A 54,641-nucleotide genomic window follows, 5' to 3' on the forward strand; every position below is an offset into this window, starting at 1 on the left:
ATCGATCCCCCTCTGCGAAAGGCCCCTGACGTCCCCATGCGTGACAAGCTCAACCACCGCGCCCGTGCCGCCGTAGCCGTGTCCGCCGCCGCGCTGGTCTCCGCGGCCGCACTCGTCGGCGCGCTGGCGCCCGAGGCCTCGGCGGCTCCCGCGCTGCCGCTGCCGCTCCCGGCCGCCGGGGCAGGCGGCGAGCCCCTTCTCAACGTCGACGGACACATCTTCGCCCAACCGCTGGTCAACAACCTCGACCTGTCCAAGCTGAAGTAGCCCGGCGCATCCGGTAGCTGTCCCCGTCCAGCCGCACGATCTCGGCGTGGTGGGCCAGCCGGTCCACCATCGCCGGGGCGGCCGGGCCGCCGAACACCTCGTCCCACCGCTCGAGCGGGCGGTCGCCGGTCACGATCAGCGACCCCCGCTCGTAGCGGTGCGCCACCATCTGGAAGAAGAGCCGGGACGTGTCCGCGTCGAAGGGCACGTATCCGACCTCGTCGACGATGAGCACGGGACAGTCATCCAGCTCCGCCAGTTCCTCCGCGAGCCGTCCCGCTGCCTGCGCCCCGGCCAGCCGTGCCGCCCATCCGGCGGCCGTGTCGAACAGCACCCGGTACCCGGCCTCACAGGCGCGCACCCCGAGCCCGACCGCCAGATGCGTCTTGCCGGTGCCGGGCGGCCCGACGAACACCACGTTCCCGCAGGCCCCGACGAAGTCCAGCTTGCCGAGCCGGGCCACCGCCTCCCGGTCGAAGACCCGGGGATGTTCGGCGTCGTACTCCTCCAGCAGCTTCCGCGCCGGGAACCCGGCGTCCCGGATCCGCTCCTCGGCCCCCGTCTCGACGGCGGGCGCCCCCGCCTGGCTCGGAATCGGGGCGGCGGCCCGCGTCGGCGCGGGCGGTTCGACCGCCCTGTGCTCGTGGTGGTCCCGGTGCCGGCCGGCCCGCTCGGCGTGCGCGGCCATCGGCCCCGACATGTACGCCAGGATCGCCGCCGAGACGATGAACGCCATATGGATCACCGTCCCCCACAGCAGCGAGTGCCGTGCGGTGTGGTGCACATCCACGAACATCTGCAGCAGATGGACGGAGGAGATGCCGACGATGGCGGTCGCCAGCTTGACCTTCAGCACGTTGGAGTTGACGTGCGAGAGCCATTCCGGCTGGTCACGGTGGCCCTGGAGGCCGATGCGCGAGACGAAGGTCTCGTAGCCGCCGACGATCACCATGATCAGCAGGTTGGCGATCATGACGACGTCGACCAGCTTGAGCACGGCGAGCATGACGTACGTCTCGTTCGCCTGCCCGGTGATGCACCGGAGGATTAAGGTCCACAACTCGTTGAAGAACTTGTAGACGTAGACGCCCTGGGCGGCCACGAGGCCGAAGTAGAGCGGTGCCTGAAGCCAGCGAGTGGCGAACAGGGCGTAGCCCAGCGTGGTGGGCGGCGCGGACGGATCACGAGTGAGGATCTGCACGGTCGGCCATTCTTCGCATCCGCCGCCGTACAGGTGAAACCACACCACTCACAGGAATGAATAGACATCCTGTACGACAGGACACCCGCCCCGGCCCCGACCGGGGAACGATCAGGCACACTGGACGTTTGGCCGACCTCTGGCCTTAGGGAAGGAAGCCGCGCGTGAACGGTCCCCTCATCGTCCAGTCCGACAAGACGCTGCTCCTGGAAGTCGACCACGAGCTGGCCGACGAGTGCCGTCGGGCCATCGCGCCGTTCGCCGAGCTGGAGCGGGCGCCGGAGCACATCCACACCTACCGGGTGACGCCGCTCGGGCTGTGGAACGCGCGGGCGGCCGGGCATGACGCCGAGCAGGTCGTGGACGCGCTGGTGCAGTACAGCCGCTATCCCGTGCCGCACGCGCTGCTGGTCGACGTCGCCGAGACGATGGACCGCTACGGGCGGCTGACGCTGTCCAAGCACCCGGCGCACGGGCTGGTCCTGACGACCACCGACCGTCCGGTGCTGGAGGAGATCCTGCGCTCCAAGCGGGTCGCTCCGCTCGTCGGCAACCGGATCGACCCGGACACCGTGGCCGTGCATCCCTCCGAGCGCGGGCAGATCAAGCAGACGCTGCTGAAGCTGGGCTGGCCGGCCGAGGACCTCGCCGGGTACGTCGACGGTGAGGCTCACGCGATCGATCTGGTCGAGGACGGGTGGGCGCTGCGCCCGTACCAGAAGCAGGCGGTGGAGAACTTCTGGCACGGCGGGAGCGGGGTCGTCGTACTCCCCTGTGGAGCCGGTAAGACGCTGGTCGGCGCCGGGTCCATGGCCCAGGCGAAGTCCACGACGCTCATCCTCGTCACCAACACCGTCTCGGCCCGGCAGTGGAAGCACGAGCTGGTGAAGCGGACCACGCTGACCGAGGAAGAGATCGGCGAGTACAGCGGTACGAAGAAGGAGATCCGGCCGGTCACCATCGCGACGTACCAGGTGCTGACGACCAGGCGGAAGGGCGTCTACCCGCACCTGGAGCTGTTCGACTCCCGCGACTGGGGGCTGATCCTCTACGACGAGGTGCATCTGCTGCCCGCGCCGGTCTTCAAGTTCACGGCGGATCTGCAAGCGCGGCGGCGGCTCGGGCTGACGGCGACGCTGGTGCGGGAGGACGGCCGTGAGTCGGACGTGTTCTCGCTGATCGGGCCCAAGCGGTTCGACGCGCCCTGGAAGGAGATCGAGGCGCAGGGCTATATCGCGCCCGCCGACTGTGTCGAGGTCCGGGTCAATCTCACCGACGCCGAGCGGCTGGCGTACGCGACCGCCGAGCAGGAGGAGAAGTACCGCTACTGCGCGACGACCGACACCAAGCGGAAGGTCACGGAGGCGCTGGTACGGCGGTTCGCCGGGCAGCAGATCCTGGTCATCGGCCAGTACATCGACCAGCTCGACGAACTGGGCGAGCACCTGAACGCCCCTGTCATCAAGGGCGAGACCTCCAACGCCCAGCGCGAGAAGCTCTTCGGCGCCTTCCGGGAGGGCGAGATCAGCGTGCTGGTCGTGTCGAAGGTCGCGAACTTCTCGATCGACCTGCCGGAGGCGACGGTCGCCATCCAGGTGTCGGGGACCTTCGGGTCGCGGCAGGAGGAGGCGCAGCGGCTGGGGCGGGTGCTGCGGCCGAAGGCGGACGGGCACCAGGCCCACTTCTACTCCGTGGTGGCGCGGGACACGATCGACCAGGACTTCGCCGCGCATCGGCAGCGGTTCCTGGCCGAGCAGGGGTACGCATACCGGATCGTGGACGCGGACGAGTTGCTCGCGTAGAGCTGAGCCGGGCGGGGCAGGGTCACTTGCGGCGGACGCCGGCTTCCTCGCCGTACTCGCCGAGGATGATCACGTCGAAGGCGGCGCCCGCGTACACCTTGAGGGCACGCAGGGCCTCGCCGAGGCGGTGTCGGTGGTGGGTCGAGGTGATGGCGGTCGCGCCTGAGGCGCGGCCGGGGGCTGGGGTGAAGGTTGCTGCGCTCATGTATCCATGGTGGCTCTCCGGCCATGGGGAGGGCATCGGTCTGCGGGGCGAACCCGTGTCGTCCGTTGGTACACCTGCGGGGCTAGCCATGGCCCTTAGGGCGGAGAGGGCCGTCCCCTAGGGGATGACAAAAACCGTTGGCAGCCGGCTCCATCGGCGACCTAGAATCTCCGCTCTTGTCTGGATCCAACGGAGGCACCCCTTGTCCACCCCGTCGTCCGACGATCCCCTCTCCCGAGAGCGCTCCCATCTCGCCTCCTCCCGCGCCGCCCTGCGCGCCATGCGCGAGGACGTCGAGTCCCTCGACATCAGCGACGTCACCGCGAACTGGGTCAACGCCGAAGTCCTCGCCCATCAGATCGACGAGCGGATCAAGGCCCTCGCCGACCTCAGCGACACCCCGCTGTTCTTCGGCCGGCTCGACTACCTGCACGCACCGGGCGCGGACCAGGCCGAAGGCGCGGAGGGCGAGCGCTTCTATATCGGGCGGCGGCATGTGCACGACCACGACGGTGATCCAATGGTGATCGACTGGCGTGCGCCGGTGTCCCAGCCCTTCTACCGGGCCTCCAAGAAGGCCCCGATGGACGTCGCACTGCGCCGCCGCTTCGGGTACACGGGCGGCGAGCTCACGGCGTACGAGGACGAGCACCTCTCCGACCCGTCCGAGGCCGCGCGGACCAGCAAGCTGCTCCAGCAGGAGATCGAGCGCCCGCGCGTCGGCCCGATGCGGGACATCGTGGCGACGATCCAGCCGGAGCAGGACGAGATCGTACGCAGCGGGCTGGGCGGGACCGTGTGTGTGCAGGGAGGCCCCGGAACCGGGAAGACGGCCGTCGGTCTGCACCGGGTGGCGTATCTGCTGTACGCCCACCGCGAGCGGCTCGCCCGCACCGGCACGCTCGTCATCGGGCCGAACAAGTCCTTCCTGCACTACATCGAGCAAGTGCTCCCCGCACTGGGCGAGTTGACGGTCCGGCAGGCGACGGTCGACGACCTCGTGTCGCATGTCGAGGTGCGGGGCGCGGACGACGCGGCGGCCGCGGTGATCAAGGGGGACGCGAGGATGGCGGAGGTGCTGCGACGCGCCGTCCGCTCCCATGTGACCATGCCGACCGAGCCGGTCGTCGTCGTGCGCGGCTCGCGTCGCTGGCGGGTCCCGGCGTACGAACTCGAAGGCATCGTCCAGGAGTTGCTCGACCGCGACATCCGGTACGGCGCCGCCCGTGAGGCCCTGCCGCAGCGGATCGCGCACGCGGTGCTGGTGCAGATGGAACGCTCCGGAGAGGCACCGGACGACCGGGTGCAGGACGCCGTCGCCCGCAACGCCGCGGTGAAGGCGGCGGTGAAGGCGATCTGGCCGCCGGTCGACCCGGCGAAGCTCGTGCTGCGGCTGCTGACGGACGCGGACTTTCTCGCCGTACACGCGGGAGGGGTCCTCAGCGAGGACGAGCAGAAGAGGGTTCTGTGGGCGAAGCCGGTGCGGTCGGTGAAGTCCGCCAAGTGGTCTGCCGCGGATGCCGTGTTGATCGACGAGGCGACGGATCTGGTGCAGCGTACGCACTCGCTGGGGCATGTGGTTCTCGACGAGGCGCAGGATCTCTCGCCCATGCAGTACCGCGCGGTCGGCCGGCGGTGCACCACCGGTTCGGCGACGGTCCTCGGCGATCTGGCGCAGGGTACGACGCCGTGGGCTACGCGGAGTTGGGACGAGGCGCTGGCCCACCTGGGGAAGACGGACGCCGTGGTCGAGGAGCTGACGGCCGGTTTCCGTGTGCCGACGGATGTGATCACGTATGCGTCCCGGCTGCTGCCGCATATTGCGCCGGGGCTGACGCCGGTGGCTTCGGTGCGGGAGAATCCTGGGTTTTTTGAGGTCCGTGAGGTGGGCGAGGCGGGGGAAGTGGTGGCTGCGTGTGAGGAGTTGCTGCGGAATGAGGGGTCTACGGGGCTGATCGCTGCGGATGCGCGGGTGCCGGTGCTGGCTCAGGCGCTCGCGGCGGCGGGGATCGGTTATCTCGACCCCGGCGAGGAGACGACTCAGGAGACCCGGCTGACGCTGGTTCCTGCCTCGCTCGCGAAAGGTCTTGAGTACGACTATGTGGTGCTCGATGAGCCGCAGGCGGTGGTTGATGGGGAGCCGGATGAGCGGACGGGGTTGCGGCGGTTGTATGTGGCGCTGACTCGGGCGGTTTCGGGGTTGATCGTGGTGCATGCGGCGGGGTTGCCGGTTCAGTTGTGATTGCCGCTTGAGGTTGTGTGCGAGTGCGGGCCGGTGGGGGCTGGTCGCGCAGTTCCCCGCGCCCCTAGGGGGTTCCGGTCAGCCTGCGTCCAAGACTTGGCGCCACTCTCGCACCGCCTCCGCCTCGACCGGGTGTTCCCAGCCCTTCGGTCTCGCCGCGCCCCCGATGTGGAAGGCGTCGATCCCGGCAGCGAGCAGTTGTGGGACGTGGTCCAACCGTAGGCCCCCGCCCACCAGGATCTGCTGCTCGTACCCCGGCTCCCCTCGCCGTCCCGCCTCCGCGAGCAGCGTCGCGAGGCCGTCGTCCACGCCGTCCGCGGAGCCAGCCGTCAGATACGTGTCCAGTCCGGGCAGGTCGGCGACTTGCTTGCGTAGGGCGTCGCGGTCCGCCGCGTGGTCGATGGCGCGGTGGAAGGTCCATCGGCAGCCGTCGAGTTCGCCCACGACTCGCTCCACCGCGTCCAGATCCACCTCACCGTGCGCGTCGAGGAATCCGAGCACGAACTGGTCTGCTCCCGCGCCGCGCAGCTCCCGCGCCACCTGCGCCAAGCGTCCGGCGTCCTCCGCCGCGAAGCCGTCCGCGAGGCGCAGCATCACGCGCAGGTCGATGTCGACGGCGGCGCGGATCGCGGTGAAGGTCGTGGTCGGTGGGGTGAGGCCGTCCGCTGCCATGTCGGTGACCAGTTCGAGGCGATCGGCGCCTCCGGCCTGGGCGGCGAGGGCGTCCTCGGCATCGAGGGCGATCACCTCCAGGACTGCACGCTTGCTCATGGGACCCCATTCCTCGGCGGCTCGGGACGGCTAGGAGGTCTAGTCCAATGCCAGCCTACCCGGGAAGGACGAGGTCGCGAGAAGATCGCCGTCAGCCGAAGATGTTGAGCTCTGTCTCCTTCACGCCCGCCAGCTCGTACGACGCCCCTGCCGTCGTACGCCCCGAGTACAGCCGTACGAGCGTGGCGGCGTCCCCGATGAACCGTGCGGGGGTCCGCGTCCCCGACACATCGCCCAGCCGCACCGGCTCGTCGACGTCGTCGAGGTCGGCGTGCAACGGCACATGGCCCCGCTCCCGGGTCACCGCGGCCAGCAGTGTGAGCGCGTACGGCAGTCCGGCCCCGGCGTAGGCTCCGGGCTCGCCCCACGCCTCGCGTACGTCCCCGGCATGCACCCACTCGCCGAGTGCGATGCCGTCGAAGACGCCGCCCGCCGCGGCGATCACGGGACCCGCGTCGGTCATCCCGCGCTCCAGCTCGTCGACGACGCGCGCGTTCGTCCACTCGGCGCGCTCGGCGATGTCCCGGTCGTTGGCCTCGGGCGAGAACACGCCTTCCTCGAAGCGGCTCTCCACGACCCGCAGCAGCGCGGCCGAACAGTGGGCCAGCACATCCCGGACGCTCCAGCCGGGGCAGGCGCCTACGGGCCTGGCGAAATCCGTGTCCGGTCGCTGCCGCAGCAGCGGAATCAGCGCGTCGCGCTCGGTGATCAGGAGCCGTCCGGGCAGTTCGGGGTCACGTACCTCAGCAGAAGTCATGCCTCCCACGCTAGGGCGCGTGGCCCACGGCACGGGAGAATGGCGCACATGCACGATCTCGAAGCCCTAGCCGCCCGCTTCACCGACGCCCTGCGAGCGGCCCGCGCCCCGGTGGCCTCGCCCGACCCGGCGCCGTACGCCGACGATCTGCTCACCCGCTGGCAGGAACCCCAGCGCCGCTATCACACGCTGACGCACCTCACCGCGGTCCTCGACCACATCGACGTGCTGGAGAAGCACGCGGCGGACCCGGACGTCGTACGCCTGGCCGCGTGGTTCCACGACGCGGTGTACCTGCCCGAGCGGTCCGAGAACGAGGAGCGGTCGGCCCGGCTCGCCGAGCGGGCGCTGCCCGAGGCCGGTCTGTCCGCCGCGAAGACCGCGGAGGTCGCCCGGCTGGTCCGGCTCACGGTCACCCACGCCCCGGCCGGCGACGACCGCGACGGGCAGGTGCTGTGCGACGCGGACCTGGCGATCCTCGCGTCGCCGCCGTCGGCGTACGCCGCCTACACCGCGGCCGTCCGCGAGGAGTACCACTTCGTCCCCAACGAGGCTTTCCGCGAAGGCCGTTCGGCGATCCTCCGCCAGCTCCTCGACCTGCCCCGCCTGTTCCACACACCGCACGGGGAGAGGGAGTGGGAGGCGACGGCGCGCTACAACCTGCGGTCGGAGCTGGAAATGCTGTCGCTGGGCCGTCCTCCGTCGGCCTAGTCTGCGCGGCATGCGGAACACGGGTGGGGATCAAGTACAGGAAGCCGTCGCGAGCTGCGTCGCTCTGCTGCGGACGGCCACGGACCGGGACTGGGAAGGGGTCAAGGCGGGTGGGCTGAGCTGGAGTTGCCGTGAGACCGCGTTCCATGTCGCCGAGGATCTGATCGCGTACGCGGGCCAGCTCGCCGGACGCGCGCAGGACCGGTACGTCCCGTTCGAGATCGTGCCCGAGGAGGGCATCGACAACGAGGGCGTCCTGGATGTGATCGAGACGACCGGCGCGCTGTTCGCGGCCACCCTGCGCAGCACCCCCCGCGAGGTGCGCGCCTTCCACCCGTACCCCTTCCGCAGCGCGAACCGCGAAGGCTTCGCGGCGATGGGGATCGCGGAGGTGCTCCTGCACACGCATGACATCGCCGAGGGACTCGGCCTGTCGTACGAACCACCCGCCGAGCTCTGTGAGTCCGTCCTCACCACGATCTTCCCGGACGTCCGCCCCGGCCCCGCCCCCTGGCAAACCCTGCTGTGGGCCACCGGCCGCGGCGACCTGCCCGGCCGCGCACCCGTCACCCAGTGGCGCTGGCACAACAATCTGGTGCACCCCACCGACCGCCTCACCCTCGAGGGCGTCACCCCGGCGGCAGCCGCCGACCTGCACACAGGCGGCGACGGCGGGTTCGAGTGGGTCGACGGCGAGCCGTTCGAGGGGACCCGCGTGGCCTCCGGGATGCTGGTGAAGGCGTATGAAGAGGGGCTGCTGCGACCGGAGTTCGGAGTGTTCGTGCTGGTGCGGCGGGAGGACGGGCGTGCGGTCGGTGCCATGGGGTTTCATGCGGCGCCGGACGACGAGGGTCTGGTGGAGATCGGGTACGACCTGGTCGAGGGCGGCCGTGGCCATGGGTATGCCACGGAGGCGTTGCGCGCCCTGTCGGCGTGGGCCCTGGCCCGGGACGACGTCCGGCGGATCATCGCGAAGGTCGACCAGGGCAATCTGGCGTCGCAGGGTGTCGTGGCCCGCGCCGGATTCAAAAAGGTCGGTGAGGACGAGGAGTTGTTCGTCTACGAGTTGCGCGGCTGACCGCTACGAGCTGCGCGGCTGACCCCGCCCCTTCGGCCTCCGCAACCCCGACCCGTTGAGCAGCCGCACCACCTCCCGGCTGCTGACCTCCACCGCCCCGGCGGCCACCACGTCTGCGTAACGGTGCGACGGGATGTCGTAGTGATCCCGCTCGAAGGCGCGTCGAGGCACGCCCAGGCCCTCGGCGAACGTGTGAAGTTCGTCGTACGAGACGTCGCTGACGAGGTGGGACCACATCCGGCCGTGGCCGGGCCAGGTGGGCGGGTCGATGTAGAGCGTCACGACGAGGCGGTCCCGCCGGCGCACGAACCGAGGGTGCCGACGGAGGCGACCTTCACGCCCGCCTTGTGGCACACCCAGTGCGGGTCGGGCCCGAGTTCCGGTTCGACGTCGAGGGCGTGCGGGTCGCCGGAGCCGCAGACGGGGCACAGGGGCCAGCGGCCGTACCGCTCCAGCAGCGCGTCCTGGACGTCCTGGGCGATCAGCCCGGCCACGAACGCCGCACCCTCCGGCCACTGCTCCACCCACCAGCGCCGCTGTACGACGGACTCCTCGACCAGGGACACCACGTCCGCCTCGGCGACGTCGCCCGCGACCAGGTCGGCGAGCACGAGGGCGCGTGCCGCGTGCAACGCCTGCTCCAGGGGGCTGACAGGGGAGCCGGGAGAGTCGGGGGAGTCGGTGGGATCCATGTCTCCCATTGTGCGCACTCTTGACCATCACACCGAGCCGAAAATATCTTTCAAGAGTGACCCAGGAAGTGAAGGAAATTTTCGGCCCTGGTACCGGCAACGGCACCCGCACCGGCGCCGGATCTGGCGGTGCGCCCCCCGCGCCCGCCGCTCTCGCGGCCAAGGTGCGCACCCTCGCCCCCTCGATGACCCGTTCCATGCAGCGCGTCGCCGAAGCCGTCGCCCAGGACCCGGCCGGCTGCGCCGCCCTCACCGTCACCGGCCTCGCGGAACTCACCGGCACCAGCGAGGCGACCGTCGTCCGCACCGCCCGCCTGCTCGGCTACCCCGGCTACCGGGATCTGCGCCTCGCCCTCGCCGGCCTCGCCGCCCAGCAGCAGTCCGGTCGGGCACCCGCGCTCACCACCGACATCGCCGTCGACGACCCGATCGCCGACGTGGTCGCCAAGCTCGCCTACGACGAGCAGCAGACCCTCGCGGACACGGCGGCCGGGCTGGACACGGTGCAGCTGGGCGCGGCGGTGTCGGCGTTGGCCTCCGCGCGCCGGGCCGATGTGTACGGAGTCGGGGCGTCCGGGCTGGTGGCGCAGGACCTCACGCAGAAGCTGCTGCGGATAGGCCTGATAGCCCACGCCCACAGCGATCCGCACCTCGCCGTGACGAACGCGGTGCAGCTCCGCGGCGGTGATGTGGCGATCGCGATCACGCACTCCGGGTCCACGGGGGACGTCATCGAACCGCTCAGGGTCGCGTTCGAGCACGGGGCCACGACGATCGCCATCACGGGACGGCCGGACGGGCCGGTCTCGCAGTACGCGGATCATGTGCTGACGACGTCCACGGCCCGGGAGAGTGAATTGCGGCCGGCGGCGATGTCGTCCCGCACGAGTCAGCTCCTCGTCGTGGACTGCCTGTTCATCGGGGTCGCGCAGCGGACGTACGAGACGGCCGCGCCCGCGTTGTCGGCGTCGTATGAGGCGCTGGCGCATCGGCATCGGAATGGTTCGCGGTAGACGTAAGTCCGCCCCTGACCCTTGAGTGACCTTGAGTGAAAGAGCCGCCGCCTCATGACCTCCGCCTCTCCTCAGCGCGACGTCCGTGCCGAGCTGGAATCGCTGACCACGGAAGCCTTCCGGCCCGAGCTCTCCGAGATCGATCAGCTGCCGACCCTGGAGATCGCGCGGCTGATGAACGGCGAGGACGCGACCGTCCCCACCGCCGTCGCCGCGAAACTCCCGCAGATCGCCGCCGCCATCGATGCCGTGGCCGCGCGGATGGCCCGCGGCGGCCGGCTCGTCTACGCCGGTGCCGGAACCGCCGGCCGCCTCGGTGTCCTGGACGCCTCCGAGTGCCCGCCCACCTTCAACACCGACCCCGCCCAGGTCGTGGGCCTGATCGCGGGCGGCCCTGAGGCCATGGTCACCTCCGTCGAGGGCGCCGAGGACTCCGCCGAGCTGGCAAGACGGGACCTCGACCGGCTCGGCCTGACCGCCCTCGACACCGTCGTCGGCGTCTCCGCGTCCGGCCGCACCCCGTACGCCGTCGGCGCCGTGGAGCACGCCCGGCAGCTGGGCGCGCTGACCGTCGGTCTGGCCTGCAACGCGGACAGCGCGCTCGCGGCGGCGGCCGACCACGGCATCGAGATCGTCGTAGGGCCGGAGCTGGTGACCGGATCCACCCGCCTCAAGGCGGGCACGGCGCAGAAGCTCGTGCTCAACATGCTGTCGACGATCACGATGATCCGGCTGGGCAAGACGTACGGGAACCTGATGGTCGACGTACGCGCCTCGAACGAGAAGCTGCGCGCCCGCTCCCGCCGTATCGTCGCCCTCGCCACCGGCGCGTCGGACGAGGAGATCGAGGCCGCCCTCGCGGCCACGGACGGCGAGGTGAAGAACGCGATCCTGACCATCCTCACCGGCGTCGACGGCCCGACGGCCGCCCGCCTTCTGGAGGAGTCCGGCGGCCATCTGCGCGCCGCGCTGGCGGCGGCGAGGGGCTAGCCCGCACGCTCACCGCATGCACACCCCGCACACCCCCGCGACCACGGCCGCCGCCCTCCTCCCCCTGGTCGGCGGCCCCACGAACATCACCTCCGTCGCCCACTGCATGACCCGCCTCCGCCTGGGCCTCGCCGATCGCACCCTGGTCGACGACGAAGCCGTACGGGCCGTGCCCGGCGTCCTGGGCGTGGTCGCCGACGACGACACGTACCAGATCGTGCTGGGGCCGGGGGTGGTGGCGAGGGTGACGCCGGAGTTCGATGCGCTGGTGACGTCGGCGTCTCAACTGGCCGTACAGAGCCATGAGTTGAAGGAAGCCCAGCGTGAGCGCAACGCGACCCCGCTCAAGCAGACCCTCCGCCGCATCGCGAACATCTTCGTCCCCCTCATCCCCGCCCTCATCGGTTGCGGCATCCTCGCGGGCGTCAACGGCCTGCTGCTGAACGCCGGTTGGCTGCCCGGCCTCACCCCCGCCCTCACCGCGATCGCCGCCGCCTTCATGGCCCTGATCGCGGTCTTCGTCGGCTACAACACGGCGAAGGAGTTCGGCGGCACACCGGTGCTGGGCGGGGCGGTGGCGGCGATCGTCGTGTATCCCGGGGTGGCGAAGGTGACGGCGTTCGGGGTCACCCTCGCTCCCGGCCAGGGCGGGGTGCTGGGCGCGCTGGCGGCGGCGCTGCTGGGGACGTACATCGAGAAGTGGTGCCGCACCCGCGTCCCCGAGACCCTCGACGTCCTCCTCACCCCGACCCTGACCGTCCTCGTCTCCGGCCTGGCCACGCTCTACGGCCTCATGTACGCGGCCGGCGAGATCTCCACCGGCGTCGGCACCGCCGCGAACTGGCTCCTCACGACAACCGGCGCGCTCGCCGGCCTGATCCTGGGCGGCCTCTTCCTCCCCCTCGTCATGCTCGGCCTCCACCAGGCCCTCATCCCCGTCCACGTCACGCTGATCGACCAGCAGGGCCACACCACCCTGCTCCCCATCCTCGCCATGGCCGGCGCGGGCCAGGTCGGCGCGGCCCTAGCGGTGTACGTCCGGCTGCGCCACGACACCTCCATCCGTACGACGATCAAGTCGGCCCTCCCGGCAGGGCTGTTGGGCGTCGGAGAACCCCTGATCTACGGCGTCTCCCTCCCCTTGGGCCGACCCTTCCTGACCGCCTGCGTAGGCGGAGCGGCGGGCGGCGGCTTCGTGGGCCTGTTCGCGATGCTCGGGGAACGGGTGGGGGCGACGGCGATCGGCCCGTCGGGCTGGGCACTGTTTCCGCTGTTGGCGGGGGACGGGGGGTGGGCGGTGACGGTGGCCGTGTATGCGGGTGGGCTGGTGACGGGGTACGGGGTGGGGTTCGCGGCGACGTATCTCTTCGGGGGCCTGACACGCGTCGCCGAGCCCGGTTAGCGTGGGCCTTCGACGAAGGGGGCGCAGACGTCGTATGGCAGTCATGAGCACGTTTCGGATCGGCGGCGACCTGGAGGTGGGACGGCTCGGATTCGGGGCGATGCACCTGCCGACCGAACCGGCGGATGCGCGCGCCGCCGCCGTCGCGGTCGCGCGACGGGCCGTCGAACTCGGCGTCACCCTGATCGACACGGCGCACATGTACGGCTGGGGCGCGAACGAGGAGCTGCTCGCCGAGGCCCTGCACCCGTACCCGGATGACCTCCTCGTCGCCACGAAGGTCGGCATCTCCCGAGTCGACGGCGAGTGGCGGCAGGACGCCAGCCCCGCCGGGCTGCGGGCGGGCGTCGACGCGGCCCTGCGCCGACTCCGCCTCGACCGCATCGAACTCCTCCAACTGCACCGCATCGACCCGCGGATCCCGGTGGCCGACCAGGTCGGCACGCTCGGCGAGTTGGTGACCGAGGGCAAGGTCGGCCGGATCGGCCTCTCCGAGGTCACCGTCGCCGAACTCACCGAGGCGCGGACCGTCGCCGATATCGCCGGCGTCCAGAACCGCTACAACCTCCTCGACCGCGAACACGAGCCCGTCCTGGAGGCCTGCGAGGCAGCGGGCATCGCCTTCCTGCCCTGGCGCCCGGTCGCCCACGGCACCTCGGGCACGACCGCCGAGATCGCCGCCGTAGCGACCGAGTCCGGCGCCACGGCGACGCAGGTGATGCTGGCCTGGCTCCTCGCGCACTCGCCGGTGATGCTGCCGATTCCGGGGACGGCGAAGACGGCTCACCTGGAGGAGAACGTGGCGGCGGCGGGTCTGGAGCTTACGGAGGAACAGGTCGCGCGCTTGGACAAGCTCTACGCCGCGTAGCCCGTGACCTCGGCAATCCACTTGAGCCAAGCATGCGACGGAATCAACTTCCATATGAACGAGGGCTTTGGCGATGTGCACCAGGGACGGGCGCAACAGAGACTCAAGGTGACAGAAGTGTCGGCTCGACCCAAGCGCCCGCACTCAACAGGGCAGCCGCCCCTCCTTGTTGACACCCCGCACCCGAGCCCGCAGCACCTCCTCCCGCTGTGCGAGCCCCACCGAATCCGGCGGACAGCCCCACTCCCGCCCGCCCGCGACCGGCCGCAACCGCACCATGCCGCCCGCGTGCCCCACGACCTCGCCGACGCGCCCGCTGCGCACGTCCACGACGTACGTGCCGATCGCGGGCTTCTCCCCGCGCAGTACGGAGGCCAGCTTCTCGGCTGTACGGACATTGCAGCGCCCCAGGTCGACCAGGGCGAACGGCTCATCGCTCGCGCCGCTGACGGGGTCCACGCACAGGGATGGCAGCAGGACGCCGACATCCACGAGAGCCTCCTTCAAGGACGCCACTACTTCTTCGGTCGAGCGCACGCTTGACCCTCCTTCACATTGAGTTCGTGATTCACGACACAGCGTGTCCGCCAGCCTCCTAACCTGGCCATACGGAGCGCCCCAACAACCTCTGTTGTCGAACCGGGAGTTGCCATGGCAGGACCGAAGGACCTGGACCCGTCTTCGTCACCCCGCGCACTGCTGGGGGCGGAACTCCGTCACGCCAGGGAGAAAGCCGGACTGAGCCAGGAGGAGCTGGGGGCGCGGCTGTTCGTGAGCGGTTCGTTCATCGGGCAGCTGGAGGCGGGGACGCGGCGGATGCTGCCGGAGTACGCGCGAACGCTGGATGAAGTCCTGGGCACGGAGGACTTCTTCACGCGGAACTGCACGGCCGCGGCCAAGTCCCGCTATCCGGAGCACTTCGCAGAGGCGGCGGAGGCGGAAGCGCAAGCTACGGCGATCAGGGAGTACGCGCCCCTCCTGATCCCCGGTCTGCTTCAGACGCCCGCGTACGCACGAGCCGTGTGCCGCGCATACCAACCGACGGCCACGGAAGAGAAGATCGACGAGTTGGTGACAGCCCGAGTGGAGCGAGCCCGGATCCTCAACGATCCAACAGAGCCGCTGTTGTGGGCGGTGATTGACGAGGCGGCGCTGCGGCGGGTGACAGGAGGCCGCGAGGTGATGGCGGAGGCTCTACGTCACCTCGCCGACCTGTCCCGACGTGGCCGAGCCATCGTGCAGGTACTGCCATTCGGCGCCGGAGCCCACGCGGCGATGGAGGGCTCCATCAAGCTGATGGACTTCGAGGACGCCCCGCCACTCGTCTACTTCGAGGGCGTCGGCACCGGTCGGCTGGAGGACGCCCCAGCCATCGTCAGGCACCAGCGCTTCACCTACGAACTCCTCACAGCCAACGCGCTCTCCCCGCAGAACTCCCTGGCTCTGATCGAGACCATGGCGCAGGATTACGCCCATGAGGAGCATCCCTGAGTACGACCTGGACTCGGCCACCTGGCACAAGTCCAGCTATAGCGGCGGCAGCGGCGGCAACTGCCTCGAAGTCACCCACGACCTCCCCACCGTCATCCCCGTCCGCGACTCCAAGAACCCCCACGGCCCGAAGCTCGCGTTCCGGCCGGAAGCATGGTCGGCCTTCGTCAATGCGGTCAAGATCTGACCGCATTGGCTCCTAGCGTGGCTGTCATGACTGAGACCACGCACAACACCGCCGCTGCCACCGCCACCGCCACCGTCGAGCGCGCCGACCTGCTGGAAGCCCTGGCCCACCACCGGCACTTCCTGCGCTTCACGACCCGCGACCTCACCGACGAGCAGGCCGGCCGGCGAACCACCGTCAGTGCGCTGTGTCTGGGCGGCCTGATCAAACACGTCACGTCGGTGGAACGGAGCTGGGTGGACTTCATCCAGCACGGCCCGTCGGCGATGCCCGACTTCACCGCCATGACCGAGGCCGACTTCGCCAAGCGGGCCGACGAGTTCCGGATGTTGCCCGGCGAGACGCTGACCGGCGTGCTCGCCGAGTACGAGGAAGTGGCCCGCCGAACGGACGAGTTGGTCGCGACCCTCCCCGACCTGAACACCGCCCACCCGCTGCCCGACGCCCCGTGGAACGAGCCCGGGGCTCGATGGTCGGCCCGCAGGGTGCTCCTGCACATCACCGCCGAGACCGCCCAGCACGCGGGCCACGCCGACATCATCCGCGAATCCCTGGACGGCGCGAAGAGCATGGGCTGAGAGGTCCCGAAGCTCAAGCGTCCAGCCCCGAGCGCTCTTTTCAAGGAACGGTTGGAGGGCCCCAACCCGCCCTCCCACCCCGCGAGTTGACTTGACGCGTTCGGCTTGCCACACACAGTGATGGTCGTCTAGCGTGCCCGAATAACGAACAGCCCCCGCCAGGTGCTGACAACACCTGCGGGGGCTTGACCTACGAGATCGAAGGACTAGTTCGATCCCATGGCTGACGCCAAGCTTAGTGCTACCTCCCTGCCCGCGCACGCGTCCCCGCACCCGATGGCCAATCCGGGTTACGGAAAGCGCTCCGCGCCGGACCAACTCCGCCGCACCAACCACGACTTCGCCCACCTCCCACCCCGCGAAGCCGCCATCGCCGGATACATCGACCGCCTCCCCGACGGCGCCGACATCTCCGTAAAGACGCTGGCCAAGACACTCCCGTACGGCCAATGCGCCCTCCGCACCGCCCTCAACAACCTTCAGCGGGCGGGTCACTTGCGCCGAGGGCGCGAACACCTGGCCGACTCGGGCACCCAACGCTGGATCACCCGAACGTGGTTCACCCGTACCGCCCGCGACGACACCTGGTGGGCGGCGTTCACGCGGGGCGACGTACCGGAGCCGGATGCGGAGCCGGAACGACGACGCCCCACCCGCTCGCGGGCCCATATCCTCCTCGCCGCCCTCGGCCGCACGGCCCCGGCCCTGTCCTTGTCCGAGGCCGACTGCGCAGTCCTCAGCCCACTGGTCGCCGAGTGGTTCGCGAGGGGCGCCACGGACGAGGCCGTACTCCACGCCCTGACCAGCGGCCTGCCCACCCCGGTCCATCACGCGGCGGCCCTCGTCCGCAACCGTCTGACCTCCAAACTGCCGCCACCGCCCGAGACCCGCCCACCCCTCCGTGTCCTGGAGTGCGCGAAGTGCGGGGTGCCGGGGCGGCCGGAGGCGTTGCCGGGTGGTGTGTGCGCCGCATGCCGGGGCGAGCGCGCCCCCGTTCGCGCCAGCACGCCCCTGTCCAGCTCAGCAGTCCATTCCCGCGCGGCCGAGATCCGCCACGCAATGTCCCAACGGCGGCAGCGGACACTCCTGTGACCGAACACCCCGCTGCCTCGCCCCATCGACATCACCCTGGGCACCGAAAGGCTGCATGACTATGCCCACTGACTTCCACGCCGATCGACGCAGAATCAGCCACACGAGCCCACTGCACACACCCGCAGGTGTGTACAGTCTTTCCATGGACGCGTACCCGCTCGTGGAAGCCCGCAACCAGCTCGGCCAACTGGTCGGCCGGGTCCGGCACGGCCAGGAACACATCCTCATCACCGAGTACGGCAAACCTGCCGCCGCCCTCATCCCCATAAGCGAACTGGAGGAGCTTCAACGGCTGCGCGACGAGGCCGACATCGCCGAAGCGCGCGCCCGCGAAGCGGCTCCTGCCGGTCCTTCGATGACCCACGACGAGTTCATGGCGCAGTTGGAGGCAGAGGACCATCAGGAGAGCGCTTCGTGACGTACTCCGTGGTATGGGAGCACCACGCCATGAACGAGTTCCGGCGGCTCCGCTCCGCCGACCCGGTAGGCGCCAAGGCAACCGCCGCAGCAGTACGCGCACTCGCCGACGATCCCCACCCGGCGTCGGCCCGCGCACTGGGCGGCTCGGGCTACTACCGGCTGCGTGTGGGAAGTTGGCGCGTGCTCTACCGACCCAACGCCGACACCGTCACGGTCCACGTACTGAAGGTGGGCCGCAGCGCCTGACAGAAGCCTCCGCGGCAATCGGAGCCACCCCATGAACCACGCCCAACGCACCGCCCTCGGCCGCGCCCTCCGTCTCCTAGGCGAGCACGGCGAGGCGCTGGCCGCCGACACCCCCGAAGCCCGCCTCCACGAGGTCAAGGCCGACCTCCGCCGCGCCCTCGATCTCCTGGACGAGAGCGTCACCTCCGCCGCGCCCACCACCCGCTGCGCCGAGCACCCCACCGGCCCGGTCGACGAGAGCGCCCCCGACCTGTGCCTGCTCTGCGAGACCAGGCGCCGCGCCGCCCGCCGCTCCGAGATCAACGGAACAGCGCCCCAGCTCCCCCAGTCCGCCTCCCCCGCCCCCTCGCGGTACGGCGTCCGCGACGACCGGCCGCAGCCGCAGCAGCGCTGGCTGCCGGAGATGTGGAACGGCCAGGTCTGGCAGCTGTGCGGCACCCCGCGCCGTGACCGGCGCGAGGCCGAGCTGTATCTCGCCGCCCAGCGACGCGGACCGCGCCCCGCCATGGCGTACCGGCTGGTGCACGAGTTCACCGACTACGAGGTGCTGCGCGTGTGGGGCACGCCGGTGCACGTCGACATCGAGCCGCTCGGGAACCTGTGAACAACACGGGGAACCTTTCGACAATCCCCCACGACTACGACTACGACTTCGCCGCCGCCCCAGCCGGCTCCGACTCCGCCTGCGCCGCCCCCAGCCGCGCCCGCTGCTGGCGCGGGATCAGCGAGGCCACCGCGAAGGCCAGCAGCGCCGCCCCGGCGCCCACGGCCAGGACGACCTTGAAGCCGTTCTGGGACGGGAGGGCGTAGCCGCCGAAGTCCGTCGTCATCTGGGCCAGGATCACACCGGCGATGGCGCTCGCCGACGACGTACCGATGGACCGCATCAGGGTGTTGAGGCTGTTCGCCGCGGCCGTCTCCGACGCGGGCACGGCACCCATGATGAGCGCGGGCATCGAGCCGTAGGTGAAGCCGATACCGGCGCCGATGACGCAGGACACCAGGACGAAGTGCCAGACCTCGGACATCAGGACGATGTTGAGGAGGTAGCCGGCGGCCACGATCAGGGCACCGATCATCAGCGTGACCTTCGGTCCACGGGCCTTGGACACCGCGGCGGAGACCGGCGCCGTCGCCATCATGACCAGGCCGGACGGTGCCATGACCAGACCGGCGATCAGCATGGACTTGCCCAGGCCGTACCCGGTCTGCGCGGGCAGCTGGAGCAGCTGCGGCAGGACCAGCGACATCGCGAACATCGCGAACCCGACGGCGATCGAGGCGAGGTTGGTGACCAGGACCTGACGGCGGGCGGTGGTGCGCAGGTCGACCAGCGGCTGCTCGGTGCGCAGCTCCCACCAGCCCCACAGCAGCAGGACGACGACGGACGACAGGAACAGTCCGATCGTGGTGGCGCTGCCCCAGCCCCAGTCCGCGCCCTTGGAGATCGCCAGCAGCAGGCAGACCAGGCCCGCGGCCATACCGAGACCGCCCACCAGGTCGAAGCGACCGCCGGTGCGCACCTTCGACTCCGGTACGAGCGTCAGCACCAGGCCGAGTGCTACGACGCCCAGTCCGGCCGACGTCCAGAACAGCGTGTGCCAGTCGAAGTTGTCGGCGATGAGCGCGGCGGTAGGCAGTCCGAGTGCGCCGCCGACGCCGAGGGAGGCGCTCATCATGGCGGTGGCGGAGCCGAGCCGTTCGGCGGGGAGTTCGTCCCGCATGATGCTGATGCCGAGCGGGATCACACCGGAGGCTAGGCCTTGCAGGACCCGGCCGAGGATCATCGGGATCAAGGAGTCGCTCAGCGCGCAGACCACCGAACCGGCTATCAGCATCACGACACTGACCAGCAGCATCCGCCGCTTGCCGAACATGTCACCGAGCCTGCCGACGACCGGCGTCGCCACGGCCGCAGCGAGCAGGGTCGCCGTCACCGCCCACGCGGTGTCCGACGCGGGGGCGTCGAGCAGCTTCGGTAGCTCCGGGACGATCGGGATGACCAGGGTCTGCATCAGCGCGACGACGATTCCGGCGAAGGCCAGCACCGCCACCACGGCGTTCGGTCTCGGCGGGGCGGAGCCTGCCGCCTCGGCGGGACGGGCAAGGGCGTCGGACATGGCGGGGCCTCCGTAGGAACGCAGTAAGCTTGACCAAGGCAACCTTAAGTCAGTTGCTTGACTCAATCAAGGGCCCCATAAACGCCCCTGCAACGCCCGAGGGCGGCACCCCCTGCGTGAACAGGGAGTGCCGCCCTCAGTCGTAGGACAGACGATCAACCGGAGTCGATCAGAAGTCCATGTCACCGCCCGGCATGCCGCCGCCGGCGCCGGCACCGGCCGAGGCCTTCTCCGGCTTGTCGGCGATGACGGCCTCGGTGGTGAGGAACAGCGCGGCGATGGAGGCGGCGTTCTGCAGAGCGGAACGGGTCACCTTCGCCGGGTCGATGATGCCTTCGGCGATCATGTCGACGTACTCACCGGTCGCAGCGTTCAGGCCGTGGCCGACGGGCAGGTTGCGCACCTTCTCGACGATGACGCCACCCTCGAGACCACCGTTGACGGCGATCTGCTTCAGCGGGGCCTCCAGCGCGAGCTTCACGGCGTTGGCGCCGGTCAGCTCGTCACCCTCGAGGTCCAGCTTCTCGAAGACCGTGGAGGCCTGGAGCAGGGCCACGCCACCACCGGCGACGATGCCCTCCTCGACGGCCGCCTTCGCGTTGCGAACGGCGTCCTCGATGCGGTGCTTGCGCTCCTTGAGCTCGACCTCGGTGGCGGCACCGGCCTTGATGACGGCCACGCCGCCGGCCAGCTTCGCCAGACGCTCCTGGAGCTTCTCGCGGTCGTAGTCCGAGTCGCTGTTCTCGATCTCGGCGCGGATCTGGTTGACCCGGCCGGCGACCTGGTCGGCGGAGCCGGAGCCGTCGACGATGGTGGTCTCGTCCTTGGTGATGACGACCTTGCGGGCGCGGCCCAGGAGGTCCAGGGTCGCGTTCTCCAGCTTGAGGCCGACCTCCTCGGAGATGACCTCGCCGCCCGTGAGGATGGCGATGTCGCCGAGCATGGCCTTGCGGCGGTCACCGAAGCCCGGAGCCTTGACGGCGACGGACTTGAAGGTGCCACGGATCTTGTTGACGACCAGGGTCGACAGAGCCTCGCCCTCGACGTCCTCGGCGATGATCAGCAGCGGCTTGCCCGACTGCATGACCTTCTCCAGAAGCGGGAGCAGGTCCTTGACCGAGGAGATCTTGGAGTTGGCGATCAGGATGTACGGGTCGTCAAGGACGGCCTCCATACGCTCCATGTCGGTGGCGAAGTACGCCGAGATGTAGCCCTTGTCGAAGCGCATACCCTCGGTGAGCTCCAGCTCCAGACCGAAGGTCTGGGACTCCTCGACGGTGATGACGCCTTCCTTGCCGACCTTGTCCATCGCCTCGGCGATGAGCTCGCCGATCTGGGTGTCGGCGGCGGAGATGGAGGCCGTGGAGGCGATCTGCTCCTTGGTCTCCACGTCCTTGGCCTGCTCGAGCAGGGCACCGGAGACGGCCTCGACGGCCTTCTCGATACCGCGCTTGAGGGCCATCGGGTTGGCGCCGGCGGCTACGTTGCGCAGACCCTCCTTGACGAGGGCCTGGGCGAGCACGGTCGCCGTGGTCGTACCGTCACCGGCGACGTCGTCCGTCTTCTTGGCGACTTCCTTGACCAGCTCGGCGCCGATCTTCTCGTACGGGTCCTCGAGCTCGATCTCCTTGGCGATGGAAACACCATCGTTGGTGATCGTGGGGGCGCCCCACTTCTTCTCGAGGACGACGTTCCGGCCCTTGGGGCCAAGGGTGACCTTGACGGCGTCGGCGAGCTGGTTCATCCCGCGCTCGAGACCGCGCCGTGCCTCCTCGTCGAACGCGATGATCTTGGCCATGTGAAGTGGTCCTCCCGGACTGGGGTGGATTGCTCCGGACCGCGCTGGCGCCCGCGACGGACGGCTCGCCTGCCTGTGGTTCCTTGCCCCACCCGGCCTGCGGGCCTCACCGACCCGGTCCTCGTTGTCACTCTCACCTTCAGAGTGCTAACGCCAATGATTAGCACTCGCCCATGCCGAGTGCAAGCGCTCCTCAGTGATCCTCAGGCGTGGCAAGGGGTCCGGACCGGCCCCGGACATGCCGGAGGGCTCGCAACCCATGACTCCCCATGGGAAACGAGCCCTCCGAAGAAGAACGTCGCTGCAGTCAGTCGGCGCGTGCTTCAGCTGGTCGCGAGACGGACCATGTCCGCCTGCGGCCCCTTCTGGCCCTGCGAGATCTCGAAATCGACTCGCTGACCTTCTTCCAGGGTGCGGTAGCCGTCCATCTGAATCGCGCTGTAGTGGACGAATACATCCGCACCACCGTCGACCGCGATGAAGCCGTACCCCTTCTCCGCGTTGAACCACTTGACGGTGCCCTGAGCCATGCCTAACTCCCCTATTACTGGCCCTTGCACAGATCCACACTTCGCGGATCCGGGTCAGACCTCACCCCCCACGGTTGGGGGCGTGCGCCGGAACGCGTCGACCGCGGCTGAATGTATCTGTCCAACTGCCGTCTGCAACAGGTCAGTCGGACGAGAAATCTGGGCGCGACCGATCGGTGAAATGCGGAGAATTTGTGTAAATCCAGGGCAACTCGGACCCAATAAAAGGAGCGAATGACGCAAAAGGCCCGCGTACTTTGGCTACTTCTTGTCGGCCGTGCGGGCGGAACTCATATGCGCCCGGCATGAAAGCGCGAGCAGGTTCCCCAACTGTACCGTGCTCAACCATAGAGAATGGCCCCCTCCGCTTCTCTCACGGAGGGGGCCATTCGATGAACAATGCGTGATTCAGCCGCCCGCGACCGCCGGAATGATCGAGACACCGGCCCCGTCCGGCGTCGCCGTCTCCAGCCCCTGCTCAAAACGGACGTCGTCGTCATTCACGTACACGTTGACGAACCGCCGCAGCTTCCCCTGGTCGTCGAGGATGCGGGCGGCGATGCCGGTGTGGTTCTTCTCCAGGTCGGAGATGACGTCGGCGAGGGTCGCACCCTCGGCGGAAACCTCGGCCGCACCGCCGGTGTAGGTGCGCAGGATGGTAGGAATGCGGACGCTAACGCTCATAACTTGAACCTCCGGTCAGTACAGCGCCCCTTCAGGGGCGCGGGGAACTGCGCGACCAGCCCCCACCGGCCCGCAGACGAAATCAATGAGACGGGCCCTACCCCAGACCCGCTTCCCGGAACGAGTCCAGGCTGGGCCGAATCGTCGCAGTCAGCCCCGTACCGGCAACCGCGTCAAGAGTCTTGAGACCATCACCGGTGTTGAGGACGACCGTGGTCTTCGTGGGGTCGAGGACACCGTTCTCGATCAGCTTGCGCGCCACACCCACGGTCACGCCGCCGGCGGTCTCCGCGAAGATGCCCTCGGTCCGCGCAAGCAACTTGATCGCATCGACGACCTGCTCGTCGTTCACGTCCTCCACCGCACCGCCGGTACGGCGAGCGATGTCCAGGACATAAGGACCATCCGCCGGGTTGCCGATCGCCAGCGACTTGGCGATCGTGTTCGGCTTCTGCGGCCGGACGACGTCGTGCCCGCCCTTGAAGGCGACGGACACCGGCGAGCAGCCCTCGGCCTGCGCGCCGAAGATCTTGTACGGCTTGTCCTCGACGAGCCCGAGCTTGATGAGCTCCTGCAGACCCTTGTCGATCTTCGTGAGCTGCGAGCCGGAGGCGATGGGGACGACCAGCTGGTCGGGCAGCTGCCAGCCGAGCTGCTCGCAGATCTCGTACGCCAGGGTCTTGGACCCTTCCGCGTAGTACGGCCGCAGGTTGACGTTGACGAAGCCCCAGCCCTCGCCGGCCGGGTCGCCGATCAGCTCGGAACAGAAACGGTTGACGTCGTCGTAGTTGCCCTCGATACCGACGAGCTCACCGCCGTAGACCGCGGCCATGACGACCTTGCCCTGCTCCAGGTCGTGCGGGATGAACACGCAGGAGCGGAAGCCGGCCCGGGCGGCGGCGGCACCGACGGCGCCGGCGAGGTTGCCCGTCGAGGAGCAGGAGAGGGTGGTGAAGCCGAAGGCGCGCGCGGCCTCCAGGGCCTGGGCGACGACCCGGTCCTTGAAGGAGTGCGTCGGGTTGCCGGAGTCGTCCTTGATGAAGAGCTTGCCGGCGTCGACACCCAGCTCGCGCGCGAGGTTGTCGGCCTTGACGAGCTTGGTCCAGCCCGGGTTGATGTTGGGCTTGTCGGCCACGTCCGCGGGGACGGGCAGCAGCGGTGCGTACCGCCAGATGTTCGCGGGTCCCGCCTCGATCTGCTTGCGGAGCTCTTCGGCGTCGTAGGCCGAGAAGTCGTAGGCGATCTCGAGCGGGCCGAAACACTCCTCGCACGCGAAGACCGGGCCGAGGGGTACTCGGTGACCGCATTCGCGGCACGAGAGCGCCGCGGCGGGGCCGAGGTCGACGGTGTGGGTGGTGCTTGCAACTGTCTGCGCAGCCATGTGAGGCGAGGCCCTTTCTCCTCATCTTCCTCACGACGCATCTCGCCGTGAGACGGATTTGGCACCTTCCCTAGCCGGGAGCCTCGCGGAGAACGATCAACACTGATCTACGAGTACCGACTGGAGGGTTGCCGGGGCTTCAACGGGCCGTATCCCTCTGCCCCTCTGGATGAGCGGTATTTAGTTGTAGACGCAAACGACCCCCGACATGCGATGGTCATCAGCGTTGTTCAAGACTGTAACCGAAGGCCAGGACAGTTGAGATAGTCGTCCGAACCGCGAGATGGATCACACACCTCTAGTCGTGATCCGCGACAGTGAGGAGCCGCTTACTGTGCTGGAAGAAGTCGAGCGCTGGTTGAGCGCACGCTCCTGGTCCCTGACCGATCGCCCGCTCCACAAGATCCTGGCCGCGAAACGCGCCACGGGCCAGACCGTCAGTGTCGTGCTGCCCGCGCTCAACGAGGAGGAGACGGTCGGCGAGATCGTCGCCGTGATCCGTCACGACCTCATGCACCAGGTCCCGCTCGTCGACGAGATCGTCGTCGTCGACTCGGGATCGACCGACCGCACCTCCGCGGTGGCCGCCGCCGCGGGTGCTCGGGTCGTCCACCGCGACGACATCCTGCCGCGCATACCGGCCGTCCCCGGCAAGGGCGAGGTCCTGTGGCGCTCGCTCCTCGTCACCAGCGGTGACATCGTCTGCTTCATCGACGCGGACCTGAAGGAGTTCAAGTCGGACTTCGTCTCCGGCATCGTCGGCCCGCTGCTCACCGACCCGGAGGTCGACCTCGTCAAGGGGATGTACGACCGTCCGCTCGGCGGCGCGGCAGGCCAGGGCGGCCGGGTGACGGAACTGATGGCCCGCCCGCTGCTGAACATGCACTGGCCGCAGCTGGCCGGATTCGTCCAGCCGCTGGGCGGCGAGTACGCAGCCCGCCGCTCCCTGCTGGAACAGCTCCCGTTCCCCGTCGGCTACGGCGTGGAGCTGGGCATGCTGGTCGACGCCCTGCATCTGGTGGGCCTTGACGCCCTCGCCCAGGTCGACGTCGGCGTGCGCAAGCACCGGCACCAGGACGGCCAGGCCCTGGGCCGGATGTCGGCCGCGATCTACCGCACGGCCCAGCTCAGGCTGGCCCGCGGGCATCTGATCCGCCCCTCCCTCACCCAGTTCGAACGGAGCGAGGACGGATTCGAACCCCGCACCTACTCCGTGGATACGGAAGAACGGCCTCCGATGGCCGACATCGCCGAGTACCAGTCCCGCAAAGCGGCATAAACGTGCGCGTGGCGTAACGGAACGCGCCGGTTGTATACCGCTGAGCCGTACGTTTGAGCGGTTCTGGCCTGGGCTAGGTTGTGGCGTATGGCTGCAACTTTCGGTGCTGCGCAGGTACTGGTCGCCTCCAACCGCGGCCCCGTCTCGTACGGGGTCCGCGAGGACGGCTCGCTGCACGCCAAGCGCGGCGGCGGCGGGCTGGTGTCCGGTCTCTCCGCGATCGGGCCGGACGCGGACGCCCTGTGGGTCTGCTCGGCCCTCGGCGACGGCGACCGCGAGGCGGTACGGCGCGGAGTCGGCGAGTCCGGTGTACGGATGCTGGACATTCCGGCCGACGTGCACGCGGACGCGTACAACGGCATCGCGAACTCGGTCCTCTGGTTCGTCCACCACCTGCTGTACCAGACGCCGCTGGAGCCGGTCTTCGACACGGAGTTCCGGCGGCAGTGGGAGTCGTACGTCCGCTACAACCGCGCGTTCGCTGAGGCGCTGGCCGAGGAGGCGGGGGCCGGGGCGGCGGTGCTGGTGCAGGACTACCACCTGACCCTGGTGCCGGGCATGCTCCGCGAACTCCGCCCCGACCTGCGGATCGGCCACTTCTCGCACACGCCGTGGGCGCCGGTGGAGTACTTCCGCATGCTGCCGGACGACATCGCCGAGCAGGTGCTGCGCGGGATGCTCGGCGCCGACCGGCTGGGCTTCCTCACCCACCGCTGGGCCGACGCGTTCACCGCATGCGCCGAGGCCCTCGTCGGCGGGCTCGGCGACACCCGGGTCGGCGTCCACGGGCTGGGCGCCGACGCCGACTTCCTGCGCCGGCGCTCGCACGAGACCGACGTCGAGGAACGGATGGCCGCGCTGCGGGCCGAGATCGGCCCGGGCCGCCAGACCATCGTCCGGGTCGACCGCACCGAGCTGTCCAAGAACATCGTGCGCGGCCTGCTGGCATACCGCCAGCTCCTCGACGACCACCCCGAGTTGCGCGGACGGGTCGTGCATGTCGCGTTCGCGTATCCGTCGCGGCAGGACCTCGCCGTCTACCGCGAGTACACGGCCGAGGTGCAGCGGCTCGCGGAGGAGATCAACTCCGGCTACGGAACGCCGGATTGGACGCCGGTCGTGCTGCACGTGAAGGACGACTTCGCCCGCTCGCTGGCGGCGTACCGGCTCGCGGACGTGGCTCTGGTCAACCCGATCCGCGACGGCATGAACCTGGTCGCCAAGGAGATGCCGGTCGTCTCCGACGAGGGATGCGTGCTGGTGCTTTCGCGGGAGGCGGGGGCGTACGAGGAACTGGGCGAGGACGCGATCACCGTGAACCCCTACGACGTGACGGGCACGGCCGAGGCGTTGTACGAAGCGCTGACGATGCCGGCCGGGGAGCGCGGGGAACGCACGAAGCGGCTGGCGGCGGCAGCGACGTCACTGCCGCCGACGCAGTGGTTCCTGGATCAGCTGAACGCGCTACCGGATACGGGCCGCCAACTCCCCCAGTAGCCGTACGACCCCCGCCGGACCGTCGACCACCACATCCGCCCGTTCCCTCAGCTCGGTCACCTCGTCGCTGCCGCTGCACACCAGCAGGCCGGGGGTGCCGTCGGAGCGGAGTTTGTCGATGGCGGCGTAGGCGGGAAGGTCGCCGAGGTCGTCGCCGGCGTAGAGGACGGACTCGGCGCCGATGTCGCGAGCGTGGTCGGTCAGGGCCACGCCCTTGTCCATGCCCGGTGGGCGGAGTTCGAGGACCAGGCGACCCGGCTCGACGATCAGGCCGTGGCGGGTGGCGAGGTCGGCGAGCGGCTCGCGGAGGGCCTCGAAGGTGGCCTGGGGATCGTCGGCACGGCGCGTGTGCACGGCGACGGCCCGGCCGCCCTTCTCCTCGACCCAGGCGTTGGTCCCGTCCAGGAGCGTCGGCAGCTCCGCGCGGACGGCGGCGACTCCGGGGTGCGGCGGCGGGGCGGTGACGGCGTCGGTGACGGCATCCCAGCGCTCGGCGCCGTAGTGGCCGAGGACCACGAGATGTTCCAGCCCGGCAACACCGGAGAAGCCGCCGTACCGGACGGCGACCTCGGCCGGACGCCCGGTGATCACCGCAACGCCGGCCACCTTCGGCGCCAGCGCGGCCAACGCCGGCACCGCACCCGGATGCGCCCGCGCCCGCTCCGGATCCGCCACGATCGGTGCGAGCGTCCCATCGAAGTCAAGAGCGATCATCGCCCTGCCGGGCCGCTGGAGGATAGCGGCGATACCGGCTCGGCCGGCCTGGGTAACGGGGTTCGGCAAGCGGTCGTCTGTCGAGTCCACGGGGCTGCCCATGGGCCGACCCTATCCACGGAGACCTGGTGAAGTCAGCTGCGGTTCTGCAGCGCGCCCCGAAGGGGCGCGGGGAACTGCGCGACCAGCCACAACGGCGCCGCAGACAAAACACGGCACCCAGCAGAGCCCTACCGCTCCGCCCGCCGCGCATCCCGCACCCGCCGCAGCCGATTCACCGTCACCGGATCATGAGCCAACGCCCGAGGATCATCCAGCAGCGCATTCAACAGCTGGAAATACCGCACCGGCGCCAACCCCAGCTCCTCCCGTATCGCCCGCTCCTTCGCCCCCGGCCCCGGAAACCCCCGGCGTTCGAGCGCGAGGATGTCCTGCTCCCTGCGGCCCAGCTGCTCCATACCCCGCACGCTATCCCCCGCCACCGACAGCCCGGCAAAACCGCGGAGCTACTCCGCGCTCGCGGCCGAATTCGCCGTCGCCTGCAGCTGCTTCAGCACCGCCGACGGATTGCCGCCGGAGGCCACGGCCTGCCCGATCCGCTTCTTGACGGCCGCGCTGACCTCGGCCCAGGAAGTCTTGCCGACCGGATACAGCTCGGAGAGCGGCAACTCGTCGAGGAACGGCTTGAGATCGGCGTCCTGCTTCGCCTCCGTCATCGTCGCGGAAGCGTTGGTCGTGACCGGCAGCAGGTCGTACTCACGCGAGAAGTCCAGCACGTTCTTCTCGTCGTACACGAAGTCGAGGAAGTCGCCGACCTCCTCGGCGTGCCCGTTCTTCTTGAACGCCGTCATCCAGTCGGCGACCCCCATCGTGGCGTCGCTCTCACCGTCGACGCCGGGCATCGGCACCATGCCGAACTTCACGCCCTTCTTCCCGGCGATGTGCATCAGCGAGGGGTGCCCGTTGAGCATGCCGACGTCCCCCTTGGCGAACGCGGCGAAGGCGTCGGCGCGGTTCAGCTCGCCCGGCGCGACGGGCCCGGTCAGACCCTTGCCGACGAGCTCGTCCTTGAGCCAGGTGAAGGTGTCGACGTTCTGCGCGGAGTCGATGCCGTAGGTGCCGTAGCCGTCGGTGTAGCCGCCCCCGCCGCTGAGCAGCCACTGCATCGTCTCGGCCTGCGCCTCCTCCGGCCCCAGCGGCAGGGCGTACGGGTATTTCACCCCGTCCGCCTTCAGCGCCGCGGCGTCGGCGGCGAGCTCGTCCCAGGTGGTCGGCGGGGTGAGGCCGGCCTTCTTGAAGAGGTCCTTGTTGTAGAACAGCAGCCGGGTGGAGGCGGCGAAGGGCATGCCGTACTGCACCCCGTTCACCTGCCCCGCCTTGGCGAGCTGGGAGGCGAAACCGGCCTGGGTGGTGATGGAGAGCAGGTCGTCGGCGCGGTAGAGCAGGCCCTTGTCCGCGTAGTCGGCGTACGCACCGATCTGCGCCATGTCCGGGGCCTTGCCGGCGTCGGCCAGCTCCTTGACCTTGCGGTCGACATCGTTCCAGGAGTAGACGCTGACCTGGATCTTCACCCCGGGGTGGGCGGCCTCGTATTCGTCGACGAGCTTGCCCCAGTACTTCTCGGAGCTGTTGGCCGCGCTGTCGCCGTAGTCGGCCGCGACCAGCCTCAGGGTCACCTCGTCCGCGTCGTCGCCGAGGCCGCAGCCGCCGAGCACCGCCGTCATGCCCAGAGCGGACACCACCGCGATCGCCCCTGTCCTCTTCCGCCCCTGCACAGCTCTCCTGCCCCACCTTCGCGATCGCGCATCACCATCGCGAAAACTTTCGATACGTAGCCATAAGGTCTACACCACGCAAGTGGACTAGACCTCTTCCGGGTCCACGGGCCACACTGTCCCCGTGAGACATGTCATCGCCCTCGACGTGGGCGGCACCGGGATGAAGGCCGCCCTGGTAGGGGCGAAGGGCGAGCTGCTGCACCAGGCCCGCCGCGCCACCGGCCGCGAGCGCGGACCCGGGGCCGTCGTCGAGCACATCCTCGACTTCGCCGCGGAGCTACGCGCGTACGGCGACCGGACCTTCGGCGAGCCCGCGGCCGCCGCCGGAGTCGCCGTCCCCGGCATCGTCGACGAGCACCACGGCATCGCCGCCTACTCGGCCAACCTCGGCTGGCGCGACGTACCCCTGCGCGACCTGCTCACCGCCCGCATCGGCAACGTCCCCGTCGCCCTCGGCCACGACGTCCGCAGCGGCGGCCTCGCCGAGGGCCGCATCGGCGCGGGCCAGGGCACCGACCGCTTCCTCTTCGTCGCCCTCGGCACCGGCATAGCGGGCGCGATCGGCATCGAGGGCCGGGTGGAGTCGGGCGCGCACGGCTTCGCGGGCGAGATCGGCCACATCGTCGTACGACCGGCAGGGGCCCCCTGTCCATGCGGTCAGGCCGGCTGCCTGGAGCGGTACGCCTCGGCGGCAGCGGTGAGCGAAGCCTGGGCGAAGGCTTCCGGCAACCCTGCCGCGGACGCGGCGGACTGCGCGAAGGCCATGACCTCCGGCGACCCGAAGGCCCTCACCATCTGGCACGAGGCCATCAACGCCCTGGCCGACGGCCTGACCACCGCCCTCACCCTGCTGGACCCCCGCACCCTCATCATCGGTGGCGGCCTGGCCGAGGCGGGGGAAACGTTGTTCACACCGCTGCGGGACGCGGTGAAGAAACGCGTGACCTTCCAGAAACTGCCGACCATCGTCCCCGCGGCCCTGGGCGACACCGCGGGCTGCCTGGGTGCCGGCCTACTGGCCTGGGACCTCCTAGACACAACTGACCGCACGGAGGTAACGACCTGATGGCAACCCCCTCAGGGGCGCGGGGAACTGCGCGACAAGCCCCCACCGGCCCGCAGCCCGCGACGGCGAAGGCGCCCCTCATCCTGTCCGGTGCCAACGTGGTCATGCCGACGGGCACCGTCAAAGACGGCTCAGTGATCATCGACGGCACCCGAATCGCTCGCACAGCCCCAGAGAACGCCCACCTCATCGACGTAACCGACCACTGGCTGGTACCGGGATTCGTAGACATCCACAACCACGGCGGAGGCGGCGCCTCGTTCACATCAGGCACGCCAGACGACGTAGTCACCGGCATCCACACCCACCGCCTGCACGGCACCACCACCCTCGTCGCCTCCACCGTCACCGGCGACATGGACTTCCTGGTCCAGCGCGCGGGCCTGCTCAGCGAACTCGCCGAGCAGGGCGACATCGCCGGCATCCACTTCGAGGGCCCGTTCATCTCCCCGTGCCGCAAGGGCGCGCACTCCGAGGAACTGCTCCGGGACCCGGACCCCGCGGAGGTCCGCAAACTGATCGACGCGGCGCGCGGCAAGGCGAAGATGGTCACGCTCGCGACCGAACTCCCGGGCGGCATCGACTCCGTGAGACTGCTGGCCGAGCACGGCGTCATCGCGGCGATCGGCCACACGGACGCGACGTACGAGCAGACGGTGGAGGCGATCGAGGCGGGCGCGACGGTCGCGACGCACCTCTTCAACGCGATGCCGACGCTGGGACACAGGTCACCGGGCCCGATCGCCGCCCTCCTCGAGGACGACCGCATCACCGTCGAGCTGATCAACGACGGCACGCACCTCCACCCCGCCTCCCTTCAACTCGCCTTCCACCACGCGGGAGCGAGCCGCGTGGCGTTCATCACCGACGCGATGGACGCGGCCGGTTTCGGCGACGGCCGCTACATGCTCGGCCCGCTGGAGGTAGAGGTCAGCGAGGGCGTCGCCCGCCTGGTGGAGGGCGGCTCGATCGCGGGCTCCACCCTCACCCAGGACCGCGCCTTCAAGCGCGCGGTGACGATCGACCGCCTCCCGGTCGAGGACACGGTCACGGCCCTGTCCGCCAACCCGGCCAAGCTGCTGGGGATGTACGACACGATCGGCTCCCTGGAGGCGGGCAAGTACGCCGACCTGGTGATCCTCGACACGGACTTCAACCTGAAGGGCGTCATGCGCCGGGGCGAATGGGTGGTCGATCCCCAACTGGGCTGATCCGTCCGGCAGTCAGCGAGACGGTGGCCGACCCGGGACTGGGCTCGGCGGCCGTCTCTTTGGCATGATCTGACATCCGGACAGACAGACGGCACGCGCATTCCGCATCTCATCGGGGGAGGTCGGCCCAGGTGATCCTCACGGTCACACTGAACACCGCTCTCGACATCACCTACCGCGTACGGGCGCTACGGCCGCACACCTCTCACCGGGTGACCGAGGTGACCGAACGCCCGGGAGGCAAAGGCCTCAACGTGGCCCGCGTCCTCGCCGCCCTCGGCCACGAGGTGACCGTCACCGGCTTCGCGGGCGGCGCGACGGGCCGCGTCGTCCAGGACCAACTCACCACCACACCGGGCCTGGTGGACGCCCTCGTCCCGATCTCCGGCCCGACCCGTCGCACGATAGCCGTCGTGGACGAACAGACCGGCGACACGACCCAGCTCAACGAGCCCGGCCCGGTCATCACCCCCGCCGAGTGGTCCGCCTTCCAGGAGGCATACGAGGATCTGCTCCCGTCGGCGTCGGCGGTGGCCCTGTGCGGGAGCCTGCCGCCGGGCGTGCCGGTGGGCGCGTATGCGGGACTGATCCGGGACGCGAGGGCGGCGGGCGTCCCGGTCCTCCTCGACACCAGCGGCGAACCACTCCGCCGCGGAGTAGCCGCCCGCCCCGACCTGATCAAGCCCAACGCCGACGAACTCGCCGAACTCACCGGCTCCCACGAGCCGTTCCGCGCCACGCAGGACGCCCGTCGCCGCGGCGCTCACGCGGTCGTCGCGTCGCTGGGCCCCGAGGGACTGCTCGCGGTGACCCCGGAGGGCCGCTGGCGCGCAGCCCCGCCCACCCCGGTACACGGCAACCCGACCGGCGCGGGCGACTCCGCGGTCGCGGGCCTGCTGTCGGGCCTCGTCGAGCACTTGCCGTGGCCGGACCGACTGGCCCGGGCGATCGCCCTGTCGGCGGCGACCGTACTGGCGCCGACGGCGGGCGAGTTCGACCGAAGGGCGTACGAGGAGCTGGTGGGGCGGGTGGCGGTGACCGGGGAGGTCAGCGCGGCCTAGCTCTCGACCTGGCCCTTCTTCAGCGACAGCTGGTCCAGCAGGACGTTGCACTTGTCGCCGTTCCCGCAGGAGACCGAGAGCGTGTTGGTGCCCTTGGTGAGGGAGGGCCACGCATACGTCGTGGTCCAGCCCTTTGCGAAGTCGCCGTCGGCGGCTTTTGCGTAGTTCTTCATGCTCAGCTTGCTGCCGAACGGCTTGCCATTGACGGTGAGCGTCATCGACTGGTCCTCACCGGCCGCGCTGTAGCGGGCGAAGAGCGTATAGACGCCTTCTTCAGGGATGCCATTGACAGTCCAGGTCACCGAGTTGCCGACCTGGTTGAGGTTGCCGACGTAGATGCCACCGTCCGACTGAGCACCCTCGACGTCCGAGGCCAACGCAGCGGTTCCGCCCAGTCGCAACGCCTTGGCGTCGCTCTTCGGCAGCTTCACCTCGTTGCCGGCGTCGCCGCTCGCCGACTGGCTCGGCTCCGCGCTCTGCTCGGCGGACGGCGAGCTTGCCGCGCCGCCGCCGTCGGCCTTGTCGTCGTCGTTGCCGTTCATCATCGCCAGGCTGATCCCGATCACGACCGCGGCGACCACCGCGACCGCGCCGATCAACAGGCCCTTGGTGTTCGGGCCGCGCCCGCGCCCACCGCCGCCGTCGCTGTACGACGGCTGCTGCGGGGACGTAGGAGCGCCGCCGCCGGGGAACGTCTCCGGCGCGGCGTAGTGGGCGCTCGGCTGGCCGTACGCGCCCTGCTGCTGGGGCACGGTCTGGCCGTACTGCGCGGTGGGTGCCGTGGGGGCGGGTGCCTGCTGGCCGTACTGGCGCTGGCCGACCGAGCGCGCTCTGTTGACGGAGCCGACGGAGCCGGGGTAGCCGTAACCGCCGGAGGGCGGCTGGGCGCCGTTGGCCTGACCGTCGGCGTAGAGGTAGCCGAACGGGTCGTCGTCCTCGGGCGTGCTCGCGCCGTTGTTGCCGGGCGTCATCCCTAGGTCTCCTCAACAGGTGCGGTGCGGATGCAGTGCATGGGGTCAGAATGGCGAGCCTACCCGCTCCGCGAGGCCCAAACGGGTGACTCCGGTCGCATCAACTCACTGACCTGGGGTCATCCCGCGCGTCTGTGCTGTTTGGGACGCGATCGTTTCTCGACGTACATCCGCTCGTCAGCGGACTTCAACACTTCGTCCGCCGTCATCCCGCAGTGTGCCCACCCGATTCCGAAGCTGGCGCCGACCCGCATGGCGCGGCCGTCGACCCGGATCGGCTGGATGATCTCGCTGCGCAGCCGGGCCGCGAGATCCGCCGCGTCGGCACGCCCGAGCCCGTCGGCGAGGACGACGAACTCGTCTCCGCCGAGCCGGGCCACCGTGTCACCGTCGCGGACGCCGCGGGACAACCGCCTGGCCACCTCGATGAGCACCGCGTCGCCCGCGTTGTGCCCGAACCGGTCGTTGATCGACTTGAAGCCGTCGAGGTCGCAGAAGAGGACCGCGAGCCCCTTGGTGCCGTCGTCGTGCTCGCCCTCGGGGGCGACGGTGTGCACGTGGTGGTCGTAGGCGTCGTAGACATCGATGCCACCGCCCGGGCGGTAGTCGAAGCCATGGCCGTTGGCGTCGTAGGCGGGATGGCCGAACGCCGCGTCCACGGGCTCGAGGGCACCGGGGTGGGTCTGGCGCTGGCAGAGGCGGGAGGAGAGCCGGGCGCGCAGCTCGGCGGAGTTCGGCAGGCCGGTGAGGGAGTCGTGGGAGGCGCGGTGGGCGAGCTGGAGCTCGCGGCGCTTGCGCTCCTCGATCTCCTCGACGTGGGTGAGGAGGAAGCGGGGGCCGTCGGCGGCGTCGGCGACGACGGAGTTACGGAGGGAGACCCAGACGTACGTCCCGTCGCGGCGCCCGAGCCTGAGCTCCGCCCGGCCGCCCTCCGCCGAGGTCCGCAGCAGCGTGCCGATGTCCTCGGGGTGGACGAGGTCGGAGAAGGAGTAGCGGCGCATCGCGGAGGCGGGGCGGCCCAGCAGACGGCACAGGGCGTCGTTGGTCCGCAGGATCCGGCCATGCTGGTCGCCGCCCATCTCGGCTATGGCCATGCCGGAGGGGGCGTACTCGAAGGCCTGCCGGAAGCTTTCCTCGCTCGCTCGCAGGGCCTGCTGCTCCCGTTCGAGCCTGACCAATGCCCGCTGCATATTCGCGCGTAGACGTGCGTTGCTGATGGCGATGGCGGCCTGAAACGCGTACATCTGCAGGGCCTCGCGGCCCCAGGCGCCGGGCCGGCGGCCGTTGCGCGGCCGGTCCACGGAGAGCACGCCGATCAGCTCGCCGCACGCGCCGCCCTGGATACCCGGCGTGTGCATGGGCGCGAAGAGCCGGTCCGACGGGTGCCACTCGTCCTCGAAGCGGGGCGCGGGCCCGTCGGTGTACCACTGCGGTACGTCGTCGTCATCGAGGACCCAGCCCTCGGTGTGCGGGATGAAGACCAGGTCGCCCCACTGCTCGCCCATGCTGAGGCGGCGCTCCCAGGACTCGCGCGAGCCGACACGGCCGGTGATGAGCGCCTCGGCGGCGGGGTTGCCGGCGAACGCGGCGACGACGAGATCGCCGTCCGGCCGGACCAGGTTGACGCATGCCAGCTCGTAGCCGAGGCCGGTCACGACGCCGTCGGCGACGGTCTGCAGTGTGTCCGCAAGGCTGCGTGCCGTGTTCATGTCCGCCATGACCTGGTGCAGCTGTCGCAGGGTCGCAAGACGGACGTACGGCTCCGACTCGGTCTCCATGCTCGCCCTCCCCCCGAGACCTCGGCAGCGAATCAAGGGTTCTCTTCGGCGGTTCTTGATCAGTGTGCCCTTGCAGCTTCCCGCCACTGAATCACAGCGCGCTGCTCACTCGGTACACAGGGTCAACAATTAATGGCTCTTGTGACTCAAGTCACAGCGAAACATGAACAATTGAGCGGTGTTTCTGCGATTTTCCTGTGCGTTTACCGACCGCAAATTTCGCACCTCTGTGGAGATTAGGTATCTGGTCCTAGGACCCGGTTCGGGCTGACGCCCGATGTGCCCCGCACCGGCCGGAGACTAGCGTTTCCGCGTGCTGAACACTCCCCCTGCCACCACCCCGCCCGTCCCCGTGCCCCGCGCCGGGCATGCTGAGGGGGTGAGCAACGACGAGTTCCGCGCAGCCATGTCCCGGCTGGCCGCGGGCGTGGTCCTGGTGACCGCACAGGAACCCCCGCTCGACCCCGACGACCCCATGTCGCCGAAGGTCGAGGACGTCGGCATGACCGCGACGGCCTTCATGTCGGTGTCCCTCGACCCGCCCCTGGTCCTGGTCAGCCTGCGCGACGGCTCCCGCATGGACGACCTGCTCGCCGAGCAGCCCCTGTGGGCGGTCTCGGTCCTCTCCGAGAGCCAGCGCCACATCGCCGGCCGCTTCGCCATGAAGGGCCGCATCAGCGACCGTCTGCTCTTCGAGGACATCCCCTACGTCCGCGGCGAGGCGACCGGCGCTCCCCTCGTGGGCGGCGCCCTCGCGACCCTGGAGTGCCGTACCGAACAGCGGGTGCCCGCGGGCGACCACACGCTGGTGATCGGCCGGGTGCTGACGGCCGCCGTACCGAGCGCGGACGGCGGCCCGCTCGCGTATTTCCGGGGGCGGTACCGGCAGTTGGGGTGACGTCACACACGTCACACATCCAGGAGCGTGATGTCGAGGTCGGCGGCGCGGACGGGGTCGGTCGTGATGTCGATCGCGGTGATCCGGTCGTGTGCGACCGTGAAGCTGAGCGCCCGCACGGCGCGGCCGTCCACGAGGACGACGATGCCGACGTTGCCGCCGATCAGGGCGGGGCGGGTGATCAGGGCGGGCTGCGCGAGGGCGGCCTGCGAGTAACGGGACGCCGAGGAGGCGACCGCCACGGCACCCGAGGTCACGCCGGCCTCGGACCGCGCCACGACATCCGGGTCCAGAACCTCCACCAGCGCGTCGAAGTCGCCGTCCCGCGCGGCGGCCAGGAAGGCCTCGACGACCCGCCGCTGCCGCACCAGATCCGTGTCCGGGGCCTCGGCGCCCTGCACCCGCCGCCGGGCGCGACTGGCCAGCTGCCGGGCCGCGGTCGGCGTCCGCCCCACGATCGTGGCGACCTCGTCGAACGGCACCGCGAACAGATCGTGCAGCACGAACGCCAGCCGCTCCGCGGGCGACAGCGTCTCCAGTACGACCAGCAGCGCGACGCCCACCGAGTCCGCGAGCAGCGCGTCCTGCTCCGGGTCCGGTGCCGTGTCCGTCGGCACGGGCGGGCCGGAGTCCAGTGGCTGTTCGGCGCGGGACTTACGGGTGCGGAGCATGTCGAGACAGACCCGGCCCACCACCGTCGTGAGCCAGCCCCCGAGATTGTCGACCTGACTGGTGTCCGACCGGCTCAGCCGCAGCCACGCCTCCTGCACCGCGTCCTCGGCCTCCGCCCGCGAACCGAGCATGCGGTAGGCGACGGCACGGAGGTGACTTCGGTGCGACTCGAAGCGCTCGGCGAGGAACTCGGTGCTGTGCGGCGCGTCGGTCATGGTCGGGGTCCCCTCGTACGGATCGCGGTCGGTCGACACGAACATGACGGAGGAGGTGGGGGAAACGTGACAGGCGTCGCCGGCCGGCTCAGGACCAGTCCCGTCCCGACCGCCCCCGCTTCGTGTCCGACCGCGCCTTCTTCTGCCGCAGCCGCCGCTCGTTGATCCCGCGTGGGATGCGGGTCGGTCGCCGCGGCTTGGGCGGCGGCGCGGTGGCCTCGGCCAGCAGGGCGGCGAGGCGTACGGCCGCGGTCTCGCGGTTGCGCCACTGGGACCGGTGCTCGGAGGACCGTACGGTGATGACCCCGTCGACGAGCCGGGTGGCCAGCCGCTCCAGGGCCCGCTGCTTCCACACCTCGGGCAGCGCCTCGGTCTTCGCCAGGTCGAAGCGCAACTCCACCTGCGAGTCACTGGTGTTGACGTGCTGCCCGCCCGGACCCGAGGACCGCGAGAAACGCCACATGAGCTCGGCCTCGGGAAGCGAGACGGAGCCGCGAATGGGATAGGGACCGGACATGGCTCCATGGTCGCCGCTCTGTCCGGTCCACGTCACCCGAATATCCCGGCCGGCCCGGGTAAAGAAAGTAAAGCCACCTGGAACCTCGCGTACGCTCCCGGCGTTGATACGGGTAGCTGTAGCGTTCTTGCCGTACGTAAACGAGGGAAGGGACTCCCAACAATGGCTGTAAGCCTGTCCAAGGGTGGCAACGTCTCGCTCACCAAGGAGGCTCCGGGCCTGACCGCCGTCACCGTGGGCCTCGGCTGGGACGTCCGCACCACCACCGGCACGGACTTCGACCTCGACGCCTCGGCGATCGCGGTCAACCCGCAGGGCAAGGTGTACTCCGACGCCCACTTCATCTTCTTCAACAACAAGCAGACGCCGGACAACACCATCGTCCACACCGGCGACAACCGCACGGGCGAGGGCGCGGGCGACGACGAGGCGATCAAGGTCAACCTGGCGGCCCTCCCGGCCGACATCGAGAAGATCGTCTTCCCGGTGTCCATCTACGACGCCGAGAACCGCACGCAGAACTTCGGCCAGGTCCGCAACGCCTACATCCGCATCCTCAACGAGGCCGGCGGCGCCGAGATCGCCCGCTACGACCTCTCGGAGGACGCGGCCACCGAGACGGCCATGGTCTTCGGCGAGCTCTACCGCAACGGCGCGGAGTGGAAGTTCCGCGCCGTCGGCCAGGGCTACGCCTCGGGCCTGGTCGGCATCGCCCAGGACTTCGGCGTGAACGTCTGACGGACACGCTGTCTTACGGAGCCCCCGGCTTTTCGAGGCCGGGGGCTCCGTCGTCGGCGCGTGCAGCGGCCCTCAACCGACCGACCCTCAGCCGGCATCGTCGAGAACCTCGCGCAGCTTGCGCGCGAAGGCCTCGGGCTGCCCGGCGTAGCCGAACTCGCCGCCGAGGAAGCCGCCGTGGTGGCTGGGGAACACCGTCGCCCGCTGACCGAGCAGCTCGGCCGTCGCCACCGAGGTGCGTGCCGTGAGGGTGTCCCGGGACTCCTCGCCGACGGCGATCACGACCCGGGTCGGCGCGGCGGTCAGCGCGTCGACGTCGGGCCGGTAGCCGCTGACCGCCCAGGACCGGTCGGAGAGCAGGGGATCGTCGCGGGAGCCGTCATCCTCGGCCGGCATCCCGAAGGCGGCGGGATCCGGGGCGGGCTGGGCGAAGTAGTCGTCGGTGAACTCGCCGAGCCACGACGTCATCTGGATGAAGGCCGCCATGCCGGCACCCCAGCCTCCAGCCTCGTAGGCATCCCGGATTCCGGCCTGGGCGCGCTGAGCGGCCTGGGCGTCGGGGAGCAGCGGAATGAGCGGGGGCTCGTGCGCCACCAGGGTCGTCACGTCATCGGGGTAGGCCGCCACGAGGGCGAGCGCGGTCACCGCACCGCCGCTGCTCGCGAACATCTCGACCGGGCCCGCGCCGAGCGCCTCGATGACGGCGTGCACATCGGCGGCCTGAGTCCGGGGCGTCTGGTCGACCCGGCCGTCCTTGCGGGTGCTGCGGCCGAGGCCGCGCGGGTCGTAAGTGATCACGGTGCGGTCGGGGAAGTGCGACGCCAGCACGCCGAAGCCGCTGGCGTCCATGGGCTGGCCGATCATGAACAGCGGTGGACGTCCGTCGGCGGTCGGCAGCGGGCCGTGGACGTCGTACGCGAGGTCGACCTCGGGAGTCTTGAGCATCTGCGTAGCCATGACGTGTAGACCCGGTCCGCGCCGAGAACTCATCGCCGCCAAGTCCCGCGGCGCTCATACGATGGGCCGGTGCCTGACACGGTCGTACTCCACGCTGACGCGACACCGTCGCTGCCCGCCCTCGTGCTGCGCCCCTGGTGCGTCGACGACGTCCCCGCGCTGGTCGAGGCGGGCCGGGATCGCGCCCTGCGGCATTGGACGAGTCTCGCCGTGGAGAACGAGGCCGACGCGCTGAGGTGGGTGCGGGGTCAGGAGCGGGGCTGGGCGGCCGGTGACCAGTTCGGCTTCGCGGTGCTGGAGACGCAACGCGGAGCAGATCAGCGGCAGTTGGTCGGGCACGTGGTGCTCAAGGACGTGGCTGCGGGGAAGCCGTCGGCCGAGGTGGGCTACTGGACCGCGGCGCACGCTCGTGGACGCGGAGTGGCGCCCCGGGCTCTGGAAGCCGTCACCGGGTGGGCCTTCGGGCATCTGGGCGCCGACCACCTCGTACGTCTGGAGCTCCTGCACCAGGCCGACAACCTGGCCTCGTGCCGGGTCGCGCACAAGAGCGGCTACGACTTCGACCGGCTGCTGCCCGCCGCGCCGCCGTCCTTCCCGCTCGACGGTCATCTGCACTCACGGGGCAGGGGCGACTGAGAGGCGTTGCAGGCAGTGGCGGTACAGCTGCCAGGCCACGTAGGACATGCACGGGATCACGACGGTGGGCACGAGCCACCAGGGCAGGCCCAGCCACAGGCTGAGGAAGCCCGCGCCGGTGCAGAGGACGCCCAGGGTGATGAGCAGCCACTTGCCGTACGGGCGCCAGGTGAAGGGCTCGGGGTCGCGGGGCCGGGCCAGCCGTACCGCGCCGAATCCGAGCGCCACGGCCGCCAGGAGGCCTGCGAATGTGCCGATGGCGGCTGTCATCTGGGCCTCGTCGCGGGGCGCGTCGGCGGTGTTCTGCCGGGCGTCGCCCTTGGTGATCGTCATGATGTCGCCGCGCCAGACGGTACCGGCGATCCGTTCGCCCGGCCGCAGCCGCTCCAGCACCGGCCCTGGATCACCGAAGGCCACGACGTGGTGCCAGAAAGGGGCGGCGTACAGGGTCGCGGTGTAGGAGACACGCTTTCCGCGGCCGTCGACCTCCGTGTCCTTCACGGTGAAGGTGACCGTACGCAGACAGTCCTCCGCCCGCTGCGTCGCCGCCCGGTCAGGGCACTGCTCGGCCGCCCCATAGTCCCGGTGGCGCCCGACGTCGGAGGGCAGCCAGACGGCGAAGGCGAGGTAGCAGAACAACGCCGGGATCAGCGAGGCGACGATCAGCGCCCCGCCCTTGCCCGTCCCGTTGCTCGTGTCCGTACGCGTTGTTGTCACGAGGCCAAAGCTTCTATGGCCGGAAGGCGGAAGGCAACGGGATCAACAGGCAACCGCCCGCGCATCTCCTTTCCGTGTTCCGGCAATCTCCGCCGCAGGTCACCCCACCCGCGGGAACTTCGCCTGCAAGATCCAGATCGCCGGATTCTCCGCCAGGTCGTCATGCAGATCACACAGGTCGGCGATCAGATCGTGGAGGAAGTCGCGGGCCTCGCGCCGCAGCTCGGCGTGGGAGAAGCTCAGGGGCGGCTCCTCCGCCGGCATCCAGTCGGCCTCGATGTCCACCCAGCCGAAGCGGCGCTCGAAGAGCAGGCGGTCGGTGGACTCGGTGAAGTCGAGTTCCGCCCGCTGGGGGCGGGAGGCCCGGGAGCCGACCGGATCCCGGTCGATCCGCTCGACGATGTCGCACAGCGCCCACGCGAAGTCCAGCACCGGCACCCATCCCCAGGCTGTGGACAACTCCCGGTCCGCCTTGGTGTCGGCGAGATAGACGTCCCCGCAGAACAGATCGTGCCGCAGCGCCCGGACGTCCGCGCGGCGGTAGTCGGTCTGGGGCGGATCGGGGAAACGGGTGGAAAGGGCGTAGCCGATGTCGAGCACGTACGCGATGGTGTCACGGCCCGCCTAGGATCCTTGACGTGTCCCGATCCGCACCCGTTGTCCCGACCTGCGCACTTGCCCTTCTCGCCCTCGCATTGACCGCGTGCGGCGGCGGAGTCGTCGGCACCCCCGGCGGCTCGGGCCTCGGTGACCCGTACTTCCCGAAGGCGGGCAACGACGGCTACGACGTCACGCACTACGGCCTGACCCTCGACTACGTCCCCGAGACGCAGCACCTCACCGGCACCGCCGAGATCACGGCGACGGCCACCCAGGACCTCTCCGCGTTCAACCTCGATTTCGAGGGCCTGGACATCGAATCGCTCACCGTGGACACCGAGCGCGCCCGCTGGAACCGCACCGGCCAGGAACTGACCGTCCGCCCGCGCCACGACCTGGACGACCAGGACACCTTCCGCATCACCGTCCGCTACTCCGGCACCCCCGAGACGATCACCGACCCGGACGGCTCGGAGGAGGGCTGGCTGCCCACCGAGGACGGCGCCCTGGCGCTCGGCGAACCGACGGGCTCCATGGCCTGGTTCCCCGGCAATCACCACCCGTCCGACAAGGCGGCGTACGACATCGAAGTGACCGTGCCGAAGGGGCTGCACGCCGTCTCCAACGGGGAACTGACCAACGAGACGACCAGGGACGGCCGTACGACCTTCACCTGGCACACCGCCGAGCCCATGCCGAGCCACGCCGCCACGCTCGCCGTCGGCCGCTACGACATCAGCCGCACCACCGTCGCGGACGACCTGCCGGCGTACACGGCCGTGGACCCCCGCCAGACCAAGGCGAGCCGGGAGGTGCTGGGGCGGCTCCCCGAGATCATGGAGTGGGCCGAGGACAGCTTCGGCCCCTACCCCTTCTCCTCCACCGGGGCGATCATCGAGCGCGAGGACGACATCGCCTACGCCCTGGAGACCCAGAACCGGCCCGTCTTCCCCGGCGCCCCCGACACGGAACTCCTCGTCCACGAACTCGCCCACCAGTGGTACGGCGACTCCGTCTCCCCGAAGACCTGGCGGGACATGTGGCTCAACGAGGGCTTCGCGACCTACGCGGAGTGGCTGTGGCAGGAGGACCACGACGGCGAATCCGCGCAGGATATCTTCGACCAGCTCTACGCCGGCGACTACTACGACGACCCCGAGGACAACGAGGCGATCTGGGCCTTCCCGCCCGGCAAGCCGACCGACGCCGCGCACATCTCCGACCCCCCTGTCTACGTACGGGGCGCGATGGTCCTCCACAAGATCCGGGAGACGGTCGGCGACGACACGTTCTACGAGATCATCCAGGGCTGGGCCGCCACCCACCGCCACGGCAACGCGGACACCGACGACTTCACGGCATACGTCGAGCGGCAGGCCCCGGATCAGGACTTCACGCCGGTCTGGGAGGAGTGGCTGTACGGCGAGGGCAGGCCGGACCAGCCCTGACGTCATACGATGGGAATCTCCCGTAAACGGTGACAAAAGGGTGCGGAGGGGTGCTGCACGTGCGATCCATTTGGAACGGCGCCATCTCGTTCGGCCTGGTCAGCATCCCGATCAAGCTGGTGAACGCCACCGAGAGCCACTCGATCTCCTTCCGCCAGATCCATACGGAGGACGGCGGCCGGATCCGCTACCGCAAGGTCTGCGAACTGGAGGACCGCGAGGTCACGCAGGGAGAGATCGGCAAGGCGTACGAGGACGCGGACGGCTCGCTCATTCCGATCACCGACGAGGACCTGTCCCACCTTCCGCTGCCCACCGCCAAGACGATCGAGATCGTGGCGTTCGTGCCGAACGACCGGATCGACCCGCTCCAGATGGACGCCGCGTACTACCTCGCGGCCAGCGGCGCCCCGGCCGCCAAGCCGTACACGCTGCTGCGCGAGGCACTCAAACGGAGCAACAAGGTCGCCATCGCGAAATTCGCCCTGCGCGGGCGGGAGCGGCTGGGCATGCTGCGGGTGGTCGACGACGCGATCGCCATGCACGGGCTGCTGTGGCCGGACGAGGTCCGCGCCCCCGAGGGTGTCGCCCCGGAGACGGGAGTCACGGTCCGCGACAAGGAGCTGGACCTCGCGGACGCCCTGATGGACACCCTCGGCGAGGTCGAGCTCGAGGATCTGCACGACGAGTACCGCGAGGCCGTCGAGGAGGTCATCGCCGCGAAGGCCGCCGGCGAGGCGCCGCCCGAGGCCCCCGAACCCGCGAAGGGCGGCAAGGTCCTGGATCTGATGGCCGCCCTGGAGAAGAGCGTCCGGGACGCGAAGGAGTCCCGCGGCGAGGCGCCGGAAGAAGAACCCGCCCAGGTCAAACGCCTCCCGTCCCGCAAGACCGCCCGCACCGCGCCCAAACAGCCGGCCGGCAAGAAGTCGACGGCAACCAAGAAGACGGCCACGAAGAAGACAGCATCCGCGAAGAAGACGACGGCCAAGTCGACACAGGGCACCAAGAAGTCGACGGCCGCGAAGAGCACGGCGAAGAAGACACAGGCCAAGAAGACGACGCCTCGGAAGCGGACTGCCTGAGCCGACCGGACCGGCCCTACAGCTCCTTGCGCAACACCGCGCACGGACAGGCGAGTCGGCGGTCCTCGAGGACGGCGAGGCTTACGACGCTACGGCCGCCGGGGCGGGAGCCCCATTCCGTCACCCCTCCACCCGGATCCCCAGCTCCCCCGCCAACACCCCCGCCAGATCAAGCAGTTGGCTCGAGCTGATCACCGCCCCCGACAGCCGGCCGATCCCCCGGGCGATGCCCAGTTCCGCCGCCTCCCTCAGGTCGACGTCCATCAGCGTCGCGGAGGTGAAGTCGGCGTCCTTGAGGACGCAGCCGGGGAACTCGACGCGCTCCAGGCGGGCGCCGCCGAAGTCCGGTTCGACCAGGACGCAGTTCTCGAAGACGACGTCTCTGAGGCGGGCGGCGCGCAGGTTCAGGTAGTCGATCTTGCCGCCGCGGATGACGACGCGTTCCAGGACGGCGCCGTGCAGTTGGGTGCCGCCGAGCCGGGCGTCCAGCACTTCGACATCGCGCAGGGTCGACTCCGCGAGGTTCGTGCCGACGCCGCGCGGCGCGGTGAGGACCGCGTCGAGGAAGCGGGCGTGGTGCAGCCGTGTCTCGTCCAGCGCGCAGCCCGTCAGCGCGCAGTCCATGAAACGGGCGCCCCCGCCGTCCTGCCCGGCGAGGTCGGCCTCCCGGAACTCCAGCCCGTCGTAATCCCCGTCCGGCTCCAACTCCCCGTCCCCGAACGGCTCCAGCACCGGCAACCGCACCTCCGGCCGCCGCGCCCCCTTCACGGCCCCAGCCTTCTTCGCCACGCCCTGCCTCCCGTCACTCCCGCACCAGACCGCCCGTACCGAACCCGTACCGCGCCCGTATCACCCCTCATGCTGCACCCCACCACTGACAATGCTCCTGACCTGCGAAAACCCCACGCCAGGCAGAGTGCTATGTCACATTCCAGCCCCTCCGACCAGTGCCATGTCACATTCCGGCCCCTTCCGACCGTCGTACTCCCAGAAAGGCGACCCAACCAGAGGGAGACCCCCAGCCATGCACCGCATCACCGTCATCGGCGGCGGCTTCGCCGGACTCACCGCGGCCATCACGGCCGCGGAGGCAGGCGCCAAGGTCACCGTGTACGAAGCGCATCACACCCTCGGCGGGCGGGCGCGGACCGCGGAGGGGCCGTACCGGACGAACGAAGGCCCGCACGCCCTCTACAGCGGCGGCCCGCACTGGGCCTGGCTCCGGCAGCGCGACCTGATCGGGCCGCTCGCCCCGATCCCGCCCCTGGAGGCGGCCCGGCTGCGGCTGAAGCACCACGACGTGCTGCGCCGCACCCCGCCGTTCGCTATGCTCAAGCTGCTCCGCCGCAGCGCTCAACAGGCGCCCGTCGACGTCGACTTCATGACGTGGGCCGAGCGGGAGGCGGGTGAGGAGGGGGCCCGCGCCGCCGCGCACTACTCCGCCGTCGCGCTCTTCCATCACGACCCCGGCAGCCTCTCTGCCGCCTTCGTGCAGGAGCGGCTGCGGCGTGCCACGAAGCTGCCTCCGGAGGCGCACTATCCGCGCGGCGGCTGGGCCACGCTCATCGACCGGATGGCCGCCCGGGCGTGGAATCTGGGTGTGCGGATGGAGACGCTGTCCCGGGTCGACACCCTGCCGACCGACACGCCCGTCGTCGTCGCGACCTCCCTCGACTCCGCTCGCAGCCTGCTGAAGGACGACTCCCTGACGTGGACGAGCGGGCGTACGGCCCTCATCGACCTCGCGGTGCGGACCCGGCGCGGGGACGCCTTCGTCGTCTCCGACCTCGATTCCCCCGGCTGGCTGGAGCGGTTCACCGCGCAGGACCGTTCGCTGGCGCCGGCCGGTGAGCAGCTCATCCAGGGGCAGATCCCGATCGCCCCGCACGAGTCCCGTTCGGACGGCATCGCCCGTGCCGAGCGGCTGCTCGACATGGCCTTCGAGGGCTGGCGCGAACGCGTCACCTGGCGGCGCGAGGCCGTGGCGAACGGCCGTACGGGCGCCGTCGACCTGCCCGGCACCAGCTGGCGCGACCGGCCGGCCGTCGACCGCGGCGCCGGCGTCTATCTCGCCGGCGACCAGGTCGCCGCGCCGGGCGTGCTGTCCGAGGTCTCCTTCAACAGCGCGCTCACCGCGGTGTCGCTGGCCCTCGGCCGCCACAACACCCTTGACCTCAAGCAAGCTTGAGGTTGAAGAGTGGGCGCCATACCGAGCGATCGAACCGCCATACCGAGCGATCGAACCGCCGTACCGAGCGATCACGCATCGCCCTACCGAGCGATCACACGAGGAGCGCGCCATGCACGCCATCCGCCTGCACACCTTCGGCCCGGCCGAGAACCTCAGCTACGAAGAGGTCACGGACCCGCTGCCGGGCCCGGGCCAGGTCCGTATCGCCGTGAAAGCGGCCGGAGTCCACCTCCTCGACACCGCCCTGCGCGAGGGCATGCCCGGGCCCGCGACCGAGACCGCGCCCCTGCCCACCATCCCCGGCCGCGAGGTCGCCGGTGTCGTCGAGTCCCTCGGCGAGGGTGTCGCGGCGCTGTGGCTCGGCAAGCGCGTGGTCGCCCACCTCGGATTCGCGCCCGGTGGCTACGCCGAACTGGCCGTCACCGATGTCGACCGCGTCCACGAGATCCCCGAGCGCCTGGACTTCGCGCAGGCCGTCGCCATGATCGGCACGGGCCGTACGACGATGGGAATCCTGCAGTTCACCGAGCTGGGCCCCGACTCGGTGGCCGTGATCCCCGCGGCGGCCGGCGGCATCGGCACCCTGCTCGTGCAGTACGCCCGGAACGCCGGCGCCACCGTGATCGGCCTCGCGGGCGGCCCGGAGAAGGTCGTGCGCGTGCAGGCGAACGGCGCCGATCTCGCCGTCGACTACAAGGACCCCGCCTGGCCGGACAAGGTCCGCGCCTACCTGGGCGGACGGGGAGCGACCGTCGTCTTCGACGGGGTCGGCGGCGACGTCGCCCGCGCGGCCGTCGACCTGCTCGGACCCGGCGGACAGCACATCGTCTTCGGCTGGTCCGGCGAGGGGATCCACGACGGCAGCCCGTACGTCGTCGAAGGCGTGACCGAGCAGGTCCTCGGGCCCGTGATGATGCAGAAGGCGGGCGGCCCCAACCCCATACACACCCTCGAACTGCGCGCCCTCGCCGAGGCCGCCGAAGGCCGCCTCATCCCGGCCGTACACCGCTTCCCGCTCACCGAGGCCACCGCCGCACACCGCGCGCTGGAGAACCGCGGAACCACCGGAAAGGTCGTACTGGAGCCATGAACAGGAAGACCCGCCACACAGGTGAACCCACGGGCGCCGACCCCCGTCGCTGGTGGGGCCTGGTGGTCATCGCCCTCGCTCAGGTGATGGTCGTCCTGGACGCGACCATCGTGAACATCGCGCTCCCTTCCGCGCAGAGCGACCTCGGCATGACGGACGGCAACCGACAGTGGGTGATCACCGCCTACACCCTGGCCTTCGGCGGTCTGCTGCTGCTCGGCGGCCGGATCGCCGACCTGGTGGGCCGCAAGCGCACCTTCGTGATCGGGCTCGTCGGCTTCGCCGCCGCCTCCGCGATCGGCGGGGCCGCCACCACCGCGGGCATGCTGTTCGGCGCCCGTGCGCTGCAGGGCGTCTTCGCCGCCGTACTCGCCCCGTCCGCGCTCTCCCTGCTGACCACCACCTTCACCGACCCGAAGGAGCGGGCGAAGGCCTTCGGGATCTACGGCGCTCTCGCGGGCAGCGGTTCGGCGATCGGCTTCATCGTCGGCGGGCTGCTGACCGAGTACCTGGACTGGCGTTGGTGCCTGTACGTCAACGTGCCCATCGCCGTAGCCGCCGTCTTCGGCGCGTTCGCCCTGCTGCACGACCGGCCCGGCCACGCGGGCGCCCGCCTCGACGTGCCCGGTGTACTGCTGGGCTGCGGCGGCCTGGTCGCGATCGTCTACGGCTTCAGCGAGGCCGAGCCGCGCGGCTGGACGGACGGTCTGGTGCTGACGCTGATCGCGGCAGGTGTCGTACTCCTGGCCGCCTTCGTGTGGTGGCAGAACCGGGCGCCCATGCCGCTGCTGCCGCTGCACATCCTCAGGGACCGCAACCGCGCGGGCTGCTTCCTGACCATGGCGCTCGCCGTCATCGGCATGTTCGGGCTGTTCCTGTTCATGACGTACTACCTCCAGGCCATCCTCGGCTACTCACCCGTGAAGACCGGCCTCGCCTTCCTGCCGCTGACCGCCGCGATCATCGTCGGCTCCACCCAGATCTCGGCCCGGCTGCTGGACCACGTACCGCCGCGCATGCTGATGGCTCCCGGCATGGTGCTGGCGGCGGGCGGCATGGTGATCCTCACGCAGATGACGGTGAATTCCTCGTACACCACCGAGATCCTGCCCGCACTGCTCCTGATGGGCCTCGGCATGGGCCTGACCTTCATGCCGGTGTTCGCCACGGCGACCGCGGGCGTCGCCCCGCAGGACTCCGGCGTGACCTCGGCGACCGTCAACACCTCGCAGCAGGTGGGCGGTTCGATCGGTACGGCGCTGCTGAACACGATCGCGACGACGAGCAGCGCGGCCTATGTCACCGCCCACCTCACCGACCCCTCCCAGCGGGACCTGGTGATACGGGAGGGCGTCGTCCACGGCTACACAGTCGCCATCTGGTGGGCCGCCGGCATCATGCTCCTGGCAGCCCTGGTCGCGGCCTCGATGGTGACGGCAAAGGCCCCGAAACACGGCACGCCGACGCAGGCGCCGGTACCGGAATCAGTGGCCCACTGAGCTGCGGGCATGCGTGCCGCCTGGGGCGATGGGGGTCCCCCCGCTCGAGCGAAGCCGAGAGTGGGGGAGGGTGGGCGCAGGCGGCACCCCGTCAGCGCCGGGCTGCGCGACCCACCCCCGCCCAGCCCCCACGCACGGTCACCGCGCCGCACGCCCCCGCCCGGTCACCGCCCCGCAACCCGATCCGCCCACCGAGCCAGCCGCGACGTCTCCCCGCTCCGCATCATCGCCTCCCGCCGATCAGCCGCCCGATACGTCGCGTACATCCCCTGCATCCCCAGCCAACGCAACGGCTCCGGCTCCCACTTGCGCACCTTGTGCCCGACCCACGGCAGATCGGTGAGCTCGGTCCGCCCGCCCTGCCCGGAGTCCTGCTGCACCAGATCCCGCAGTGTCCGCGCGGCAAGATTCGCGGTGGCGACGCCCGAGCCGACGTAACCGCCCGCCCAGCCGATCCCCGTCGACCGGTCCAGCGTGACGCCGGCGCACCAGTCGCGCGGCACGCCCAGCACCCCGGACCAGGCATGCTCGATCCGCACTCCGGCCAGCGACGGGAAGAACCGCACGAGGATCTCCCGCAGCGCCTCGATGGTCGTCTCCTGCGTCCGCCCGTCGTTGTCGGTCCGCGATCCGAACCGGTACGGCACTCCACGCCCGCCCAGCGCGATCCGTCCGTCGGCGGTGCGCTGCGCGTACATATAGGCGTGCGCCATGTCGCCCAGCGTCTCGCGCCCGTCCCAGCCGACCGACGCCCACTGCTCGTCGGTGAGCGGCACGGTCGCGATCATCGACGAGTTCATCGGCAGCCAGGTCCTCTTCTGGCCCTTGAGCCCGGCCGTGAACCCCTCGGTGCAGCGCAGCACATACGGCGCCCGGACCGTCCCGTACGGCGTCACCGCGTGCTTCGGCCGAATCTCCGTCACCGGCGTCCGCTCGTACACGCTCACCCCGAGCGCCTCGACGGCCGCCGCCAGCCCCTTCACCAGCTTGACCGGATGCACCCGCGCCCCATGGGGCGTCCAGCTCGACCCGACGGCATCCATCACCCGGATCCGCTCGGCGGTCTCGCGGGCGCCGTACAGCTCGCGGTCCTTCTCGCCGTACGACATCTCGCGCTCATGGAATGCCTTCAGCCGCGCCAACTGGGCGGGCCCGAGGGCGACTTCGAGGACCCCGCCGCGATGAATGTCCGCGTCGATCCCTTCCGCCGTGGCGACCTCGACGACCTCGCTCACGGTGTCGTTCATGGCCCGCTGCAGTCGTACGGCGGCCTCGTGGCCGTGCAGTTTCGCGTACCGGTCGCGCCCCGCGATCCCGTTGTAGAGCCACCCGCCGTTCCGCCCCGAGGCCCCGTAGCCGCAGAACTTCTGCTCCAGGACGGTGATACGCAGGAACGGCGCCACCTTCTTCAAGTAGTACGCCGTCCACAGTCCCGTATAACCGCCGCCGACGATCACGACATCCGCCGACGCGTCACCGGCGAGCGGCTCCCGTACCGCCGGGAGTCCGTCGTCCGCGTACCAGAAGGAGATACCGCCGTTTGTGGCACCGCTTGCCGAGCTGCTCATGGCGAGGACATTAATTCGCGTGAGCCGATTCCCCCACGCCAGTACGGTCACAAGGTGATCGACATTCCGCAGGAGCTCGCCGCATCACAGCAGATGTACAACGGGGAAGCGGGCCGCGCCTTCATCGCCGGACTCCCGGACCTGACGGCCGACTTCCTGGACCGCTGGCAGCTGACGGTCGACGGACGGCCGATGCACGGTGTCTCAGCCCTTGTCCTGCCCGTCATCCGCGCGGACGGCACGGCAGCCGTCCTGAAGCTGCAACTCCTCGACGAGGAGAGCGAGGGCGAACCGGTCGCGCTGCGCATCTGGAACGGCGACGCGGCGGTACGGCTCCTCGACCACGACCCGGCCACCGGCACGATGCTCCTCGAACGCCTCGACGAGACCCGCATGCTGTCGCACCTCGGCGACACCCGCGAGGCCGTACTGATCATCGCCCGGCTGCTGGCCCACCTGACGTCCGTCCCGGCACCGCACGGCATGCGCCGGCTCGGCGACATCGCCCGGGCCATGCTGGACCAGACCCCCTGGGCGCTCCAGCGGATCCCCGACCCGGAGGCCCGCCGCCTGGTCGCCGACTGCGCGTCCGCCGTACGCGAGGTCGTGAACGAACCCGGCGACCGCCTCCTCCACTGGGACCTGCACGACGAGAACGTCCTCGCCTCCGCCCGCGCCCCCTGGCTCGCCATCGACCCCAAACCGCTGTCCGGCGACCCCGGCTTCGAACTGTGGCCCGCCCTCGACAACCGCTTCGCCGCCGACGAGATCGTCTGGCGCTTCGACGCGATGACGGACGTCCTCGGCCTGGACCGGGCACGCGCGCGTGCCTGGACCCTGGGCAGGCTGCTCCAGAACACCCTCTGGGACATCGAGGACGAACGCCCGCTGGAGGAGCGGCAGTTGGAAATCGCCAGGCGCCTGCGGAACCACCCTGGTTAACCTCGCCCCATGATTCGCCCCGCGACCCCCGCCGACATCCCCGTCATCCACACCCTGATCCGCGAACTCGCCGAGTACGAGAAGGCCCCGCACGAGGCCAAGGCCACCGAGGAGCAGCTCCACGACGCCCTGTTCGGCGACCACCCCGCCGCCCACGCCCACATCGCCGCCGACGACACGACGGGCGACCCGGTGGGCTTCGCCCTCTGGTTCCTCAACTTCTCCACCTGGCGCGGCGTCCACGGCATCTACCTGGAAGACCTCTACGTCCGCCCCACCGCCCGCGGCGCCGGCCATGGCAAGGCCTTGCTCACCGAACTGGCCCGCCTGTGCGTGACCCGCGGCTACGGCCGCCTGGAATGGTCCGTCCTCAACTGGAACCGCCCCGCGATCGACTTCTACGAGTCCCTGGGCGCCCGCCCTCAGGACGAGTGGACGGTGTACCGGCTGACGGACGAGGCCCTGACGAAGCTGGGGGCCTAACCGGCCGATCCCCCGATCGCGGCGATCCCCGCCCCGACCGTACGCCTCAGCTCCCGCGGATCCGCCCCGGCCCGCGAGCGCAGATTGACCCCGTACGCGAGCAGCGCCAGCAGGTCGGCCGCGGCGTCGAGGTCGGTGTCGGGGCCGAGTTCGCCGCGGGTGCGGGCCTGGCCGAGGGCGGAGTGCATCGCGTCCCGCAGCTGCCGGTGGTGCCGTTCGAGGAGGTCGAGGACTTCCGGGTCGCCGTTCTCGGCACCGGCGTGCGCGTTGGCGACCATGCAGCCCCAGCGCGCGTACTCGCCCGAGCAACGGACCTGGATCAGCCCGTCGAAGAAGTCGGACACGGCCGCCAGCCCTCGCCCGTCCTCGGCGAGGTGGCGGAACGCCGGCCGGGAGTGGGTGTCGACGTACCGGCGCAGCGCGGCCCGGTAGAGATCCTGCTTGCCGCCGAACGTGGCGTACAGGCTGGAGCGGTTGAGCCCGGTCGCCGCCACGACGTCCTGGATGCCGGTCGAGGCCACGCCCTGCCGCCAGAACAGCCGCACCACCGTCTCCAGGGCCGTGTCCGGGTCGAAGTGCTTGATGTCCGGCATGGTTCCTCCGCCATCTTGAACTGACGGTTCCAAGATACGCCGTGAGGGACTATCTTGAAACGTACGTTCCAAGATGAGGCCAGATACCGCACGCGGCACCCCTCACCCAGAAGGAATCCGATGACCCTCGAGGCCGAACTCCGCACGCTCTTCCTCAACCGCCACACCCGCATCCCCGCCGAAGCCCTGGAGATCATGGACCGCAGGAGCCGCGAACTGGCCGAGTCCGGCCAGGCGGACCGCGCCCTGACGGCGGGCGACCGAGCCCCCGCCTTCCACCTCCCCACCGCAGCGGGCGGGACGGTCGCCCTGACCGACCTCCTGGCCGACGGCCCGGTGGTCCTGACCTTCTACCGCGGCGCCTGGTGCCCGTACTGCAACCTCGCCCTGCGAGCCCTCCAGCGCATCCACTCCGACATCACCGCACACGGCGCCCAGCTGGTCGCCGTCTCCCCGCAGATCCCCGACGAGTCCCTCTCCCTCGCCGAGAAGCACGGCCTCGCCTTCCACGTCCTCAGCGACCTCGGCTCGGACGTCGCCAAGCAGTACGGCCTCGCCTTCGACCTCCCCGACGACCTCGCCGCCCTCTACGACAGCTTCGGCTTCGACCTCCAGCGCGTGAACGCGGGCCACGCCCGCACCCTCCCGCTCCCCGCGACATACGTCATCGACCGCGCCGGCACGATCCGCTGGGCGTTCGTGAACACGGACTACGAGAAGCGGGCGGAACCGCAGGACATCCTGGGGGCGCTCTCCCGTTACACAGCGTCCTGACGCGGCCACGCGTCAGGAACCGCGTGGCTCGGAGAAACGCGCTCTGTGTACAGTGGTGCCGCCTTCGCGTACGGCATCGTTGTACGCGCTGCCTCCTTAGCTCAGATGGCCAGAGCGGGTCACTTGTAATGATCAGGTCGTCGGTTCGAGTCCGACAGGGGGCTCCATGAATATGGACAACCAGCCCGGTGAGCCCCATGAGAGCCACCGGGCTGTGCCTTGGCCGTCGCTTCGGTAGCCGCGTACGCCTCCTACGTTCACCAGAGGGCGTTGCCCTCCAGGGCGTCGTACCCGTACGCCGCTTCCCTGGACGCAACCCATGAGCCCGCCGCCTTGCGTGAATTCCGGTGTGTGGCGGCCGCTTTTTGTGGGGCGAACGACCGGCACACCCAGTGACCGGGCCGGGCTACCGTGCTCGTCGTATCGGGCTGCGACAGTCCTCCTCACAGGTCGAACTGTCGCATGCAGGAACTGAACTCGCACACACGAAAAAGGACTGCATGTGAAACGCGTATCCACGAAGCTCCGCAAGCGGATCGGAGTCTTGGGAGCCTCGGCGGCCGTCCTCGCCGGCGGTCTGACGGCCAGCCCGATCATGACCGGGGCGGCACACGCCGCGTACGGCACCTGCAATACCGTTCACAAATACGATCCGCCGAATCTCGGGCCCGAAAACTATCGCCCGGTACCCGCCCGCACGGGCAACGGGACCGACTGCTACATGGGCTACCACGAGGGTTCCACGTCGGCGGTCAAGGCTCTTCAGAAGGCCATCCTGACGTGCCACGACGGCACCTGGGCCGCCAACCAGATCAGGAACTCCGGTGGCGCCGACGGCATTTACGGAGCCGGCACGGTCGCGGCCGTCGAGTCGCTCCAGAAACGGTTCGGACTCACGGCCGACGGCGTCTACGGCCCCAAGACCCGGGACAAGCTGAAGTGGCCCCTCTATTACAACGATCGAGCGCTCGACTTCTGTGAGAAGGTCTGAGAATTACCGAGCGGCTTCCGATTAGCGTCTCGGCGCGGGTTTAACCGGTGGGTGTGGGTGATACCGGCCTGCGCGACCCGCGCCAGAGGAGCCTGGCAGCATCAGGCGCATGGACTACTGGCCCTACCCGCCGGCTGAGGCGGACC

59 protein-coding genes, 1 tRNA gene and 1 riboswitch (1 of these 61 only partly in view) are annotated in these 54,641 nt (G+C 70.0%); of the genes, 35 read left to right on the top strand and 25 right to left on the bottom strand.

Annotated elements, in window-relative coordinates; genetic code table 11:
* The first annotated feature begins 36 nt into the window (after window positions 1-36).
* Entirely contained in the window at window positions 37-267 is a 231-nt protein-coding gene (locus tag AB0I98_RS14430) for a hypothetical protein (protein WP_210577878.1), read from the top strand.
* Here the strand turns inward: AB0I98_RS14430 and istB are convergent.
* Window positions 236-1,468, bottom strand: coding sequence for an IS21-like element helper ATPase IstB (gene istB, locus AB0I98_RS14435; protein WP_362940423.1), 1,233 nt, complete (start codon window positions 1,466-1,468; stop codon window positions 236-238). The genes AB0I98_RS14430 and istB overlap by 32 nt on opposite strands.
* 164 nt (window positions 1,469-1,632) lie before the next feature.
* Between istB and AB0I98_RS14440 the strand changes: the two genes are divergently transcribed.
* Window positions 1,633-3,270 carry a DNA repair helicase XPB gene (locus tag AB0I98_RS14440; protein ID WP_362940425.1) on the top strand — a complete coding sequence of 546 codons (1,638 nt, stop codon included), beginning with the start codon at window positions 1,633-1,635 and terminating at the stop codon, window positions 3,268-3,270.
* Window positions 3,271-3,292: 22 nt separating this feature from the next.
* Here AB0I98_RS14440 and AB0I98_RS14445 read toward each other — a convergent pair whose 3' ends face one another.
* Window positions 3,293-3,475: a hypothetical protein gene (locus tag AB0I98_RS14445; protein WP_362940427.1), complete on the bottom strand. Its 183-nt coding sequence runs from the start codon at window positions 3,473-3,475 to the stop codon at window positions 3,293-3,295.
* A gap of 202 nt (window positions 3,476-3,677) precedes the next feature.
* Here AB0I98_RS14445 and AB0I98_RS14450 point away from each other — a divergent pair, with 202 nt between their 5' ends.
* On the top strand, window positions 3,678-5,717 hold the full coding sequence (locus tag AB0I98_RS14450; RefSeq protein ID WP_362940430.1) for a UvrD-helicase domain-containing protein: 2,040 nt from the start codon (window positions 3,678-3,680) through the stop codon (window positions 5,715-5,717).
* Between the two features lie 78 nt (window positions 5,718-5,795).
* Here AB0I98_RS14450 and AB0I98_RS14455 read toward each other — a convergent pair whose 3' ends face one another.
* Both AB0I98_RS14455 and AB0I98_RS14460 read right to left on the bottom strand, forming a co-directional pair.
* Window positions 5,796-6,488: a copper homeostasis protein CutC gene (locus AB0I98_RS14455; protein ID WP_362940433.1), complete on the bottom strand. Its 693-nt coding sequence runs from the start codon at window positions 6,486-6,488 to the stop codon at window positions 5,796-5,798.
* 91 nt (window positions 6,489-6,579) lie between these two features.
* Window positions 6,580-7,245: a maleylpyruvate isomerase family mycothiol-dependent enzyme gene (locus AB0I98_RS14460; RefSeq protein WP_362940436.1), complete on the bottom strand. Its 666-nt coding sequence runs from the start codon at window positions 7,243-7,245 to the stop codon at window positions 6,580-6,582.
* Between the two features lie 48 nt (window positions 7,246-7,293).
* Between AB0I98_RS14460 and AB0I98_RS14465 the strand changes: the two genes are divergently transcribed.
* Both AB0I98_RS14465 and AB0I98_RS14470 read left to right on the top strand, forming a co-directional pair.
* Entirely contained in the window at window positions 7,294-7,956 is a 663-nt protein-coding gene (locus tag AB0I98_RS14465) for a hypothetical protein (RefSeq protein WP_362940439.1), read from the top strand.
* Window positions 7,957-7,966: 10 nt separating this feature from the next.
* Window positions 7,967-9,034: a GNAT family N-acetyltransferase gene (locus AB0I98_RS14470; RefSeq protein ID WP_362940442.1), complete on the top strand. Its 1,068-nt coding sequence runs from the start codon at window positions 7,967-7,969 to the stop codon at window positions 9,032-9,034.
* Window positions 9,035-9,037: 3 nt separating this feature from the next.
* Here the strand turns inward: AB0I98_RS14470 and AB0I98_RS14475 are convergent, their stop codons facing one another.
* Both AB0I98_RS14475 and AB0I98_RS14480 read right to left on the bottom strand, forming a co-directional pair.
* Window positions 9,038-9,316 carry a DUF4031 domain-containing protein gene (locus AB0I98_RS14475; protein WP_362940741.1) on the bottom strand — a complete coding sequence of 93 codons (279 nt, stop codon included), beginning with the start codon at window positions 9,314-9,316 and terminating at the stop codon, window positions 9,038-9,040.
* Window positions 9,313-9,726, bottom strand: a complete 414-nt coding sequence (locus AB0I98_RS14480; RefSeq protein ID WP_362940445.1) for a hypothetical protein — start codon at window positions 9,724-9,726, stop codon at window positions 9,313-9,315. The genes AB0I98_RS14475 and AB0I98_RS14480 overlap by 4 nt, the downstream gene beginning before the upstream one ends.
* Window positions 9,727-9,782: 56 nt before the next feature.
* On the opposite strand from AB0I98_RS14480, the gene AB0I98_RS14485 reads away from it, so the two are divergent.
* From AB0I98_RS14485 to AB0I98_RS14500, 4 genes are read left to right on the top strand one after another with little or no spacing between them, the layout of a single operon-like run.
* Window positions 9,783-10,739, top strand: coding sequence for a MurR/RpiR family transcriptional regulator (locus AB0I98_RS14485; RefSeq protein ID WP_362940448.1), 957 nt, complete (start codon window positions 9,783-9,785; stop codon window positions 10,737-10,739).
* A 54-nt stretch (window positions 10,740-10,793) separates the two neighbouring features.
* Complete coding sequence (gene murQ, locus AB0I98_RS14490; protein ID WP_362940451.1) at window positions 10,794-11,729, top strand: N-acetylmuramic acid 6-phosphate etherase; 936 nt, start codon at window positions 10,794-10,796, stop codon at window positions 11,727-11,729.
* 16 nt (window positions 11,730-11,745) lie between these two features.
* Entirely contained in the window at window positions 11,746-13,131 is a 1,386-nt protein-coding gene (locus tag AB0I98_RS14495; RefSeq protein WP_362940454.1) for a PTS transporter subunit EIIC, read from the top strand.
* Window positions 13,132-13,174: 43 nt separating this feature from the next.
* Entirely contained in the window at window positions 13,175-13,999 is an 825-nt protein-coding gene (locus AB0I98_RS14500) for an aldo/keto reductase (protein ID WP_362940457.1), read from the top strand.
* 144 nt (window positions 14,000-14,143) lie between these two features.
* On the opposite strand, the gene AB0I98_RS14505 is transcribed toward AB0I98_RS14500, so the two are convergent.
* Window positions 14,144-14,536 (bottom strand): hypothetical protein, encoded by a 393-nt coding sequence (locus AB0I98_RS14505; protein WP_362940460.1) that lies wholly within the window; start codon window positions 14,534-14,536, stop codon window positions 14,144-14,146.
* Between the two features lie 114 nt (window positions 14,537-14,650).
* Between AB0I98_RS14505 and AB0I98_RS14510 the strand changes: the two genes are divergently transcribed.
* The 7 genes from AB0I98_RS14510 to AB0I98_RS14540 all read left to right on the top strand — a co-directional run bounded on the left by AB0I98_RS14510 (window position 14,651) and on the right by AB0I98_RS14540 (window position 18,620).
* On the top strand, window positions 14,651-15,490 hold the full coding sequence (locus AB0I98_RS14510; RefSeq protein ID WP_362940462.1) for a helix-turn-helix transcriptional regulator: 840 nt from the start codon (window positions 14,651-14,653) through the stop codon (window positions 15,488-15,490).
* Window positions 15,474-15,677, top strand: a complete 204-nt coding sequence (locus AB0I98_RS14515) for a DUF397 domain-containing protein (RefSeq protein WP_362940465.1) — start codon at window positions 15,474-15,476, stop codon at window positions 15,675-15,677. The genes AB0I98_RS14510 and AB0I98_RS14515 overlap by 17 nt, the downstream gene beginning before the upstream one ends.
* A gap of 26 nt (window positions 15,678-15,703) precedes the next feature.
* Window positions 15,704-16,255: a DinB family protein gene (locus AB0I98_RS14520; protein ID WP_362940468.1), complete on the top strand. Its 552-nt coding sequence runs from the start codon at window positions 15,704-15,706 to the stop codon at window positions 16,253-16,255.
* A gap of 276 nt (window positions 16,256-16,531) precedes the next feature.
* On the top strand, window positions 16,532-17,347 hold the full coding sequence (locus AB0I98_RS14525; protein WP_362940744.1) for a hypothetical protein: 816 nt from the start codon (window positions 16,532-16,534) through the stop codon (window positions 17,345-17,347).
* A 145-nt stretch (window positions 17,348-17,492) separates the two neighbouring features.
* Complete coding sequence (locus AB0I98_RS14530; protein ID WP_362940471.1) at window positions 17,493-17,768, top strand: type II toxin-antitoxin system Phd/YefM family antitoxin; 276 nt, start codon at window positions 17,493-17,495, stop codon at window positions 17,766-17,768.
* Window positions 17,765-18,016 carry a type II toxin-antitoxin system RelE/ParE family toxin gene (locus AB0I98_RS14535; RefSeq protein WP_362940474.1) on the top strand — a complete coding sequence of 84 codons (252 nt, stop codon included), beginning with the start codon at window positions 17,765-17,767 and terminating at the stop codon, window positions 18,014-18,016. Before AB0I98_RS14530 ends, AB0I98_RS14535 begins: the two co-directional genes overlap by 4 nt.
* A 31-nt stretch (window positions 18,017-18,047) precedes the next feature.
* The gene (locus AB0I98_RS14540) at window positions 18,048-18,620 is read left to right on the top strand and encodes a hypothetical protein (protein WP_362940477.1); all 573 of its coding nucleotides are present in this window, start codon (window positions 18,048-18,050) and stop codon (window positions 18,618-18,620) included.
* A gap of 40 nt (window positions 18,621-18,660) precedes the next feature.
* On the opposite strand, the gene AB0I98_RS14545 is transcribed toward AB0I98_RS14540, so the two are convergent.
* The 5 genes from AB0I98_RS14545 to thrC form a co-directional block, all read right to left on the bottom strand.
* Entirely contained in the window at window positions 18,661-20,136 is a 1,476-nt protein-coding gene (locus tag AB0I98_RS14545; protein ID WP_362940481.1) for an MFS transporter, read from the bottom strand.
* A gap of 169 nt (window positions 20,137-20,305) precedes the next feature.
* Complete coding sequence (groL, locus tag AB0I98_RS14550) at window positions 20,306-21,934, bottom strand: chaperonin GroEL (RefSeq protein WP_362940484.1); 1,629 nt, start codon at window positions 21,932-21,934, stop codon at window positions 20,306-20,308.
* A 323-nt stretch (window positions 21,935-22,257) separates the two neighbouring features.
* Window positions 22,258-22,464, bottom strand: a complete 207-nt coding sequence (locus AB0I98_RS14555) for a cold-shock protein (RefSeq protein WP_019057200.1) — start codon at window positions 22,462-22,464, stop codon at window positions 22,258-22,260.
* A 408-nt stretch (window positions 22,465-22,872) separates the two neighbouring features.
* A complete protein-coding gene (locus AB0I98_RS14560; RefSeq protein WP_210577855.1) occupies window positions 22,873-23,148 on the bottom strand; it encodes a MoaD/ThiS family protein in 276 nt (91 codons plus the stop codon).
* 97 nt (window positions 23,149-23,245) lie between these two features.
* Window positions 23,246-24,529 (bottom strand): threonine synthase, encoded by a 1,284-nt coding sequence (gene thrC / locus AB0I98_RS14565; RefSeq protein ID WP_362940487.1) that lies wholly within the window; start codon window positions 24,527-24,529, stop codon window positions 23,246-23,248.
* 18 nt (window positions 24,530-24,547) lie between these two features.
* A riboswitch (SAM riboswitch) is annotated at window positions 24,548-24,705 on the bottom strand.
* A gap of 158 nt (window positions 24,706-24,863) precedes the next feature.
* On the opposite strand from thrC, the gene AB0I98_RS14570 reads away from it, so the two are divergent.
* Together AB0I98_RS14570 and AB0I98_RS14575 are read left to right on the top strand one after the other, a co-directional pair.
* Window positions 24,864-25,808: a glucosyl-3-phosphoglycerate synthase gene (locus tag AB0I98_RS14570; RefSeq protein ID WP_362940490.1), complete on the top strand. Its 945-nt coding sequence runs from the start codon at window positions 24,864-24,866 to the stop codon at window positions 25,806-25,808.
* An 87-nt stretch (window positions 25,809-25,895) separates the two neighbouring features.
* Window positions 25,896-27,305, top strand: coding sequence for a trehalose-6-phosphate synthase (locus AB0I98_RS14575; RefSeq protein WP_362940493.1), 1,410 nt, complete (start codon window positions 25,896-25,898; stop codon window positions 27,303-27,305).
* On the opposite strand, the gene otsB is transcribed toward AB0I98_RS14575, so the two are convergent.
* The 3 genes from otsB to AB0I98_RS14590 form a co-directional block, all read right to left on the bottom strand.
* Window positions 27,273-28,121, bottom strand: a complete 849-nt coding sequence (gene otsB / locus AB0I98_RS14580) for a trehalose-phosphatase (RefSeq protein WP_362940496.1) — start codon at window positions 28,119-28,121, stop codon at window positions 27,273-27,275. The genes AB0I98_RS14575 and otsB overlap by 33 nt on opposite strands.
* Window positions 28,122-28,249: 128 nt before the next feature.
* Window positions 28,250-28,477: a DUF3263 domain-containing protein gene (locus tag AB0I98_RS14585; RefSeq protein ID WP_362940499.1), complete on the bottom strand. Its 228-nt coding sequence runs from the start codon at window positions 28,475-28,477 to the stop codon at window positions 28,250-28,252.
* 48 nt (window positions 28,478-28,525) lie between these two features.
* Window positions 28,526-29,743: an extracellular solute-binding protein gene (locus AB0I98_RS14590; RefSeq protein WP_362940502.1), complete on the bottom strand. Its 1,218-nt coding sequence runs from the start codon at window positions 29,741-29,743 to the stop codon at window positions 28,526-28,528.
* A 175-nt stretch (window positions 29,744-29,918) separates the two neighbouring features.
* Between AB0I98_RS14590 and AB0I98_RS14595 the strand changes: the two genes are divergently transcribed.
* The 3 genes from AB0I98_RS14595 to AB0I98_RS14605 all read left to right on the top strand — a co-directional run bounded on the left by AB0I98_RS14595 (window position 29,919) and on the right by AB0I98_RS14605 (window position 33,135).
* The gene (locus AB0I98_RS14595) at window positions 29,919-30,863 is read left to right on the top strand and encodes an ROK family protein (protein ID WP_362940505.1); all 945 of its coding nucleotides are present in this window, start codon (window positions 29,919-29,921) and stop codon (window positions 30,861-30,863) included.
* A complete protein-coding gene (gene nagA, locus AB0I98_RS14600) occupies window positions 30,863-32,074 on the top strand; it encodes an N-acetylglucosamine-6-phosphate deacetylase (RefSeq protein WP_362940508.1) in 1,212 nt (403 codons plus the stop codon). The genes AB0I98_RS14595 and nagA overlap by 1 nt, the downstream gene beginning before the upstream one ends.
* 131 nt (window positions 32,075-32,205) lie before the next feature.
* Entirely contained in the window at window positions 32,206-33,135 is a 930-nt protein-coding gene (locus AB0I98_RS14605) for a 1-phosphofructokinase family hexose kinase (RefSeq protein ID WP_362940511.1), read from the top strand.
* Here AB0I98_RS14605 and AB0I98_RS14610 read toward each other — a convergent pair.
* On the bottom strand, window positions 33,132-34,106 hold the full coding sequence (locus AB0I98_RS14610; RefSeq protein ID WP_362940514.1) for a carbohydrate-binding protein: 975 nt from the start codon (window positions 34,104-34,106) through the stop codon (window positions 33,132-33,134). The two genes, AB0I98_RS14605 and AB0I98_RS14610, sit on opposite strands and share 4 nt — an antisense overlap.
* Before the next feature lie 119 nt (window positions 34,107-34,225).
* Window positions 34,226-35,884, bottom strand: a complete 1,659-nt coding sequence (gene cdgB, locus AB0I98_RS14615; RefSeq protein WP_362940517.1) for a diguanylate cyclase CdgB — start codon at window positions 35,882-35,884, stop codon at window positions 34,226-34,228.
* 313 nt (window positions 35,885-36,197) lie between these two features.
* On the opposite strand from cdgB, the gene AB0I98_RS14620 reads away from it, so the two are divergent.
* On the top strand, window positions 36,198-36,782 hold the full coding sequence (locus tag AB0I98_RS14620; RefSeq protein WP_362940520.1) for a flavin reductase family protein: 585 nt from the start codon (window positions 36,198-36,200) through the stop codon (window positions 36,780-36,782).
* 11 nt (window positions 36,783-36,793) lie between these two features.
* On the opposite strand, the gene AB0I98_RS14625 is transcribed toward AB0I98_RS14620, so the two are convergent.
* Window positions 36,794-37,669 carry a sigma-70 family RNA polymerase sigma factor gene (locus AB0I98_RS14625; protein WP_362940747.1) on the bottom strand — a complete coding sequence of 292 codons (876 nt, stop codon included), beginning with the start codon at window positions 37,667-37,669 and terminating at the stop codon, window positions 36,794-36,796.
* A gap of 88 nt (window positions 37,670-37,757) precedes the next feature.
* Window positions 37,758-38,186 carry an alternative ribosome rescue aminoacyl-tRNA hydrolase ArfB gene (gene arfB / locus AB0I98_RS14630; protein ID WP_362940523.1) on the bottom strand — a complete coding sequence of 143 codons (429 nt, stop codon included), beginning with the start codon at window positions 38,184-38,186 and terminating at the stop codon, window positions 37,758-37,760.
* Window positions 38,187-38,348: 162 nt separating this feature from the next.
* On the opposite strand from arfB, the gene AB0I98_RS14635 reads away from it, so the two are divergent.
* The gene (locus AB0I98_RS14635; RefSeq protein ID WP_210577841.1) at window positions 38,349-38,924 is read left to right on the top strand and encodes a TerD family protein; all 576 of its coding nucleotides are present in this window, start codon (window positions 38,349-38,351) and stop codon (window positions 38,922-38,924) included.
* Between the two features lie 87 nt (window positions 38,925-39,011).
* On the opposite strand, the gene AB0I98_RS14640 is transcribed toward AB0I98_RS14635, so the two are convergent.
* The gene (locus AB0I98_RS14640) at window positions 39,012-39,881 is read right to left on the bottom strand and encodes an alpha/beta hydrolase (protein WP_362940526.1); all 870 of its coding nucleotides are present in this window, start codon (window positions 39,879-39,881) and stop codon (window positions 39,012-39,014) included.
* Between the two features lie 69 nt (window positions 39,882-39,950).
* Between AB0I98_RS14640 and AB0I98_RS14645 the strand changes: the two genes are divergently transcribed.
* Window positions 39,951-40,517: a GNAT family N-acetyltransferase gene (locus AB0I98_RS14645; RefSeq protein WP_362940529.1), complete on the top strand. Its 567-nt coding sequence runs from the start codon at window positions 39,951-39,953 to the stop codon at window positions 40,515-40,517.
* Here the strand turns inward: AB0I98_RS14645 and AB0I98_RS14650 are convergent.
* Both AB0I98_RS14650 and AB0I98_RS14655 read right to left on the bottom strand, forming a co-directional pair.
* Window positions 40,497-41,234 carry a hypothetical protein gene (locus AB0I98_RS14650; RefSeq protein ID WP_362940532.1) on the bottom strand — a complete coding sequence of 246 codons (738 nt, stop codon included), beginning with the start codon at window positions 41,232-41,234 and terminating at the stop codon, window positions 40,497-40,499. The genes AB0I98_RS14645 and AB0I98_RS14650 overlap by 21 nt on opposite strands.
* Window positions 41,235-41,333: 99 nt before the next feature.
* On the bottom strand, window positions 41,334-41,834 hold the full coding sequence (locus AB0I98_RS14655) for a hypothetical protein (RefSeq protein WP_362940535.1): 501 nt from the start codon (window positions 41,832-41,834) through the stop codon (window positions 41,334-41,336).
* Between the two features lie 38 nt (window positions 41,835-41,872).
* Between AB0I98_RS14655 and AB0I98_RS14660 the strand changes: the two genes are divergently transcribed.
* Complete coding sequence (locus tag AB0I98_RS14660; protein ID WP_362940538.1) at window positions 41,873-43,282, top strand: M1 family metallopeptidase; 1,410 nt, start codon at window positions 41,873-41,875, stop codon at window positions 43,280-43,282.
* Window positions 43,283-43,332: 50 nt separating this feature from the next.
* Window positions 43,333-44,364, top strand: coding sequence for a Ku protein (locus AB0I98_RS14665; RefSeq protein WP_362940541.1), 1,032 nt, complete (start codon window positions 43,333-43,335; stop codon window positions 44,362-44,364).
* A gap of 120 nt (window positions 44,365-44,484) precedes the next feature.
* Here AB0I98_RS14665 and AB0I98_RS14670 read toward each other — a convergent pair whose 3' ends face one another.
* Window positions 44,485-45,132, bottom strand: coding sequence for a pentapeptide repeat-containing protein (locus AB0I98_RS14670; RefSeq protein WP_362940750.1), 648 nt, complete (start codon window positions 45,130-45,132; stop codon window positions 44,485-44,487).
* A gap of 256 nt (window positions 45,133-45,388) precedes the next feature.
* On the opposite strand from AB0I98_RS14670, the gene AB0I98_RS14675 reads away from it, so the two are divergent.
* From AB0I98_RS14675 to AB0I98_RS14685, 3 genes are all read left to right on the top strand, one after another.
* Window positions 45,389-46,552, top strand: coding sequence for an FAD-dependent oxidoreductase (locus tag AB0I98_RS14675; RefSeq protein ID WP_362940544.1), 1,164 nt, complete (start codon window positions 45,389-45,391; stop codon window positions 46,550-46,552).
* A 112-nt stretch (window positions 46,553-46,664) separates the two neighbouring features.
* Complete coding sequence (locus AB0I98_RS14680) at window positions 46,665-47,645, top strand: zinc-binding dehydrogenase (protein WP_362940547.1); 981 nt, start codon at window positions 46,665-46,667, stop codon at window positions 47,643-47,645.
* A complete protein-coding gene (locus AB0I98_RS14685) occupies window positions 47,642-49,144 on the top strand; it encodes an MFS transporter (RefSeq protein WP_362940550.1) in 1,503 nt (500 codons plus the stop codon). The genes AB0I98_RS14680 and AB0I98_RS14685 overlap by 4 nt, the downstream gene beginning before the upstream one ends.
* 164 nt (window positions 49,145-49,308) lie before the next feature.
* Here AB0I98_RS14685 and AB0I98_RS14690 read toward each other — a convergent pair whose 3' ends face one another.
* Window positions 49,309-50,712, bottom strand: a complete 1,404-nt coding sequence (locus AB0I98_RS14690; protein ID WP_362940553.1) for an FAD-dependent oxidoreductase — start codon at window positions 50,710-50,712, stop codon at window positions 49,309-49,311.
* A 54-nt stretch (window positions 50,713-50,766) separates the two neighbouring features.
* On the opposite strand from AB0I98_RS14690, the gene AB0I98_RS14695 reads away from it, so the two are divergent.
* A complete protein-coding gene (locus AB0I98_RS14695; RefSeq protein WP_362940556.1) occupies window positions 50,767-51,654 on the top strand; it encodes an aminoglycoside phosphotransferase family protein in 888 nt (295 codons plus the stop codon).
* 9 nt (window positions 51,655-51,663) lie between these two features.
* Window positions 51,664-52,137, top strand: a complete 474-nt coding sequence (locus AB0I98_RS14700) for a GNAT family N-acetyltransferase (RefSeq protein ID WP_362940559.1) — start codon at window positions 51,664-51,666, stop codon at window positions 52,135-52,137.
* Here the strand turns inward: AB0I98_RS14700 and AB0I98_RS14705 are convergent.
* Window positions 52,134-52,730, bottom strand: coding sequence for a TetR/AcrR family transcriptional regulator (locus tag AB0I98_RS14705; RefSeq protein ID WP_362940562.1), 597 nt, complete (start codon window positions 52,728-52,730; stop codon window positions 52,134-52,136). The genes AB0I98_RS14700 and AB0I98_RS14705 overlap by 4 nt on opposite strands.
* A 120-nt stretch (window positions 52,731-52,850) precedes the next feature.
* Here AB0I98_RS14705 and AB0I98_RS14710 point away from each other — a divergent pair, with 120 nt between their 5' ends.
* From AB0I98_RS14710 to AB0I98_RS14725, 4 genes are all read left to right on the top strand, one after another.
* Window positions 52,851-53,504: a peroxiredoxin-like family protein gene (locus AB0I98_RS14710; protein WP_362940565.1), complete on the top strand. Its 654-nt coding sequence runs from the start codon at window positions 52,851-52,853 to the stop codon at window positions 53,502-53,504.
* A gap of 90 nt (window positions 53,505-53,594) precedes the next feature.
* Window positions 53,595-53,671: transfer RNA gene (locus tag AB0I98_RS14715), tRNA-Thr, on the top strand.
* A gap of 335 nt (window positions 53,672-54,006) precedes the next feature.
* Window positions 54,007-54,495 carry a peptidoglycan-binding domain-containing protein gene (locus AB0I98_RS14720; RefSeq protein ID WP_362940568.1) on the top strand — a complete coding sequence of 163 codons (489 nt, stop codon included), beginning with the start codon at window positions 54,007-54,009 and terminating at the stop codon, window positions 54,493-54,495.
* A 53-nt stretch (window positions 54,496-54,548) separates the two neighbouring features.
* Window positions 54,549-54,641, top strand: the start of a protein-coding gene (locus tag AB0I98_RS14725) for a hypothetical protein (RefSeq protein ID WP_362940571.1). 435 nt of this gene lie beyond the right edge of the window; the window shows 93 of its 528 coding nt (coding positions 1-93); it begins with the start codon at window positions 54,549-54,551; the stop codon falls past the right edge of the window.

The sequence above is a fragment of the Streptomyces sp. NPDC050211 genome, from assembly GCF_040656035.1.
Classification (GTDB): domain Bacteria; phylum Actinomycetota; class Actinomycetes; order Streptomycetales; family Streptomycetaceae; genus Streptomyces.

What these genes read in the sequence shown, in the direction of transcription:
- AB0I98_RS14430 (WP_210577878.1), top strand. Translation starts at nt 37, where the DNA reads ATGCGTGACAAGCTCAACCACCGCGCCCGTGCCGCCGTAGCCGTGTCC.
- AB0I98_RS14445 (WP_362940427.1), bottom strand. Translation starts at nt 3,475, where the DNA reads ATGAGCGCAGCAACCTTCACCCCAGCCCCCGGCCGCGCCTCAGGCGCG.
- AB0I98_RS14455 (WP_362940433.1), bottom strand. Translation starts at nt 6,488, where the DNA reads ATGAGCAAGCGTGCAGTCCTGGAGGTGATCGCCCTCGATGCCGAGGAC.
- AB0I98_RS14460 (WP_362940436.1), bottom strand. Translation starts at nt 7,245, where the DNA reads ATGACTTCTGCTGAGGTACGTGACCCCGAACTGCCCGGACGGCTCCTG.
- AB0I98_RS14465 (WP_362940439.1), top strand. Translation starts at nt 7,294, where the DNA reads ATGCACGATCTCGAAGCCCTAGCCGCCCGCTTCACCGACGCCCTGCGA.
- AB0I98_RS14470 (WP_362940442.1), top strand. Translation starts at nt 7,967, where the DNA reads ATGCGGAACACGGGTGGGGATCAAGTACAGGAAGCCGTCGCGAGCTGC.
- AB0I98_RS14480 (WP_362940445.1), bottom strand. Translation starts at nt 9,726, where the DNA reads ATGGATCCCACCGACTCCCCCGACTCTCCCGGCTCCCCTGTCAGCCCC.
- murQ (WP_362940451.1), top strand. Translation starts at nt 10,794, where the DNA reads ATGACCTCCGCCTCTCCTCAGCGCGACGTCCGTGCCGAGCTGGAATCG.
- AB0I98_RS14495 (WP_362940454.1), top strand. Translation starts at nt 11,746, where the DNA reads ATGCACACCCCGCACACCCCCGCGACCACGGCCGCCGCCCTCCTCCCC.
- AB0I98_RS14500 (WP_362940457.1), top strand. Translation starts at nt 13,175, where the DNA reads ATGAGCACGTTTCGGATCGGCGGCGACCTGGAGGTGGGACGGCTCGGA.
- AB0I98_RS14510 (WP_362940462.1), top strand. Translation starts at nt 14,651, where the DNA reads ATGGCAGGACCGAAGGACCTGGACCCGTCTTCGTCACCCCGCGCACTG.
- AB0I98_RS14515 (WP_362940465.1), top strand. Translation starts at nt 15,474, where the DNA reads ATGAGGAGCATCCCTGAGTACGACCTGGACTCGGCCACCTGGCACAAG.
- AB0I98_RS14520 (WP_362940468.1), top strand. Translation starts at nt 15,704, where the DNA reads ATGACTGAGACCACGCACAACACCGCCGCTGCCACCGCCACCGCCACC.
- AB0I98_RS14525 (WP_362940744.1), top strand. Translation starts at nt 16,532, where the DNA reads ATGGCCAATCCGGGTTACGGAAAGCGCTCCGCGCCGGACCAACTCCGC.
- AB0I98_RS14530 (WP_362940471.1), top strand. Translation starts at nt 17,493, where the DNA reads ATGGACGCGTACCCGCTCGTGGAAGCCCGCAACCAGCTCGGCCAACTG.
- AB0I98_RS14540 (WP_362940477.1), top strand. Translation starts at nt 18,048, where the DNA reads ATGAACCACGCCCAACGCACCGCCCTCGGCCGCGCCCTCCGTCTCCTA.
- AB0I98_RS14545 (WP_362940481.1), bottom strand. Translation starts at nt 20,136, where the DNA reads ATGTCCGACGCCCTTGCCCGTCCCGCCGAGGCGGCAGGCTCCGCCCCG.
- groL (WP_362940484.1), bottom strand. Translation starts at nt 21,934, where the DNA reads ATGGCCAAGATCATCGCGTTCGACGAGGAGGCACGGCGCGGTCTCGAG.
- AB0I98_RS14555 (WP_019057200.1), bottom strand. Translation starts at nt 22,464, where the DNA reads ATGGCTCAGGGCACCGTCAAGTGGTTCAACGCGGAGAAGGGGTACGGC.
- AB0I98_RS14560 (WP_210577855.1), bottom strand. Translation starts at nt 23,148, where the DNA reads ATGAGCGTTAGCGTCCGCATTCCTACCATCCTGCGCACCTACACCGGC.
- thrC (WP_362940487.1), bottom strand. Translation starts at nt 24,529, where the DNA reads ATGGCTGCGCAGACAGTTGCAAGCACCACCCACACCGTCGACCTCGGC.
- AB0I98_RS14575 (WP_362940493.1), top strand. Translation starts at nt 25,896, where the DNA reads ATGGCTGCAACTTTCGGTGCTGCGCAGGTACTGGTCGCCTCCAACCGC.
- otsB (WP_362940496.1), bottom strand. Translation starts at nt 28,121, where the DNA reads ATGGGCAGCCCCGTGGACTCGACAGACGACCGCTTGCCGAACCCCGTT.
- AB0I98_RS14585 (WP_362940499.1), bottom strand. Translation starts at nt 28,477, where the DNA reads ATGGAGCAGCTGGGCCGCAGGGAGCAGGACATCCTCGCGCTCGAACGC.
- AB0I98_RS14590 (WP_362940502.1), bottom strand. Translation starts at nt 29,743, where the DNA reads ATGACGGCGGTGCTCGGCGGCTGCGGCCTCGGCGACGACGCGGACGAG.
- nagA (WP_362940508.1), top strand. Translation starts at nt 30,863, where the DNA reads ATGGCAACCCCCTCAGGGGCGCGGGGAACTGCGCGACAAGCCCCCACC.
- AB0I98_RS14610 (WP_362940514.1), bottom strand. Translation starts at nt 34,106, where the DNA reads ATGACGCCCGGCAACAACGGCGCGAGCACGCCCGAGGACGACGACCCG.
- cdgB (WP_362940517.1), bottom strand. Translation starts at nt 35,884, where the DNA reads ATGGAGACCGAGTCGGAGCCGTACGTCCGTCTTGCGACCCTGCGACAG.
- AB0I98_RS14625 (WP_362940747.1), bottom strand. Translation starts at nt 37,669, where the DNA reads ATGACCGACGCGCCGCACAGCACCGAGTTCCTCGCCGAGCGCTTCGAG.
- arfB (WP_362940523.1), bottom strand. Translation starts at nt 38,186, where the DNA reads ATGTCCGGTCCCTATCCCATTCGCGGCTCCGTCTCGCTTCCCGAGGCC.
- AB0I98_RS14635 (WP_210577841.1), top strand. Translation starts at nt 38,349, where the DNA reads ATGGCTGTAAGCCTGTCCAAGGGTGGCAACGTCTCGCTCACCAAGGAG.
- AB0I98_RS14640 (WP_362940526.1), bottom strand. Translation starts at nt 39,881, where the DNA reads ATGGCTACGCAGATGCTCAAGACTCCCGAGGTCGACCTCGCGTACGAC.
- AB0I98_RS14675 (WP_362940544.1), top strand. Translation starts at nt 45,389, where the DNA reads ATGCACCGCATCACCGTCATCGGCGGCGGCTTCGCCGGACTCACCGCG.
- AB0I98_RS14680 (WP_362940547.1), top strand. Translation starts at nt 46,665, where the DNA reads ATGCACGCCATCCGCCTGCACACCTTCGGCCCGGCCGAGAACCTCAGC.
- AB0I98_RS14685 (WP_362940550.1), top strand. Translation starts at nt 47,642, where the DNA reads ATGAACAGGAAGACCCGCCACACAGGTGAACCCACGGGCGCCGACCCC.
- AB0I98_RS14690 (WP_362940553.1), bottom strand. Translation starts at nt 50,712, where the DNA reads ATGAGCAGCTCGGCAAGCGGTGCCACAAACGGCGGTATCTCCTTCTGG.
- AB0I98_RS14700 (WP_362940559.1), top strand. Translation starts at nt 51,664, where the DNA reads ATGATTCGCCCCGCGACCCCCGCCGACATCCCCGTCATCCACACCCTG.
- AB0I98_RS14705 (WP_362940562.1), bottom strand. Translation starts at nt 52,730, where the DNA reads ATGCCGGACATCAAGCACTTCGACCCGGACACGGCCCTGGAGACGGTG.
- AB0I98_RS14710 (WP_362940565.1), top strand. Translation starts at nt 52,851, where the DNA reads ATGACCCTCGAGGCCGAACTCCGCACGCTCTTCCTCAACCGCCACACC.